Genomic DNA, 57,671 nt, shown 5'->3' with positions numbered 1-57,671 from the left:
CGCTCTGGGAATGAATAACTCTTTTGCTGATTCCCTGTTACGTATGGCAGACAATGCCAAAAGCGGTTCCGGCCTTTTCTCCAATCTAAAAACGGAAGCTTCCGCTTTCGGGAATACTCTAACTTCCCTTTTAAAGAATAAAGTATTTTTAGGTATCGCAGGGATAGCGGGTGCTGGCGTCGTTTTTAAATGGTGGTATGATTATAATAAAGGTTTGGTTGAGGCTACAAAGTTAACAAGGCAATTCACAGATAAATCAGGGGATGATTTGAAGGCTTATCGAAGCGAAGTGCAAGCTCTGGCAGACTATTACGGGAAAGACTTTAAAGAAGTGCTTATTTCCGCTAATACAGTATCAAAACAATTTGGTATCACTTCCGAGAAGGCTTTGCAAATAATAAAGGACGGATTTATAGCAGGAGCAGATGCGAATGGCGAATTTCTGGATAGCCTGAAAGAATACCCGGCATATTTTAAAGAGGCAGGAATATCGGCCGATCAGTTTGTAGCCATCATCGCAGAGACCAATAAGCAGGGTATATTCTCCGATAAAGGTATAGATACAATTAAAGAAGCAAATATACGGCTCCGAGAAATGACAGATTCCACCGCTGCAGCACTAGAGGGAATCGGGCTAAATTCGAAGAAAATACAAAAGGAGTTGCAAAGCGGGTCTATTACTACTTTTGAGGTTATGCAACTCGTTTCTGAAAAATTGAATGAGCTTCCGGAAAGCTCCGCTGCTGTTGGAACTGCTATTGCTGATATATTTGGCGGGCCGGGAGAAGATGCAGGTTTGAAGTATATCCGGACACTGAAAGATATTTCTACCAATTTGGACGAAGTGAAAGCTAAGGCCGGAGAGTTAGGGCGTATCGAAGAAGATTTAGTTAATTCTCAAACCGAATTAACAAAAGAGATTGCTTTGTTGTTTGATGCTACCGGAGGATCATTTGAGAAAATGACAACTAAGATTAAGCTATTTGTGAACTCCGTTCTTTCAGAACTAATTAAAGAGGTTAGAGGGCTGTTTGATACCGTAGAAACTATATCCAATAGAGAAGAAGCCATTGCAAAACGATTAGGAGAGACTATTGGGACAGATATGGCAAAAAAGAAGTATATTGATATAGAAAAAGCCCGGAAAGAATATATTAAACAGGGAATATCCGACAATGAAGCTTTAGAGAAAGCAAAACAAGATCAACTAAAGATTCTCGAATTATCATTGGCACAAGAGGAAGAATCTTTCAAAAAGGCCATAGACATAAACGAGAAATACAATAAAGAACTAAAAGATGCTTCAATTATTAGACAAGGCCTAGGCTTAGATCGTACTAATAAAGAAATAAATCAGGATATTAGTAAGTCTTGGAAAGAGCGAATGAATCAATTATCTGTTGTTGAATCTCTAAGAAAGCAAATAAATGATATAACGAATTATGAGCCTACAGGCAAAGCAAAAGGAGTTATCACCAGTGCAGCCAATATTGAGGCAAAAAAGAAAGAAATTGCCGAATTGAGGAAAGCAGAAGATGAAGCTTTAAAACTGATAAAAGATAACCGGAAACGCCAAACGGAAGAGATCGAACTCCAGTATTCCCGCCAGATAGAAGACCTTAAAAAGCGTATTAAAACGGAGGAGGATTTGACACCTAAAGCAAAAGAGGCCATCAATAAGCAAATCACTTCATTAGAAGCACAAAAACAACAGGCACTAAAGAAGTTATCCGATGAAGAATTGCAGAAGGAAATTGCCAACCGCCAGAAGCTTATAGGAAATACAGCTTGAATATATCAAGAAAGGGAGCGAACAGGAATATCAACTGAAGATGCAGCAATTAATTGCGCAACGGGATTTAGACCTTTCTAATACCGAGCTTACCGAACAGATGAAATTTGCCATCCGTGAAAAATATAATAAGAAAATTGATGATCTTGTAAAACAACATGATGCGGACTTGCTGAAAAAGCAACAGGATGCAATGAAACTTCGCTATGAAACCGAGATTGCAAAAGTGTACAATGATGAAGCGAAAGTTTATCGTATCAGGTTAAAGCAAAGAAAGGAGGAATTAGATGCCATCCAACAAATGGAAGGGGAAAGTATAGAGGCTTTCAATCTTCGTAAGCTGGAGCTTAAAAATGCTTATCTTGATGCAGAAAAAGAACTTGCAGATAAAGAGATAGAAATAGAGAAGCAAAAAGCGGAAGCAATCGGAAGTATTATCGGAGGAATTTCTTCTTTATTGGAGTTGGCCGGAGAAACTAATGAAGAAATGGCACGTGCCGCAAAACTATTAGCGATTGCAGAGGTTGCCATAGCGCAGGGAGTAGCTATTGCAAATGCAGTTAAAACGGCTACCAGTTCGAGCGCAACATGGATAGATATGTTAGTGGCTATTGGAACAGTTGTTGGTGCTGTTACTGCTGTTATGGGAACTGCTATGAAGTCGATTAAATCCGCCAAATTTGCCACTGGTGGTTTAGTTACCGGACCGGGAACTGGAACGAGTGATAGCATACCGGCACAACTAAGTAACGGAGAATCGGTAATGACAGCGAGAGCTACAGAATTGTTTGCTCCGATCCTTTCCTCATTTAACCAAATGGGTGGAGGAGTGCCAATAAACATCACTGCATCAAGTAACCAGACCATGGGAGAGGATATGCTTGCTAGGGCAGTTGCAAAAGGAGTCCAGATGATGCCTAATCCGGTGGTTTCCGTCACCGAGATAAACACAGTTGGAAAACGGGTTGAAGTACTTGAAAATCTGGAAAGCTTATAATATATTAATCAAAAACTATTGAAGATATGGCAAAGTTTAATGAAGAGACAATTCAAAAGTGCGTTGACTGGATATGTGAAAACGGACTTATAGATTATGGTGGTGCAAAGCTTATTGACTTCTGTAATGTAATGGGAATCGGAAAGAGTACCTATTACCGGTGGATGGAAAATGAAACTTTCGGGACTGCTATAAAAAAGGCGAAAGAAGATTTCAAAAACGGGTTAGAACGTAATGTAGTTTCTTCCCTTGCAAGGTCTGCCATCGGGTATGAATACGAACAAGTTTCTTCCGAATATTATATGGAAGGCAAGAAAAAGAAGTTGAAAAAGGAAGTTAGAAAAAATGTCCGTGTTGAGCCTAATGTGGGAGCCGGAATATTCCTTCTCACAAACCTTGCTCCTGACAGGTGGAAGAACAAACAGAACACCGAGCATTCCGGAGAAGTTTCTACCGGATTGACCGTTGTAGTCAAGAATCAGGAAGAAGCAGATTTAATCAAACAATTGAAAGAACATTAGTTATGTCTGCACCTAAAGGAAACCTATTTTGGAAGTTGAGAAACAGGCATGGGAGAAGCAAGCGCTTTGCTTCTCCGGAACAGTTGTGGGAAGCAGCCTGTGAGTATTTTGCCTATTGTGACAGAACTCCATGGAAAGTAATCAAGAATAAAACGAAAGGAGAAATAAAGGAAAAAGAAGAAAGCCCTACACAACGTCCTTACTCTCTGACCGGGTTAATGGCTTATTTAGATGTTAGTAAGTCCTTTTGGAACGATTTTAAAAAAGGTAGTCATGAAGATTTTTCCGTAGTCATTACACGCATAGAGAATGTCATCAGGACACAACAATTAGAAGGTGCTATTGTTGGTTCGTTTAATCCCAATATAGTTTCTCGGATTATAGGTCTTTCTGATAAACAAAAGGTAACTCATACCATCAACAGTAAAGAGTTTAAAGGCTTTGATTTCTTACCTTATACCCCAAAAGCAGATGAAAGTATATGAGGTTTTAGCATCAAGCCGCTTTCTACTCGCTACAATGAACAGAAACGGAGTGAGCGCAGATGATATAATGTATCTTGATATGTTTTATGAGTATAGAGATATGCTTGCAGAAGGACGAAAAGAAGCCGAAATCAGGGCTTTTCTTTCAAACAAGTATAAGTTATCAGCCTCAACAATAAAAAAGGCTATAAAGCGTTTGAATGAAGAATACATTATTTGATATGCTTTCAAAGATTTTTTCACGGTCATTACACGTGTGAGAAGAAGCCGGAGAATATCCCTCTCCGGCTTTCACTTTTTATTGCTACAAAGATTTTTTTGGGGGGCATTACGCACGTGAAAAAATCCAAAATGTGGATTTTGTGGAGGCTATAAAAAAAGGAGAATTTATAATTATCTTTCTGATGTTTTTATATTTGTGACAGTTCCGTATTCATCGACAATACATTCAAATTCCATTCGGAGCATAGCACCAAAAGAATTTTGAGAATCAACATACGACTTTATTAATACTTTGTTATTATCGAGAATTTCATATCTTACTATATCTCCCTTTTGGGGATCGGCAAATTGGGCTGTTAATGGAGCTTTTAACATTTTTGAGATAGCTTTTTTTGCATGATTATATGCATCATACAATTTCTTTTTTTCAATAGCTATAGCCGTTTCTTCATCTTTATATTTTGCTTCATTCTTTTGATATGTATCATAGGTAACAAAAACAATCGCAATTAGCGCAATTCCCAATATCAATTTGTAATATGTCCTCTTTGAAAAAGATAGAATATTTTTTCTTTTAGGAATTGATGTACAATATTATACAGAGGTAATAAAGCTATAGCTGCAATTGCTATAAATAATACAATGTGAATAGGTTTCATATTATACAATTTTAAGTTTAACAATATACAAACGTACAAAAATCAAAAATAAAATACAACCTTTGCAGATATTTTCTAAATTAAGAGCACCAAAATCCCCTATACTGCTTACAATATAGGGGACATTGCATTTAACCTACGGATTAGAAACGACCTTAATCTCTGCCTCTATTGGAATTTGCTGCTTACAATGCGGACAGATTATAGTTCTGATTTGACTGTCTTTCTCGAATAAATCAGTAACGGGAACACCTAGCCCCTGGGAGATTCTTTCAAGCGTTTCTATAGTTGGATTTCCGCTACTTGCTTTAGCTAATCCAATAGCAGTTAAACCTATTTTTTCCGCCAATTCCTTTTGAGTTATACCTTTTTCTTTGCATAACTCCTTAATTCTAAAGTTTGCCATATAACCATGTTTATAAGTTTATTACACTTGCAAATATATAAATGATTACCTTATAATTATAATAAACGGTATAAAAATATATTTCGTTGATAATTTTTTTGTGTTTTTTCTTGCCTTGCATTATACTTATAGTTATATTTGTATCGTTAAATAAAAATATAATGGTAATAAATAAAAAAGATATGGCACGTTACGATTTAAGCAAGATAATGAAGAGAGCGCACAACCTTTACAAAAACGCCCGTGCGAAGTACCCGACATTTGCCGATGCACTCCGTAAATCTTGGAATATGGCAAAATTTGAGGTTAGAGTAGCGGAAGAACGCCAAGCAATCGAAGCGGAAACCAAAGCACGTGAAGCAAAGGTACGTGAAGAGAACGAGCAAGCCGCTATTAGTTCGGTTCTCCTTCAGGCACAAATCGAAGCCGACCGGATCAGAAGAGAAGCGGAAGCCAAAGCGGAACGCATGAAAGGCGAGATAGCAGCACGCAAAGAGGGCATCTCTTACAATGAGTATCAAAACCGTATTAGTCGTGCAATGGGCTACGGGTGTGGCTCGTATTGCGGTGACTAATTTCTACCGCATATATCATTTGAGGCACTGGTTTGTGAAAATAGGTGCTTCTCTTTCACTGAATTATTAACCGGATGGGGGGTAACTCAAAGTTACGTCCCAATAAAATATACACTATGACAGAAACAAAGGTTTATAAACTCAATGATAGTATTTGCGTTGAGGCTTTTACAACATCTTTAGGAATAGAAGGAGTAAAATATCAAGTATTCGAATACGAAGAGTACACAGCAATAGAAGTGACCGGCACACCATTAGAGATAATAAGAGCCTCATCAATATACCAACAGGTTACAACCATTAAACTATAACGAGATGGAGATAATAATTGTATTAGGGTGCTTGTATGCCGGATATCGGCTTTTCAAGAAGCCCGGTGAACACTTCTTTGATATTTAATCAATCATGAACGCTACACTAATAATTTGTATCATCCTTCTTGCTTTCTGCATCTGGGATGAAATGTTTAACGATAACAACAGGAATCCGTCAATATAAAAATAACTATGAAAATGAAGATTGAACCCGCCAGCAAAGAGCGGACAGAGCAAGGAGAGCAGTTTATCGAAAGACTGCTGAAGATTCTACAGAACAACGATAAAGTTACGGTTAACATTATGTATTGCCAGACTTGCGTTATTGATAGCTTAGCTACTATAGACTCCGGCACCAGTTATAATGTAAATCTAGGCAAAGACGGTTGCACCGTACTAAATGAAATGGTTTATAACTCACATCAATAAAAGGATATTATGTACGCATCATTAGAAGATGAAATAAGAGCTGTTCTCGACAGAATGAAGAGGCAGAATAGAGAAATAGAAAGGCTTATTTTAAAGGACAACGGCATGAAGGTAACAAAGTGTACCGGAAAGTCTAAAAGTCCTAAATTCGACCTTAGAGAGCTTAACAAAAGAAGTAAATAACCATCAAGACTATATCAACTATGGACTTATACGAAATTTTATTGCAAAGACTTGTATTTCTGACTGATGAATACTTGCAATTAAAGGAAAGAGTTAAGGAGTTGGAGAACGAAGCAAAAATTAGAAATTCGACTGCTCCGAGGATTGTGAAAATGAGAATAGAGAAAGCAAAATAGAATTGTGCTAGGGGCTACGGTTCCGACACATGAAAGTTGACGCCATCAACAAAGCCACCCCGGTAACAATACGGTTGCCGGGTTTACCTTTAAAAGGATCCGATTATGAACATACATCAAACATTACCCCGTACCGATTGCACCCACTTTGCCAAATGTGGTGAACGCTCCATAGCCTATTGCCGGAGATATGGCGCACATGAGTGCCTTTCGTGCCGGCTGGTTAAACGGAAGCCAAAGAACCGGGTTATAGTGGACGGAGTAGAACGGAAGAGGTGCACACATTGCGGCAAGGTTCTTCCCCTTCATCGCTTCTATGATCGCACGGTGTTCCGGAACGGCAAAAGCTATCATCTGAAAACGTCATGGTGTCGGCTGTGTATGTCCGGTGCTCAATGCGAAAGGAACAAAAGAACTTCTAAATATAATCGATTATGAAAACAAGAATCATTAATGCAAGCACTGAACTCAAAAATGAGCCGAGTGCACGCAAAAGAACTATGTCCTCCGTGGAGATTGCAGAAATGACCGGAAAACTACACCGCCATGTATTACGGTCTATCCGAGCAATGGAACCGGCATGGATGAAGGTTAACGGGTCCAATTTTGGTCTCGTTGAATATACTGATGCAAAAGGGGAGAAAAGACCTATGTACACTCTCGACTACCGAGAATGTATGTACATCGCTACCAAGTTCAACGACGAAGCCCGTGCAAAGTTAATCCTTCGTTGGGATGAACTGGAAAGAGAAGACAGAGAAAAGGAGCGTAACGCCCAACTTGGCCCGGCAGATTCCGGAGCAAGTCATACGGTACACGAGCTTATCGAGTGGGTAGGCGCTTTGCAAAGGTTAGGCGGAGCGGATAAAGCCGCTACATTGGAAATAATGAAGAAGATAGCGGAAGAACGAGGTTTGCCAATGATTGATATACCCGTTCCTACAGAGAACACCAGCCAGTCCATAAAACGGCCAAGCATTGAGAAGATTACACCATCCCCTGCAAAAGAGGAAGATAAATGTAAGCTAGTACGCAAAGCATACACCTTGACAGCCCTATTAAAGATACACGGAAAAAAGTACACGGCAGCACAATTCAACCGGTTGCTGATAGAAAAAGGCTTCATGGAGATTCTATACAAGAACGGGGGAACCATACAAAGCGATAGCCTTAAAAGGACTGAAGTACGGAGTGAATAGCATACGCACTGACTATCCGGACACATTACTACCTGTTTGGTATAGCGATACTTTCCCGAGGCTTGTGGAATTGGTGGAAGAACCAGATCCGTTTTGATAGAAATTTGTATCTTTGTGACCTATGGAAATAGGAACGACTATCAGCGTAATATAAGGAGAACGTTACACAAAAGGTTTTCGTATTGTTGTATGATAGCCGTTCCACTTTGTATAATCAATGCTTTCTTATATCTTTGTAGTCGGAATTATAAACTATTCTTTTAAGTCGGTTGCAATCTAAATAGATTCATTTATTGATGTTTTGTGTTTGTTTTGTGTTTGTGCGCTTATGCCGTTCCGTTGCGAAACGAAGCGGCATTTCTTATTTACCCGTATTCCTTTCAGGGTTTGCGATTTTAGGGCTTTCTCTTTTCGGATGATAGTTTCTTTGTTCGGTGCTAGAAAACCGCTTAGACGCAAACAAAATACGAAAACGAGCGTTATTTGGGTAAAGCAATATAGGATAACGTGAGAAAATCTTACATTATAGTACTATTGCTTTTATGTTTTACGGCATATTTTAAACCTCAAAACGGAGAAAATATAAGCAAATAGAATAAAATAAGATAAAATGAGATAAAGAAAACGATAGGAAACACACTATATTTGTACCAGATTAAAATATTATATTATGGCATATAAGGCATTAGACATCGCAAATAAAATTATATCCAAAACTGATTTGGAACACGGTGATACTATATCAAATCTGAAATTGCAGAAGATGATGTATTATCAGCAAGGTTTTCATCTGGCATATTTTGGAACGCCATTGTTTGACGAAGATATTGTTGCCTGGCAGTATGGCCCGGTTGTTCCTTCTGTATATCAGGAGTACAAATCATTTGAATCCAACTCTATATCAACGTCAAAAGAGGGTATATCTTTATCAGATGACGAAGAAGAACTTTTCAACAATGTTTATGAGGAATATAATCAATTTTCCGCTGTAGCTTTGATGAAAATGACACATGAAGAAACCCCTTGGAAAACAACAGAAATAAATTCTGTCATAAGTAGGGATAAGATGGCGGCATTTTTCAAAACACAAATTGAAGCGTAATAAATGGGTAGCAAGTTTAAGTTAAAGCGCAAAGATGTAAAGCCCAATTTAAAAGATAAGGAGGTTGATGCGAGAAGCAAAGAGCCTCTTTTCTGCTTTAAGTACTTGGATATGAAAACCTCTTTAAAGGGATGCGATAATAGTGTATTTAAGGATTTTGTGACGAGAATACACAAGTTGTGCAGCCTTACTTGGAAAGATATTAATGTGTCCGGGAGACATCAGTACGGTTTTGAAATGATACCGGTTAAACAGTTGAAACCAACATCACTTCCTACAGTAATAACAGAGGATATTAAGGAGCTTGCCGTATTCAGATATGGAGGGGATAATAGACCATTTGTTTGTTTGATAATGGATTGTGTGATATACCCTATCTTCATAGAAGCAAAATTCGGGGACATATACGATCACGGAAGTAAATAATTCTTTTGATTACATGAAATATATAAGGTAGGAGGTAGTATTATGAACGAAATGATTAAACTTTACGATTTGTTTGGAACAGAAATACGTTCACGCTCTAATGCCGATGTATTGCGTGAAAAAATCTTGAATTGTAATATTTCTATTATTGACTTATCGCAAATAACATTTATTTCTAGGTCTTTTGCGGATGAGCTTTGCAATTTGTCTGAAAGCGACAATATCAAAATTTATAACGCAAAAGGCATTGTAAAAAATATGCTGTCTATTGTGTCTGAAAGCAGAAAGAATAAACGAATAAGGAAAACCGACAATGCCGAAATGAAAGAATTTAGCGATTTCAAAAGCCTTTCTAATTTTTTGGCTACTATATCATAAACATGCAATATCTGTATTCTTATGAGACAGGATCGAATACAAGCATTAATTGAAATAGTCTTATACATAATCAACAGAACAGGAGGAATTGATTATCAACGCCTGTTTATTATACTATACTTTGGCAATCAACGAAACCTTCTGGAATGGGGCTACCCAATGATAGATGATAAGTTTTGTGCTTTCCCACATGGTCCCGCACCAATAGAATTATACAAGGCTATCAAAGGGGATAAAACGGTTTTGTCTGGTTTGAAAGACAGTGTTTATATCTCCCAGTACTATTTGCTACCAAAGCGTCAAGCTAATACAGATTACCTTTCTATATCCGATATGGAAATACTGAAGGATTGCATTGCAAAATACGGAAGTATGAGTTTTGCCGAGCTCGAAACCGTTTCACACCCTAACTGTTGGAAAGTTGCCAGAGAGAACCCGGAAAGGCTTTTTATAGAAGCTACCGACATTGCCCGAGATGGTGGCGCAAATGAAAGGCTTATTGAATATATTAATGAAATGATTGAGTTTGATGAATTAATGGCATGATCCATTTGTTAACCTACTATAGCACCGTCGTGACGACAGGAGTTATTAAAGAAGTCAACCCCTATTTTGCCATAATAGGGAGGTTTTGACTGGTGAATAATATTAGTTTAGTTTTGTGTATAGTGGGATATTTCGTTGTGATGATGCAATATCCTATTTAAATTACAACTTTCACAATCAAATTATTTACTATGAGGCCTCCACCCGTGACGGATCGAGGCTTTATTTATATCAAATCTAAACAACATTCTTTTAAACGGTTTGAAAACGGTTATAAATTACTCAAATATGCACTATTTCGCAAATCATGTACATTTATCTACATTTACATTATTCGTTTAGATTCCTATAGGTGATTATTCCCGTCTTATAACTAGAGAAAACGGTGGAAATACCCTAAGATTACCCTAATGTGAATTGTTGGATAATAACAAGGTTTTGACAAGGGTAAAATGTGTTTTTTGATAATTCTCATGATCTATAACTCCAAATAACCGTTATTTGGAACTACAATACACTACAAAGATTTTTCCGTAGTCATTACGCACGTATGAAAGATATGCTCAAAATGTGGATTTTGTGGAGGCTATAAAAAAGGGGAAAGAAATAAGCTTGAAGATTTTTTGGGGGTCATTACACGTGTGAGAAAAAGCTGCCTCCTTTTAGCTTTATTGCCATTTCAAAAAGATTTTGTACCTTTGAACACAGAAGAGCCCGTAAAAGACGATTTATATCTATCTTTGTCACTAGTTTGTCACCCACGATTAGAAACACGGGCTTTTCACTTCTGACTATCAACAACTTACAATATTACATTATCTTATGCGAGTAATCAGCGGTATTTACAAACGAAGAAGATTTGACGTGCCCCGAACATTTAAAGCACGTCCTACAACAGATTTCGCCAAAGAAAATCTGTTCAATGTACTCAACAACTACATCGATTTTGAAGAAGGAGTCACAGCTCTCGACTTGTTTGCCGGAACCGGAAGTATTAGTATCGAACTGGTATCCCGCGGATGTGACCGGGTTATTAGCGTTGAGAAAGATCCTGCGCATCACTCGTTCATCTGCAAAATCATGAAAGAGGTGCAAACAGACAAGTGTCTGCCAATACGCGGAGATGTATTCAAATTTATCAAGAATGGTCGCGAACAGTTCGACTTCATCTTTGCCGATCCTCCTTATGCATTAAAAGAGTTGGAAACAATACCTGAATTAATCTTCCAAAACGATCTTCTCAAAGAGGGAGGATTATTGGTACTGGAACACGGAAAAGATAATAACTTCGAAGATAATCCACATTTCATAGAGAGAAGAGTGTATGGAAGTGTAAACTTCTCACTGTTCAGATAAGTTTTCCAATCAATCTCATCACTATTAAAGTAGCGGAGCCAATAAACGCACGATAGACTCCACAGCTTTTTGTCTCCACGAACGTCTGACCCAATTCTTAAAAAAGATTTGTGTACTTTCTCGCTGATCCTGAAGAAATATCTCTTTCATTTCAAGGGCTGTTTCTACGTCATATATAAAGGCATTCACTTCAAAATTGTGCTCAAAGCTACGAAAGTCAACATTAGTAGACCCCACTGTGGAAAGCATGTCATCTGAAACCATGAGCTTAGAATGCAGAAAGCCCCTCTTATAAAAATAGACTTTAACACCTGCCTGCATCACATCTGCCAAATAAGAACGCGATCCAAGATGAGTAATCCAATTATCGGCACGTTCCGGTAACATTAAGCGCACATCTACCCCGGACAATGCAGCTGTTTGCATAGCAGCTAATATTTGCTCTGTAGGCAAGAAATAAGGGGTTTGCATATAGAAATATTTTTTTGCACTGGTAATGGCAACCGTCAAGCCCTGCATGATTTCTTTCCAGGGTCCGATAGGCTCACTCGTGACAATTTGCGCTAAAGAATTTCCACAAGAATCAATCTTTGGAAAATAACGGGAAGCAGTTATCAGCGTACGGTCTACAAAATACCAATCGAGCAGAAAAGCCGTTTGCAGACCGTGCACAGCCTTCCCTTCCAGCATGATATGCGTATCACGCCAAACTCCCCAAGAAAAGCCACGCATATAGCGTTCTGCCAGATTCATTCCCCCAACAAAACCCACACGCCCGTCAATGACAACAATCTTTCTATGGTTCCGGTAATTCACTCTACTGGTAAATAAGGGAAAACGTACCTTTAAAAAGCTCCTGACCTCTATACCGGCATTACGCATTTCTTCGAAAAAGCGGTTAGGCACATGCCAGCAACCTACATCATCATAGATCACCCGCACTTCAACTCCTTGAGAAGCCTTTTCTATCAGTACGTCTCTGACCAGACGTCCAATAGCATCATCCTCAAAGATATAATATTCCATATGGATATGCTGCTTCGCTTTTTGTAGTTCGCGCAATAATGATTGGAGTTTGGTATATCCTTCGGTATAGATTGCCACACGATTTCCCTCAAATGGAAATGCCTGATTCGTTTGCTGGAAAAGTTGAATAAGACGGGAGTATTCATAGGGAACATCCGAACAATCCTGTGCCAGATATTCGGCCATTGGTTTCTTTAATAGGCGGTCATAACTTTTTTGCCCGATGATACGCTCACGACGCTGGCTCCGGCCAAAGAAAAAATAAAAGACAAGCCCGACAATAGGTAAGAAAAGTAATATGAGTATCCATGCCATCGTTTTAACCGGATTCCGGTTGTCAAGAATGATAATGACAATCGTACCGATAATGGCTCCAAAATAAAGAATATCAAAAGCTACTGTTGCTATCTGGCTAAGCATATAGTTCCAATCAATCATAGGAATCTCCTTTCATACAGATACTGAACAACAAATATAGAGTAAATTATCGGATTAACAAAGAAGTCCCGGTGACAACATTGAATGTTGTGCCGGGACTTTCTTCGTTTTATTTGAATCTATTACGCTACTTCAGAATGGTCTGCCACCTCCATAGCCTCCACCACGTGGGCCACGCGGACCACCACCATCAAAACCACCATGACGCATATTGCCACGGGCTTCTTTATTTCCAAAAATATTCAGGCGATAAGAGAAACGAAGCATACAATAACTATTAATTCCATTATATTCGGAAACAGAACGCATATCGGCTGTCAACGAACGGCTGATATTGGATTGCTGCCGCAAAATATCATATACTTCAAAACTGATGGTTGCAGCATTGCCTTTCAGGAAGTTTTGGGCAATCTGCGCATTCCAGATAAGTTCATTCTTATTCATACTGGCATCACGATAACCACGGCGTGCGTTATTAGTTATATTGGTTGACAACGTCATACTCCAAGGTAAAGAGATATTAGTGCTTGCACCATAACCAAATGTATAAGGTTCCTGGTTATTTTCCGGACGCAGTTTGTTTCGTTCAAAGTTATAGTTGATCGAACCATTCAAGGTAAATTCAAACCAGTCGTTACGAAAAGTTCCATTCAGATTCTCTCCTAAAGTCAATGTTGTACTGGTGTTCTTGTCATTTATCTTGGTATCGTCATTGAAAAGGTAAGAAACCGCATTGGTATAGTTGGCACGAGAGAAAGAATTTATAGTGAAACGCTTATCTTTCAATGCTGTATTGAACCCAAACATACCCATCGCATTCCAGTTTCCGTTGATATTCTCCGGTTTAACTGTTACTCCACCAGTACTCTGATTGTAGGTAGTGGCATTGGTAATATTGTTTTGAGTCATATTCAAGTTTGCATGAGCCATTATGCCACGCTGTTTATCTGCATTATAAGTATTGTAGAACAGACGCATAGAATGAGAGAAGGAAGGCTTCAATCCCGGATTACCCTTACGAATGTTCAACGGATTAGAATCATCGGTTACATCCAGCAAATTTTCCATACTCGGCTGGCTTGCACGTCCCCGATAAGTAAAGCGTAACTGGCTGACTTTAGAGAATCTGTAACGAAAATCAACATTAGGAGCAAAATTGAACACATTTCTTTTTACTACAGTATCTACTTCAGCTTTCTTATAATCTAATCTGGTATTCTGCGGTTGCAGAGACACTCCAAAGTTCAATCGATATTTCTCGCGGATAATATTCAACCCTGCATTAATATCATGGTTATAGTATTTATATTGAGCATATTTACTCAAATCTCTATCCTTATTCTCTTCATATCCTTCAGGTAGACCATCACCAAAATTCCAAAACCAATCCTGTCCTTTATCTGCATCAGGAATCAAACTGTATGTACTTCCTATCGCTTTCACTATACTTATATTGAAATTTATAGCGGAACTGTAAGAAAGTAGCTCTCGCAATCGGCTCACTATAAGTCAGTTCGGCAGTATAATCATAACTCTTGGTTGGAGAAGTTGTATACTGTTTACGTTCATCATCTTCTTTTTTTGCATTATCATCAAAATAACGCGTCAATGATTCACTAAACTGTTCGCTATCATTATCTCCATAACTAAATGTACCACGGAAAGTGATGTTTCGTCCCTGATTATTCAATCTACGATTCAGCTGTAAAGAAGCATTTGCAGAGAGACTCTGACCTTCTGATTCTGATTCACTGTTGCTGGCGTTGACACGAATAGCTTCTAAAGGATCATCTGTACTTCCCCAGAAAATCTTATTCAAAAACTCATTAGGATTAGACACCAAATTAAATGGATCTCCATTAAAAGTACCCGATTCGGAAATAGAATAACTGTTAGACTTTCCATAAGAAACGTTCGGACGGAAAATGATGTTTGTCAATGTATCCGGTTTCCATTCCAAACGGAAGTCGGCATTGAAGTTTGTATTTTTATTACGGCCTTTACTGTTTGAGTTGGAGTACGAATTTCCATTTTGCAGGAAACGTTCCGAGTAGTTTGTAGATGTTGCATCCCGGTCACTGAAATTATAACGGGCACTACCTCCCAGTTCCAGCTTATCAGTCTGAGTAGCAAAGTTAGCTCCAAGCATCTTGGTAGCAGTCAAACCATTGCTATTCCGGAAACGAGGGCCACCACCTCCACCTGAGAATCCTTGATCGTTCACATTATTGGCCGAACCAATTAAAGAGAATTGGCTATTATCGACAAAACGGTTCAACATCAAGTTACTTCCGTAACGGTCTTCTGTACCACCAGCAACACTTGCGTTACCAAACCAGCCTTGATTCATTCCTTTCTTCACTTTCAGGTCGAGAACGGTTTCTTCTTCCCCATCATCTATTCCGGTGACACGTGCCAAGTCCGATTTTTTATCGTATGTTTTCAGTTTATCAATCATGTTGACCGGCAAGTTCTTCAATCCGGTTTTCACATCACCCCCAAAGAACTCTTTACCATCTACCATAATCTTCTTTACTTCTTTACCATTGATTTTGACATTACCGTCATCATCAATCTCTGCTCCCGGAAGTTTCTTTACCAATTCTTCGAGCATCGCTCCTTCCGGAGTACGATAAGCAGCCGAATTATATTCCAGAGTATCTTCTTTTACGGTCACCTGCGGAGCTTCGGCAGTAATCACTGCTTCTTTCAGCATAACAGCATCCGGATCTAATGCAATGGTCCCCATCTTTTTATCGGTGGCATTAGCAGATAATTGTACTGGTACGAGTTTGGTACGAAACCCGATATAGGAAACTTTCAACACATATTTCCCGGCTTTTACTTTGGGGAGAGTGAACCATCCCTGATTACTACTGGCTATACCAGCGGCATAAGCGCTATCAGGCAATGATAACAATTGAACTGTAGCCTGCGCTGCAGGCTCTTTTGTGTCGGCTTCCACCACACGTCCCGAAACGGTAATTACCTTATTCTGTGCAAAAATTGAGAAGGTGCATAGCAACATCAGCACCAACCCTGCTGAAAATCTTTTCATTTACCTTATTTACGATTATATTAGTAGCAATAACAATGTCTTTTTGACAAATCGAATCGCAAAAGGTTTAATTGAAAAGAAAATTATCTTTTAAAGAATCGATCAACAAGCGCTTTTTTAAGACCAAATTCCAAACAAAGCACATTAAAAACCAAAAAGGTCAAGAAAGAGGAAGTATCAACATTAATCACATCTCCTTGCATTACACGCCACAACATACCACCAAAGACGAACAAGAATGTTAAAAAGATAGCATTACGAACAGCTGAATTACGAATCTGCTCCGTTTCCCGGCTCTCATTTTTACTGAATGCAAAGATTATCAACAAGCATCCTGCCATCATCAATAACTTTGTGCATTCTTTATAAAACAGCAAGTTATTATCGGTCACCACTCCCCGCATCACTAGAATAAAAGGGATGAACAGAGCTACCAACAAGACAACATATCCTAAAGGACGACAATATACAGGTAATAATGCTTTCATGATTGAACGTTTTAATGAGACAAAAGTAAGTAAAAAAATATTTTATATACATTTGCAGAGTAAAAAAGCAAAAGAATCATGAGTAAACAAGAAGTTATTCTCTGCGAAAGCTTGGAAACGAGCCTCGGTCGTGCCATTGAGTTATGCCCGCATGACAAACTATTCGTCCTCACAGACGAGCATACCCAGCGTCTTTGCCTTCCTTCCTTAAAGGCATCAGGTCTACTGAAAGATGCTGTAGAAATCTGTATCGGAGCCGAAGACGTACATAAAACGATGGAAACGCTTGCCTCCGTCTGGATGGCATTAAGTACTCAAGGAGCTACCCGCCACTCTTTGCTTATCAATCTTGGAGGAGGGATGGTGACGGATCTCGGAGGTTTTGCCGCAGCCACATTTAAACGTGGTATTTCCTATATCAATATCCCCACTACTCTACTGGCTATGGTAGATGCATCAGTAGGTGGTAAAACAGGAATCAACTTCAACGGACTGAAAAATGAAATCGGTGCCTTTGCTCCGGCAAACAGTGTACTGATTGAAACAGAATTCCTGCGTACACTGGATGCATACAATTTTTTCTCCGGATATGCTGAAATGCTAAAGCATGGTTTGATTAGCAATACGGCACATTGGGTGGAATTACTCAATTTCAATACTTCTAATATTGACTATACAGCTCTCAAACAATTAGTAGGTCAATCGGTACAAGTGAAAGAAAACATCGTAGAACAGGATCCCTTTGAACATGGAATCCGCAAGGCATTAAATTTGGGACACACTGTGGGACATGCATTCGAAAGCATGGCATTGGCAGAGGAGCGCCCTGTATTGCATGGATATGCAGTAGCTTGGGGAATCGTATGCGAACTGTATCTTTCTCATCTCAAAGTCGATTTCCCGAAAGAGAAAATGAGACAAACGATCCAATTTATCAAGGACAATTATGGCGTTTTTACTTTCGATTGCAAAAAATACGACCAACTATATGCATTCATGACGCATGACAAAAAGAATACTTCAGGCACAATTAATTTCACTCTACTGAAGGATATCGGAGATATTTGCATCAATCAAACTGCCGATAAGGACACTATTTTCGAGATGCTCGACTTCTATCGTGAATGTATGGGAATTTAATCCGACACCGGAGAGATTACATAATAAAAGGGAATGAAGTAAACTTCATTCCCTTTCTCTTCCCAATCCCTATAAATAATTGACAATTGTGCGACAATTGCCCGCGCTATTGTTCTAAATTACTCATTCGATACTGTGAAAGCGACATACCTGTATGCTTTCTAAAAAAACGTCCAAGCGACGATTGATTCGCAAAGTTCGTTTTTATGGCTATTTCCTGAATATTCAGGTTTGTATTCTTCAATAAAGCCTTGATTTCTAATATGATGTATTCGACTATCCAATCTTTAGCAGATTTCCCGCTTGTTTCCTTGATTACCATAGTCAGGTATTTGGAAGTAATACACAGTTTATCTGCATAAAAAGCTACATCCTTATTCTCCTTAAAATGCTTCATGATAAGCCCAAAGAATTTATTAGCTAATTCTTCTTTACGGGTATCCCTGCGGACAGTCATCAGGGTCGATTCCTTTTGATAAGCATTGAACAGTTCCAGATACAGATACCTCAACAAATGAATAATCAGCTCCCGCCTATATATATCTTGAGAAGTAACTTTATCTTTTATCATACCCAGATAATTATACATCCGAGGAATGTCGCGTTCCGATTGCGGATACCAATAATGACTCCGCATATAGAAAAAGAAATGCGGAGAAAATCGGGGCACACCACTTAACGCATCACTAAACAGTGAAGTAGATATTACCATCGTAACGGTCGAAAAATCTTCACTTGGCTCACTAAATGAGACAAATTGTCCGGGTAATAATATAATCAATTCCTCCGGTTGTATCCAGTGTACATCCTCATGCACTGTGATTTTAGCCCTTCCACTTAAACAATAAATAATCAATGCTGATTGATTATTAGAAGGATAAGAAGTCAGAGGAAGATACTTCAGATTTTGATAAAACTTAAAATCGTCACCCAGGACGTATATCTCTAATGTCTCTCTATTTTTAATGTCTAACATTTAACACCTTTCTAAACTAAGTCTTTTTACAAATGTATAACTTCCTAATTTACCACACACCAAAATTGGAAATATAGTATCATACTAGGGAAATCAAACACCTTTTATTTGCATTAATTTATAAACAAACTCACTGATTGTTAGTTCATTTGTCATTTTCCTATTTAGTTTTATTATAGACTTCCCTACTTTTTATAGTGTTTTTAGGACAGGAAAAGGATTAATGCTTTCAAATGAAAAATAAACAGATTGTTTTCCAATTCAAGCAAAATTAAAAAATGTACTTTTATATCACATAAGAGGCAATCAAAAGAACTACTAACTCATTGAGAAAAAGATTTGCATAGTCCCAAGAAAGACTAATAATCAGAATAATAGCTATAAATCGGCACAATTCATACTAGAAAAATCAACGGATTATTTGCTATTTAAAAATTAATCAGTACTTTTGCATCCGCAATTCGGGGTGTAGCTCAGCCCGGTTAGAGTACTCGTCTGGGGGGCGAGTGGTCGCTGGTTCGAATCCAGTCACCCCGACTGGTGAAAGAGGTTAGAAGCCGAATGGGTTCTGACCTCTTTTTATTTAAAAAAACAATGAAAGAAGATCCTAGACATATCCGCATCAGTGAATACAATTATCCTCTTCCGGATGAACGTATTGCTAAATTCCCGTTGCCTATCCGCGACCAGTCCAAACTCCTGATATATCGTCGGGGGGAAGTAAGTGAGGATATCTTCACCTCTTTACCGGAATATCTTCCGCAAGGCAGTCTGATGATATTCAATAATACGAAAGTCATTCAAGCACGTCTTCATTTCCGGAAAGAAACAGGAGCACTGATTGAAGTATTCTGCCTCGAACCGATTCAGCCGAATGATTATGTATTAAACTTCCAACAGACAGAACATGCCGCCTGGCTTTGTATGATCGGTAACCTGAAAAAATGGAAAGATGGAGAATTAAAGCGAGAAATGACAGTCAAAGGACTTACAATCACATTAACCGCCGCCAGAGGAGAATGCAGAGGAACCTGTCACTGGGTAAATTTTTCATGGGATAATCCGGAAGTAACGTTTGCCGATATTCTTGAAGTATTCGGAGAACTTCCTATCCCTCCTTACTTAAACCGGAATACGGAAGAAAGTGATAAGGAAACTTATCAGACTGTTTACTCTAAGATTAAAGGTTCGGTAGCTGCGCCTACGGCCGGTTTACATTTCACCCCGCGAGTGTTGGATGCACTACAGGAGAAAAGCATCGATCTTGAAGAGTTAACATTACATGTAGGAGCCGGAACATTCAAACCCGTAAAAAGTGAAGAGATCGAAGATCATGAAATGCATACAGAATATATATCGGTCAATCGGAGCACAATTAAAAAACTAATAGACCATGACGGTTGTGCCATTGCCGTAGGAACTACTTCTGTACGCACTCTCGAAAGCTTGTATCACATTGGAGTTATTTTAGCAGATCATCCGGACGCTACTGAAGAAGAATTGCACGTCAAACAGTGGCAGCCTTATGAAAAATACGATCAGATACCTCCGGTGGTTGCACTACAAAAGATATTGGGTTATCTCGATAGAAATGGACTCGAAGCACTCCATACCAGTACACAAATTATTATAGCTCCTGGATATCAGTACAAGATAGTGAAAGCGATGGTCACTAACTTTCATCAGCCACAAAGTACCCTGCTATTATTGGTTTCTGCTTTCGTAAAAGGAAACTGGCGTGCGATTTATGATTACGCTTTAGCACATGATTTCCGATTCCTAAGTTATGGAGATTCTTCCTTATTAATACCATAAATTTCTACACCCAATAGAATCGATCTAGTTCACTAAAAACAAAAGCACAATGTTAAGCGATAATAATCAAGAAATGTTCCCCGTCGTAGACGAACAAGGAAATATCACCGGAACAGCCACTCGTGGGGAATGTCATAGCGGCAGCAAACTACTTCATCCGGTAGTCCATCTTCACATTTTCAATACCCGTGGAGAGTTGTATCTGCAGAAACGTCCCGAATGGAAAGACATCCAACCGGGGAAATGGGATACAGCCGTAGGTGGACATATTGACTTGGGCGAAAGCGTAGAAATCGCTCTAAAGAGAGAAGTCCATGAAGAATTAGGCATCACGGACTTTACTCCTGAACTACTTACTAATTATATTTTCGAATCCGAACGTGAAAAAGAACTTGTCTTTGTTCACAAGACTGTTTACGATGGAGAAATCCATCCCAGTGAAGAACTGGACGGAGGACGATTCTGGACCATTGAAGAAATAAAAGAGAACTTAGGAAAAGGGATTTTTACTCCCAATTTCGAAAGCGAATTGCAGAAAGTCTCTCTTATTCCTTCTCTATCCAAGTAACGATTTTTTCAGAAAACGGACTTTCTTTAGGAGAGGCAAAGCCCACCCAGTTTCCATTCTCATCAATCATGAATTTCTGGAAATTCCACTGAACCGACGCATCTTCTTTACCATTCAGCTTCTTCTCTGTCAGCCATTGATAAAGAGGAGCGATTTCTTTCCCTTTGACGGAAATCTTAGCCATCATCGGAAAAGTGACACCGTAGTTCAAAGAACAGAATTGAGCTATTTCCTCATTACTTCCAGGTTCTTGCCCCATAAAGTTATTTGCCGGAAAACCGATTATTACAAAGTCTTTATCTTTATATTTCTCATATAATTTCTCCAGTTGAGCATACTGTGGCGTCAGTCCGCACTTGGAAGCCACGTTGACCACAAGCACTTTCTTACCTTTCAATGAAGAAAGAGAAAATTCTTTGCCATCAATCGTTTTCACTGCAAAATCATAAAAAGACTTGTTCTGCGCTTCCAAAGAAACGGCAAACAACAGACTTACCATCATCAAGACGAATGTTTTCATGGTGAATATACATTTAGTTTGTTTTTATAATAAACGAACCAATGTGAAGAAATGTTCTGTTATTCTATAATAGCTGCAAAACCTCCGTTTCTAACCATCTTAACGGTCAACAGCTCTCCGACTTTCACCTGCGATGACTTACAACGATAATCCATCGCCTGACGTCCTGCATTGATGCCATCTTCGAAAGATGTCATCTGATAAGAACGGCCTTTATTCAAAAAATCCAGCTTGATGGTAAATTCACGTTCTTTTTCACCATTGTTGGCGATTCCTCCTATGAACCACTTATCACCTTTACGTTTCGCTACAATTACGTATTCACCGGCTTTAGCTTCCAGTGCCACTGTCTCATCCCAAGTTACAGGAACTTGTGTAATGGAAGCGGGTACAATCTTCATTGCGATAATAAAGAGTCGGATTGTCCGCCAACATCTGCAGAGCGCTTTCGAAAACCACAAACAATGCCAACTGATAAGCACGTGTTCCGATACTGGCAGCATTAGGGCGCTCTGCTCTATATACATTAGGCTGCATACTAATCATAGCTCCGGGAGTATAATCCATCGGACCAACTGCATTACGTATAAACGGTAAATACAGACTGTTATCCGGATAGCATCCTCCCATTTGTTCCATACCACGCACTCCTTCGTAAGAAAGGACATTCGGATATTTATATTCTAATCCAGCCGGTTTAAAAGAACCATGAAAATCAACAAACAAGTGATATTTAGCAGCTTCACGAGCTACCCGTTCGTAATAGTTGACCATCCACTGGTCACTTCTATCCATAAAATCAATCTTAAGTCCTTTCACTCCCCATTCATTGAAAGTTTTGAATAGATCAAAATTATTTTCCACAGTCAACCATGTCAGCCAAAGCACAATCCCTACATTCCTTTCTTTGCCATAACGAATCAGTTCATGCAAATCTACTTTAGGATTCGGCGTATAAGGGTCACGAGTACTTTCGGCCCAGCCTTCATCCATAATAATATAAGGAATATCGAATTTGGAAGCAAAGTCGATGTAATACTTATAAGTCGCCAGATTATAGCCAGCAACAAAATTCACATCGGGCCCGTAAGGAGAGGCGTCATTCCACCATTCCCAACTTACTTGTCCCGGCTTTATCCATGAAACGTCTTGAAGCTGATTTTTTTCGGCAAGTCGATAAGTCATTGTATTTTCAATCAGCTGCTTATCATTCCTACTTATCACAAAGTAACGCCAAGGATAATTTCTCGTACCTTTTGTCTTGGCAATATAATCAGCTTCTTCTGTGATTTTCACACTACGATCACCACTTTCCGTAAAAGCAAGCGGAGTCTTAGGAAAAGTAGAGATCAGTCCATTTTCACCTGTTCCTTTGAGAAACATACATGGATAATCGGTCAGGTCCGATTCACTGATTAATATCTTATAATCTTTCTTTGTGTCAATCAAAGCGGGCAGAACAGCCATTTTATCTTCCGGCTTCCATGTGTTACTCCAAATATGTGTATAAGGTTCTTCATAAGCTGTTTTGAAACCTCCCGGTTGTTGCAAGTGAAGCAGATAATCCGACGGGAAGTTGATAGCAAATTCTTCACTCATTACCTCAACATCACCTTTTTGCGAGGTAAGGAACCGATAAGCAACTCCATCGTCAAAGGCACGGAACTCTACTGAATAATCTTTGAAAGTCAGTAGCAATTGATTATAACGATTATTGATTTTCGAATATTTCAAGGGCACAACAGGAGTTAAATACTCGTCGATACTCATACGCTTCTGACGACGCAACTTAGGATTCTGCCCCAACACTTGATTCTTCAGAGTCAACTGAATAGAGTTATCTTTCAATAATACTTCTCCGTTGTAATCTATACTGTAATAGATTTTATCCGAAAGATTAAATAGTACTTTTATTTCTCCATTGGGAGATACTAACTCGAATTTGTTCTGGGAATGAAGTAGTGATGCCAAGCACAGGAACATCAATAGCAATAAATACTTTCTCATTGTTTTTATTTTATGTTATACCGTAATTTGAAAGACTTTATACAAAGATAAAGATTCTGTTTAAAGTCCGTATTAAAACCTCACTGTTTTTCTTGGAAAAGATAACGATGAAGCTACTGCCTCATTCTGACACTGCACGTTTATAATTCAACCTACCACTCCTTACCAAATCCAACTTTATGTCATTATTTACATCATACTTCAAATAAGAAAGAAATTCTCCGTTATAATCTATTATTACATAGGTTACAACGGAGAATTCCAATATACCAGAACCTCACTTAGCATTAATTTAAAGGACTAGGCAATACTCCTTCAAAGGTCATCTTCACCATATTATAATGTACCCAACTACCATGATACATATAATATGCCCGTCATCATCTTTGAATGCAAACTAATCAACAGGTCGAGCTGCATGGGCTATCTTATCAATTAGAAATTCACCTAAAGCATCCTTAAAACGGGCTTGCAAGACGATTTAATATAACTACGCCAATCCCCTGCTTCACCATTATTCTGAACATCATTTACTCTGAAAAATACAACTTCTTCAAGGCCGGCATATCAACTAAAAAAACAGGATTACCACTCTTTTTTCTTTTCTGAAAGATTTACCTGATATTTCATTGTCTTTCCCGGTAACGACAAAGAAGGAGCTACCGCTTCATCTGATACGGCACGCTTATAGTTCGGTTTACTGCTCATGATAAAACGCAGTTTCACGCCATCACGTATATCCGCATACTTCAAATAGGATTTGTCATATTTCTTACCATTAACATATAATTCCTTCACATACACATTCTTCGGCGACCAATTATCTGCTGTCATTTCAATCACCTTTCCATTACTCATCTGAACGGATATACCCTTAACACAAGGTGAACCTATATTATAGACATTACTTGACGGAGCAACCGGATAAAAGCCCAAACAATTGAACATATACCAAGCAGACATCTGACCGCAATCGTCATTTCCACTCAAGGCATCCGGCGTATCGCCATAGAAACGATCAACAATGGTACGAATCCATTTCTGACATTTCCAAGGTTCTTTCAGATAGTTATAAAGATAAGCCACATGATGACAGGGCTCATTTCCATGCCAATAAGCACCGATACGTCCCTGAATGTCATGAGCACCCGGAATATCATCCGGTAATTCCACCGTGAACAATTCATCCAGACGATTACGGAACCACTCCTCACCGGCTTCATTTATATACCCTTGTACATCTTGTGGGACATACCAAGTATATTGGACCGTAAAACCTTCCGTTATATCTCCCCAGCCATGCACAGAACCGGGCCCCTGATAAGCAACGGGAGTAAACGGAGTACGCCAGCCACCCTTACTGTCACGTCCGCGCATATACTTCGTTTCGGGATCGATCAGAGTCTGATAAGACAATGCCCGATTCAGGAAATATCGGTAATCACCTTCCTTACCTAACTTCTTGGCTGCCTGTGCGATGCAATAATCATCATAAGCATATTCCAACGTCTTGGAAACGGATTCCGCTTCCTTATCGAAAGGCACATATCCCATTGCACGATATTCCGGCAGACAATCGTAATTCGGATTCATCGCCGTAGTCTTCATCGCTTCGTAAGCACGTTCATAATCGAAGCCTTTGACCTCTTTCACGATCATGTCCGCCAAAACGGAGACTGCATGGTAACCAATCATACACCAGGTTTCATTTCCATAGAACGACCAAATAGGAAGCATCTTCTCTACGCTCTTGTCATAATGTGCCAACATCGAATTGGCAATATTGGCATTTACATCCTGCTGCACAAGGTTGAACCAGGGATGCAAGGCACGATAAGTATCCCAAAGAGAAAATACAGTATAGTTGGTGAAGCCTTCCGCTTTCTCTATATTCTTGTCTAGTCCGCGGAACTGCCCGTCTGAATCCTGAAAGATGAACGGATGCAAAGCCGCATGGTAAGCCGACGTATAGAAAGTTCTTTTCGTTTTAAGATCGGCAGTAAGGGTATATTTCCCTAGTTCCTTTTCCCACAGAGCTTCACCTCTGGCTTTCAGATCATCGAAAGTCAGTCCGGAAAGTTCTTCTATATTATTCTTCGCACCATTCGTGCTGACTGACGAGATGGCAGTTTTCACAATCACCTCCTCTCCAGCTTTTGTTTCAAAAGAGATGCAGGCCATCAGATTCTTGCCCCAAGTCTCGTAGCAGCTACGGAAACGGGAAGTGTTATAAATCACCGGCTTCTTATCTTGCATAAAACGCAGTCCGGTCAACTTTTTAGAAAAAGTAGCCGTAAAATAGACATGGCGTTCCGGTCCCCAGCCCTTCACCAGTTTATAGCCGGTGATGGTAGAGTCGTTCTCCATGCGCAGATTCGCCCATTCACAAGATTGCCATAAAGTATGATTCATGTCAATCATGATAAAAGACTTGTCTGATTGAGGGTAAGTAAAGCGGAACATACCGCTGCGCACGCCTGATGTCATTTCAGCCTTCACTCCATAGTCTGTCAATTCTACCGCATAATAATTTGGGGATGCCCACTCCCTTTCATGTGAATAATGGGAACGGTATCCTTTTTCCGGATTCTCACGAGTACCCGGTTCTAGTTTCATTTCCCCGGTTCCCGGAATGAACAGGAAATCTCCTAAGTCGGGTATGCCAGTCCCACTCAAATGAGTCAAGCTGAACCCTAATAATGTGGAGTGATTGTATTTGTAACCGGAAGCGGCATCATAGAATTTGCTGTCTGTATCCGGACTCATCTGGATTCCTCCGAAAGGAATCTGTGCACCCGGATAGACATTCCCATAACCGTCCGTCCCCACAAATGGATTCACATAATCAATCAGCTTTTCGGTTTGAGCCATGCCCGGCAAAGCACTCACCAGGCATAGCCAGACCAAAAACAATCCTCTTTTACCCATTACACTCACCATATTTATACTCTTTATTATGCCTGTATATCACCTACGGCAATCTGATATTCGCGCCACAACTCGTCTATATTATATTCATCTCCCAAGATATGCTTGATAGCTCCATCGAACGACCAAGGAATTACCTCCAATGTACTCCGGTTAAACTTACGCAGGAACTCAGGGTCTTTGTTGTCACGCAACCACACGAAGAAATAACCCGCCGTACGATATCCATCCATATAATTTCCACCTTTCGGACGGGCATTCGGTCCGTCAAATCCTCCATTGGCAACCCGCACGGCGTCTGCCATTCCCTCGATAAATGCCCAGAACACACGATTAGTTCCGTAAGAGCCAATTCCCTGTGGTTCCAGCTGATATGCGTGCGTCAATTCATGCAAAAGTACCCCGCGTGTTTCAAAAAATAACTTAGCTGTATCATTCGCTGCAAAAGATTTCTCAATGTGACGTGTACTGTAGAAGATTGTCACATCGCCATTACCACCGCCTTTGGCTGAAACGCCGTCAACATCTTCCAATGTATAATGTATCTTGTATACAGTTGGAATACTATCTTCAGGCGAGTTGTAAAGAGTAGCCAATACAGTACGTGCCTGTTCCTTGATGTATGATTCAGCATCGGGAATGATCCGGTGATAAATGTCCGATCCCAGCGTTTCCGGTGCTTTGTCCTCAAACAATATAGCACCCGTATTGTACTCCTTCCATACGTCAGGATTATCCTCCACTTGTTTTTGCGCACTTGCAGCACAAGCCCCCATACCTACCAGCAGGCAGGCTGCATAGATTAAATGTCTCTTTTTCATATTCCTTTATTGATTATTTGTTGATTCCGTTAGTTAATGAATAAGGTTTATCCTCCGGTGATAATCCACGGCGTTTGTTAGGTGACGCGCCCATCTTGAATTCCAGCACGCCTCCTTTCAGTATGTCCTCATGTGTAATATACATCTTGTCGTATACCTTGCCGTTCAGCTTCAGCGACTGTACGTAACGTTTCTTGTCGCTAACACCCGGCGCTTTGATCTCCAGTGTCTTTCCGTCAGGAAGCGTCAGCTTCAGATAAGGCAGATAGGGTGCTCCCAACACATACTGGTCCGTACCGGGACAAACCGGATAAAAGCCCATCACGGAGAAAAGATACCATGCCGACATCTGTCCGCAGTCATCATTTCCACCCAATCCGTTAATATCATTCTTGTACATCTTATTTAGAATCTCACGCAGCCAATACTGTGTTTTCCACGGCTGGGAAGTCCATGCATATAGATAAGGCACATGGTGGCTCGGTTCATTACCATGCACATATCCGCCTACCAGACACTCTTCTGTAATATCTTCATTATGCTCATAGTACTTCTCCGGCAAATGCATGGAGAACAGTTCATCCAGTTTCTGCACGAATGTCCTTTCTCCCCCATCAAATCGATCATGCCAAACACATCGTGCGGCACATGGAAAGAGAAATTCCATGAATTGCCCTCGATAAAACCTTCACCGTAGGTTTGCAATACATCAAACTCTTTCTTGAAAGAACCGTCACTATAACGAGGACGGGCAAAACCAATACTTGTATCATAGATCGTACGATAATTGAGGGCGCGTTTCCGGTAAGCCTCCGCTATTTCCTTGTTGCCTGCTTTCAAAGCTGTCTGATAGATAGTCCAGTCGTCATATGCATACTCCAAAGTGGAAGAGGCTGCCGTACCGCTCTTGTCTAGCGGAATATATCCCAACTTCATATAATCGGCTACACCTTCATAGTATGGAACGGTGGAGGTGCTCACCATCGCCGCCAATGCTTCGTCCACATTCGAAAAAACACCTTTGGCTATTGCATCCGCCAACACGGAAACGGCATGATAACCGCTCATGCACCAGTTTTCATTTCCCATCAGGCTCCATACCGGCAACATTCCGTGCACGCTTTGCTGCTCATGTTTAATCATGGATTCCACCATATCGGCATTGCGTCCCGGTTTCACCAGATTCAGGAAAGGATGTTCCGCACGGTAGGTATCCCAAAGAGAGAATATAGTGTAGTTGGTGAATCCCTCCGCCCGGTGTATGTTATGATCCAAGCCGCGATAGCAACCGTCTACATCCATATATACAGACGGATTAATCATGGTATGGTAAAGGGAAGTATAGAACATCGCTTTCTGGTCGGGCGTACCTTCGATCTCGAAATGATCCAGTTCGTTATTCCAATCTGTACGGGCAGCTTCCACCAACTGTTCGAAGTTCTTTCCGGAAGTTTCGGCACGCAGATTCTTGACCGCACCTTCCGTACTGACTGCTGACAATGCCACTTTTACGACCAGTTCCGGGTTGTTAGCGGTATCGAAGTTAAAATAAGCTACGATCTTACGACCGGTGATCTCCGGGAAATTCTTTTCCAGACTGAAGCGACGCCAGAAGCCATTGTAGAGAGACTTTTCCTTATCTTTGTATCCATAATCTCTGACAGGCTGCGAGAACGAGATAGCAAAATAAGTGTAGTTGGTACGAGCCCATCCGTTGGTAATACGGTATCCAGTCAGCAAGGTATCATTCTCCACCCTTAGATTCGCCCACAGCACTTTGCCGTCATAATTATAAATACCATGCACCAAGTCCAGAATCAGATGACCGTCTTTTCCTTTTGGGAAAGTGTATTTATGTACACCCGTCCGTTGTGTCGCCGTCAGTTGGGCTTTAATGCCATAATCGTCCAGCATCACTTCATAATATCCGGGAACAGCCTTTTCTGTGGCATGGTCGAAACGCGAACGGTATCCTTCTTCCGGATGATTCGCCCGTCCGGGATTCAACTTCACATCGCCAACAGCGGGCATCAGCAGGATGTCTCCCAAATCGGAATGTCCCGTGCCGCTAAGATGGGTGTGACTGAAACCGACAATGGTCTTGTCCCGATACTGGTAACCGGCACAATATTCATAAGCATTTTTTTGATAAGCCCCATTCACATTATGCGGAATTGTATCTGTGTCCGGACTCAACTGCACCCATCCGAAAGGAGTACAAGCACCGGGAAAGGTATGCCCCATCCCGTTGGTACCGATTATCGAATTCACATAGTCCACTGGTTGTTGCGCTATGGCGGACAAAGTTGCCGCCGCCATAGTCATCATCAAAACTTTCTTTTTCATATTATTCATATCTGCTTACTTTGCATCACGAGAGAATGAATAGGGGAAGTCTGATTCGTTGACACCTCTCCCCTTATTCGGTTTATTATCCATATCAAACATCAGACGCCCGCCCTTCAACAAATCAAAGTGGTTCAGGTAATTCTTCGTATAGTTCTTGCCGTTGTAGTTCAACGAACGGATATAACGATTGTCATCGCTATTCTTCGGAGCGGAGATTTCCAGTTTCTTACCGTTCTCCAGCGTAATTGTCGCTTTCTTGAAGTAGGGAGCTCCCATCACATATTCATTGCTGCCCGGACATACCGGATAGAAACCCAATGCGGTAAAGACATACCACGCAGAAGTCTGGCCATTATCTTCATCTCCGCAATAACCGTCCGGAGTGGGAAGATAGAGGCGGTTCATTGTCTCACGCAGCCAGTATTGGGCTTTCCACGGCTCACCAGCATAATTATACAAATAAATCATATGTTGGATAGGCTGGTTACCATGTGCATAGTTTCCCATGTTAGCGATCTCCATTTCACGAATCTCATGAATCACTCCTCCGTAATAGCTGTCATCAAATACGGGAGGAAGATTGAATACAGAGTCGAGCATGCTGACAAACATCTTCTTACCGCCCATCAGTTCAACCAACCCCTGTACATCGTGGAATACCGACCAGGTGTAGTGCCAACTATTTCCTTCCGTAAAGGCATCTCCCCATTTGAAGGGATTGAACGGAGTCTGGAAAGTTCCGTCGGAGTTCTTTCCGCGCATCAGTTTAGTTTCCGGATCGAACAAGTTACGATAGTTCTGGCTCCTTTTCTTATAAACATCCAGTTCTTCTGCCGGGCGACCCAACTTTTCACCCATACGGTAGATACACCAGTCATCATAAGCATATTCCAATGTGCGTGCCGCATTCTCGTTAATTTTCACATCATAAGGCACATAGCCCAGTTTGTTATAATATTCGTATCCACGGCGTCCGGTAGTAGAAACTCTCGGATGCACACTGTTGGCTCCTTTCAACAGACCTTCGTACATTTTTTCCGCATCCGCTTTAGTCACATTCTTCATGAAAGCATCTGCCACTACAGAAGCTGAATTGTTTCCAACCATGCAGCCACGATGCCCCGGACTTGCCCATTCAGGGAAAAATCCGCTTTCAAGATAGGTATTTAGCAGGCCTTCCTGCATCTTCTCGCCCATTGAAGGGTATACCAAATTGACAAATGGGAACAAGCAACGGAAAGTATCCCAGAATCCGGTATCGGTAAACATATATCCCGGACGAATTTCACCATTATAGGGGCTGTAGTGCACAGTCTCACCTTTGCCGTTTACCTCGTAGAACATACGGGGAAACAATACTGAACGATACAGGCAAGAATAGAATGTACGCATACGGTTCTCATCACTGTCTTCGACCTTGATACGGCCTAACACATCGTTCCATGCCTTACGTCCGGCTTCTTTTGTCTGTTCGAAGGTCTTATTGCCGATTTCTTTCAGGTTCAGTTCCGCCTGCTCGGGACTGATAAATGAGGATGCCACTTTTGCGTGTACCTGTTCTCCTTTCTTCGTTGAAAAACCGATAGCAGCACCCACGTGATTGGATTGCAGTTCGAGATGTGTTTCTACCAAATGATAATCTGCCCATACTTTGTTGAAAGTAAAAGGTTTGTCGAACTCTATTACAAAGTAATTCTTGAAGTTTTGAGGAACCCCGCCACTATTGCGTGTCGTATAACCGACTATTTTATTTTCTTCGGGAATCACCTTCACATACGAACCGCGATCGAAAGCATCTATCACTACATAGGCATCGGAAGTTTCTGGGAAAGTGAAACGGAAATATGCGCAACGTTCCGTCGGAGCTATTTCAGTTGTCATGTCATACTCGGACAAATAAATACTGTAATAATAAGGAGTGGCTTTCTCTGCCTTGTGAGAGAACCAGGAAGCACGACTGTCCTGATCAATCTTCAACTGCTTAGTCATCGGCATGATTGAGAACTGGCCGTAGTCATTGATCCACGGGCTGGGCTGATGGGTTTGCTTGAAACCTCTGATTTTGTCGGATGCATAAGTGTAAGCCCAACCATCGCCCATCTTCCCGGTTTGTGGCATCCAGAAGTTCATACCCCAAGGCAACGCGATGGCAGGATATGTATTTCCATTGGATAGTGATATTTTCGAATCAGTCCCCATTAAAGGATTCACATAGTCTACCGGTTGCTTTTGCGCAAAGGTAGAGGAAGCTCCCAATAGCAGGGCTATTGCGAAAGATAGTAGTTTCTTTTTATTCATGGTCTACGAATTAAGCTATTAATACTAGATTATCAAGATCTTTTTTTTACGTTACAAATTAAAGCATCTTTCAGCAATTATCAGTCCTCTGATACGCCAAAATAAGAAAAAATAGCAGTATAGTCAACCAAAGGAAACGAGTGTCAACGAGAGTACAAGTTAAATAACTGGAAATCAAGATGTAATATTTATGTGCATACCACGAGAGTACAACCGGAAGACTAACTGTTTAAGCAATAGAGAGAGGATAATTAGCCTTTACCCTCTCTCCAATTCTATCAGAAACAAATATTTAATTATTACCAGATTAATTCCATCCCGGGTTCTGGTGTCCTTCCAAAGCTGGGTTAGCCTGAATTTCATCCAACGGAATAGGCCATAGCAAAGCATATTCAGGAATGGCTCCGGCTCTTGTGCTTCCATCAGGCTTGTTCTGAATCTGAGCAGATGAAAGGGCAGTCCATTTCAACTTTCCAGTTTCAGTAGATGCTTCCGGATACAAAAGAGTACGGCGAATGTCATCCCAAATCTTAAATTCCAACGGCAACTCATGCAGACGTTCAGTCAAAATCGCTTGCACCAGATTGTCTCCTGTAGCAGTCTCATCCATCAGTCCTGCGCGTTTACGCACTTGGTTGAGGTAATATTTAGCGCCACCGACAGCATTATCTTCATGCCCTGTACGTGCCAGACCTTCGGCTGCAATCAGCAAGACTTCCGCAAAACGGAATACTGGCATATTATAATCGCCGTCATGACCGCTAATCAAAGCATTTTCATCAAACCATGCCCAGTTGCCTGCATTGTTCAAAGTATGAGTCCCCCCTGCAGCATCGGTATATTCCCAAAAGAAAAACTGTTTCTCATGTCCCCGAATATCAGCAGGATCATAGCTGTTAAGCAACATATCACAGGGAAGGTATGCATTATATAACACGTCTCCTCCCGGATGGAACACTCCCCACTGAAATGCATCCGCTCCGATAGAACGGCAAGCATAAGAGTTGCCTACACTATAATTGGTGTAATTGTATTCTTTAGCATAGATGATTTCAGCAGATTCTTTCGTAGTCTTGATCACATTATATGCCGAGTTCAAATCATCAGTCGTTCCATTCGGATGAATAAGTCCATGAGGACTGTCATTGATCACTTTCAAAGCCATCTGTGCAGCTTTACTATAATAGTCTGCTCCACCATTTAACGGTGCACCTGCCCATTGCAGATAAACCTGTGCCAGCAAAGTCTGCGCCATTGCCCTGGTAACATAACAGCCATTTTCATAGAACGTCTTATTAGGCAATGCATCTCCATTGACAATATCCAGCAAGTCGGCTTCAATCTTCTTATAGATCTCTTCGGCAGAAAGTCGTTCTTTGTACATACCTTCTGTAGAAGTGTAAGGTTCTGAAATATAAGGAACACCACCAAATTCTTTGACTAGCCAAAAATATCCGTATGCACGGAAGAATTTACCTTGAGCCACATAATTATTAATAGTAGCTTCATCCAGCACTCCAGTCATTGACGGAATATTGGCAATAACAAAGTTGGCACGTGAAATGCCTTTATAGAACTCATGCCAATATTTCATTGCAATATCATCAAAAGATTCAATATTGAAATTACAACCTTCGGATGCTGTAGTAAATGTTCTGTCCTTACGTTTATCGACATACAATCCAGATACGATACCACCCCACATCGTCGCTTTAGGAGTCCAACCACCGCCTACATCAGTGTTATGCAAATAAGGTACACCACCGAAATACAATGCGTTCACACCCGATTCCGCATCAGCTTTCGTCTTCCAGAACTGGTCAGATGACTTCATATCTAATGGCTCTTCTTTCAGAAAATCGTCACATGAATTCAGCAACACAGAAAGTGAACACATGCAAAATGCAGATATATATACTTTTAATAGTTTCATAATTCTTATGGTTTTTATAACGGTGAATTAAAATGCTACATTAAGACCGAACGTAAATGTTCTCGGACGCGGATAGGTAAAGAACTGGCGGTTAGCACCCCATTTGTTGTCACCTAAACGAGATGAGTTATCCGGATCATATCCGTTATAGTCTTTAGAAGTAATCAGGAATGCGTTATTCACATTCGCATACAAGCGCAACGAAGAAAGACCGATCTTCTTAACCAGTGTCGGATTGAAAGTGTATCCGAGCTGAATCATGTTACAACGCAAATAAGAACCGTTGCAAACCCAATCATCATCTGCTTGGTTATTAGCTCCCTGACCAAAGTTGTTCAGGCGGATTGCCTGTTCTTTACCCGACGGATTGAGAGTAGGATGCCATGCTTCTTTATAAAGACGGTCTATACCATTGGTAAGGAAACGGGCTACAGTAGAGTGATAATATTCTTGCATCACATCTACTCCCCATGTAAACTGGAAATCTAACGTCAAATCGAATCCTTTATAATTGAAGGTATTGATAAATGAGCCCATCCAGTCAGGTAAACCGTTACCGATAATTTCACGTTTCTTATAAGTCACCTTTTCACCGATAGTGGAAGGTATGTTCATTGTCTCCGGGTCCCAGTTAGACGGGATTCCATCATAGATACCAGCACGCTTATAACCATAGAAAGAAGAAAGCTCTTCACCTTCACGAATCAACATATCGTAACCAACAAAACCATCGGTTGTAATCTGACGCTTACCGGTGACAGGATCAACAGAAGCACTTTCATCCAACTTCTCTACACGGTTCTTGTTGAAGCCCAGATTAAGAGTGGAAGTCCATTGGAAATCATGTGTTTGGATAGGATATGCTGTAACGAGAATATCCACACCGCGGTTGGAAACGGCTCCAATATTATCCATGATAGAAGAGTAACCTGTTGATTCGGGAACCGGACGGTCGAGTAACAAATCTGATGTATACTTATAATAATAGGAAATATCGAAATTCAGTCTGTTATTGAATAACCCCAGTTCAAATCCTAAGTCCCACTGTCCGGTCTTTTCCCATTTCAAGTCCGGATTAGGCATATTGTCCAAGTAAGACACAACGTGCAGAGCATCACCAATGATTGTATTCGACTGGCTCACTGTAGCCAATGATTTATAAGTACCGATTTCCGAATTACCTGTCAGACCGTAAGAAGTATGCAACTTCAGTTTGCTGATCAATGAGTTATCTTTCAAGAAGTCTTCATTAGAAATCATCCATCCCAAACCGACTGATGGGAAAAATGCATATTTATTGTTCTGTCCGAATTTGGAAGAACCGTCATAACGACCGGTTACGGTAGCCATATACTTGTTGTCATAAGAATATGCCAGACGCAAGAAATAAGAGTTCATCGCCCACTTGTCGTAATCACTGCCAACAGAAGGACGGTTCGTACCGGAACCTAAATTATAATATCCGTAGAAGTCATCGATATACTTACTGTCGGAAGCATTGAAAGAGGTATAGCGATATTCCTGCCAAGACATACCTGCCATTGCATTAAGATGATGTTTATTAAAATCTTTCACATAAGTCAGGTAAGTTTCTTCCTGCCAATACAGTGAATTGGAATTACTTGCAGAAGCTGATCCTTCAGTACTCTGATTAATCATCGGACGCGGAGTGAACGGCGTATAGTTAGCGTCGCGATTATTGTGGTAATCGATACCGAACTGGGTTTTCAGATCTAATCCTTTCATGAGATGGAAAGTCAAAGCCGCATTACCAAAGATCTGCGTACGATATTGCATAGCCTGCATTCGTTCGAGCAACTCAACAGGATTACCTACACCTTCCGGGCTGAAACCTTGTTTTCCACTATTAGGATCAGTCTGATTGTTGAGAATAGAACTTGTATTAATTATATTTGTCTGCGTATATTCGCCATCCAGCTTAACTGGCAAGAAAGGTAACTGTTCGATCATTGTACGCAATGCACCTTGTCCGTAGGGGTTATCAGAAGTTCTGTTACCCCAAGTATGGTTCACCAGCAAATTAACGGAAGTAGACAACCAATCTGTCGGTTTGTCATCATATGCCAGTTTTGCGTTGATACGTTTGAAGTAAGAGTTCAGCAAAATACCCTGTTGATCGGTATAATTGATAAATGCTCCGATAGAAGATCCTTCTCCCGTACGTTGGATACTGATCTGGTGGTTGTGAGAAATTGCCGTACGGGATGCTTCATCCTGCCAGTCGGTATTATATTTCGGAGAACCGTCGGCATTGAACAAACGTTCGTCAGTGAATATCTGAGACAGATCGGTTGTGAAGTTCTTACCTTGGAAATCATTGGCATTTTCCAATCCCTGCTTAAAGGCAGACATCCATTCGTTAGCATCCATTACATCTATTTTTTTGGCCATCTTACCGATAGACAATGAACCATCATAGGAAACATGGACTCCTTTTCCCGCACTACCGCGCTTGGTGGTCACCATGATAACACCATTAGCACCACGGGCACCGTAGATAGCGGCAGAGGAAGCATCTTTCAACACTTCGATAGATTCGATATCATTCGGATTAAGTAACTCGAAGTTTGACATTACCACTCCATCGACTACATACAGCGGTGATGCTGATGCGTTAATGGTAGAAATACCACGAATAATGACACGTGACTCTCCACCCGGCTGACCGGTATTAGAGAAGATATTCACACCGGCCACTTTACCTTTCAATCCGTCAAGCGCATTGAAAGACTGTGCTTTCAGCATGTCTTTACCTTTAGCTGTGGAAATGGAACCTGTCAAGTCGGATTTGCGCATCGTACCATAACCAACAACGACCACTTCGTCCAACGCTTTCGTATCCGACTGCAGAACTACGTTCAAAACATTGCTCTTTAGTTCCGAGACTTTAAATTCTTGTGTAATATAACCAATGTACGAAAATACCAAGGTAGCATTGGAAGGAACAGAGAGGGTGTATTTACCGTTAACGTCAGTGATTGTTCCAGTACTACCGTTTTTAACTTTTACAGTACCACTGATAACCGCCTCTCCCTGATCATCGGTTACCGTACCGGAAATTGATTTTACAGATTGAGCATTAATGCCCAAACTCAACATCATACCCATTACAAATAAGGTAAGATACTTTAGTTTTCCATTCATAATTCCTTAAATTTGATTAGTAATAAGGTTAATTCCTTTTAAAAAGATCACTGCAAATAAAGGTTATTTAAATAAAAGTCAAATGCTCTACCTTGCCAAAAAAACGGCAAAATAGAGAGACATACCTAAAGCACAGAATGGCAGATTAGAGCACAAACCAATACACTGATAATCAATCAGATATAATCCACAAAAAGGATTTAGAGTACAAGGTAGTGACAAACAAATAAACGACAGTGTTTCCCAATCAGTCACCTATACAAAAGAATTTAGCCTGCACAATCAGCGTACATTTCGCTGTTCCCGATAATCTTTCGGTGTCATCCCGAACCGACGGGTAAATTCTTTATAAAAATAAGAACGACTGGAAATACCAACTTCCATAATAACATCTTGAATGGAAAGTTCTTCATCAAGTAACAGACGGGCTGCCTTTTCCATACGGTAACTTTTATTAAATCACCGGGAGCTGTATTGGAAATTTCCTTGAATTTACGATAGAACTGACGTGAACTCATCGCCATACGATCAGCTATCAACGTTGATCCTAATTCTTCCTTGTCCAGGTTTTCTTCAATCACCTTTAACAACTTGCGAATAAAATCAGCCTGTTCGGTAGTTGTACAGACAATCTGGCCTGCCAAATCCCCCAGTTCCTCCATATATATCTGTTTCGCTTCCCGTTTACCATAAATAGCATTATGAACAACTTCCCGCAAGAATAATATATCATAAGGAAGTACAACATAAGAATCAGACCACAAGATCAGCTCCCGTTGAATGGCTGAACTGACTTTCCAGGTTAATAACGGAATAAAAGCTGTCCTTGAAAGCAAGGTACGATTCCGACTAACATACTCCATAAAAGTACTTTCAGCATTTGCATACATTGTCATATCCACCAGTAATAGAGCCGGAGCCGACCGACGAATTTCCTCAAAAGCAAGCTGCACACTCTTCACCTGATGAACCACATATTCATCAGCCAGAAAATTACTGATTAACCAAGTCATTTCGTCCCTGTCTTCCAGCAAAAGCACTGTTTTCTTCCCTTGTTCACCAGTCACTGGTAAGAGCGCCGGTTCAAAAACAATCGTCAACCTACTGCCACTCTCATCATGATCATAACGAAGAACGGCATGAATCCGTTCCAAGGCTGACCGTACAAAACCTAATAGTAAATGTACGCCAAACACATAATCGGCATCTTTCTCCGCTACAGAAGAGGCTTTATCAGAAAGATATTCATACAACGCTTTCACTGTAACGTCTTTAGAAGAAAAATGCAACTGCATCTTACCATCTTGTTCTGACATGTCTACTATTACCCCATATGTACCTTTCATTTCGGCAATACGAAGGTAGCAGCAATAAAGAATACTATACAATGCGTTCTTGTAAACCGGAAACGTTATATGTTCCGGGATCGCTGATGTGATAGAAGAATGATCAATCCCTTGTTCTTCCAACGTACGCAATACTTCTTGGGAAACTCCTTGTATACTCATACGTGCAGAAACAATAAACCGATCCGGAAAGAATTGTTTAAGTTCTTCCAAATGCAGAGTGTCAGGATTAAGAAGTGCGGTCATCACCGTTTCACGTATCAATGACACCTTTTCAAGAGATTGCTCATAAGAAAGATTCTCTGCACGCAACTGGTCGCAATAATTATAAATAAGGGTAAAATCTTCAAGTACCCTACGATCTGTATAGGCAGTTTCGGATTTCCGACAACGTTCTGTCCCCATCAGTGTTTTCATCATCCGTTCCTGAAGGTAGTTTTTACGAAGCAAATATATCACGTACCCTAACAATAACAGGAAAATGATAAAATAAATAAAATAAGCCGGCGCTGAACGATACCAAGGAGAGAGAATATGCACCGGAATAGAAAAATGACGATACTCTGTATCAAACACATCTCTCTTATAACGCACCTTAAAGAGATAATCGCCTGCCGGCACTCCCGTATATGAGGCTTCATTAATACTACTGAAAGATGTCCAGTCTTTGTCGTATCCTTCCAACTGGTAAGAATATTCTATATCTTCTCCTGATAAAAAATCCGGCACAATAAAAGAAAGCGTAAACGAAACCTCCGCTCCTTTAAACTGCAACGCCTTACCATCATCCGTATAATAATTTTCCTGAACCACCTGCGTATGTCCAATCGTCAACTTACGCAATAAAATATCCGGGTAGAATTCCGGAGCAGCCTGCATCTCCTTATCCAGATAAAGCAACCCGTCAATCCCACCGAAGAAAAGTTCCCGTGTATAAGGACACATATAATAAGCGTCATCACTGAACTCGCCGATCTGGACACCTGCACTGTAGAAGTAGGCATGTGATGAGCCGTTTATCGGATTATATTTAATCAATCCCCTGTTCGTACCAAGCCACAAGAGTCCGTTTTCATCTTCGAGTACACCATGAATCATATCATTGAGCAATCCTTGTTCCCGCCCGATATAGGTAGCTTTCATCTGGCCCCTATTAGAATTCAGACATACCAATCCCGATGTTGTCCCCACATACAACACCCCTTCTTTGGTCCGATACAAGCTAAGCACATCGTCTACCGACTTATGAAGCATTTCTTTCAAAGAAATCACCTTATATTCTTCAGTCCGCTTATCAAACCGTATAAGTCCTTTCTCCCGGCTACCAAGCCACAAAATAGAATCTCCCTCGGCCAGCATTGGATAGAACATTGTAATTTCTCGCTGACCATGAAAGAAATGATAGCTTTTCTGGGATTTGAGACGAATGGTACCTGCCTGCTTCTCAAGTATTAATTTATGAAAACCGGAACCGGCTGTCACCACATAAAGTACACTATCATTTTCCTCATCAATACCATGAATTTCGGTAGGTTGTGCCGGCAAGTTTTCCACACAATGCAAAGCTTGATCAGCAAAAGAATAGTAGAAAAGTCCCGGATCACCAGAGCCTATCCAAAAGCCATCCATATAACGGCTTTGGACCAATTTATAAACGGGAAATTCTTTATTCCACCGCATATAAGACATCACATTTTGCTTGCCTTCAGGAGAATAGACTGTAACGGCGGAAGCCTCTTCACTCTCACGATAGTCCGGTATATGCAATAGTCCGTCGCCTTTCGTCCCGAACCATAGCCCGCCACGATTGTCTGTCATAACAGAACGTACCTGCCTGCTCAAGTTAGACGAAAGTTGATTAAGCATCAAATTGGTGGCAATGGAGTATTTCTTAGCATACATAATCGTTCCCTGCCCGTCCGAAGCAACCCATAGAACATTCTGATGAGGATCTCGATAAATACTGTATATACGTACATTCCGGTCGACCACTTCTTCTTTATATTTCTGAGATGTACGAAGACGGACTAATCCATTCGTCCTAAAACCAATGATAATATCTTCATAGAAAAGAGCTATTCCTGCAATTGTACCATACTTTTGCACTAATGAAGAAAGGTTACGAATATAAATTTTAGATTGTCGGGAAATATCATAAACATAGAGATCATGTTCACTATCGATAAAACAAAGAACACCATTCTGATAAAAGACATCCATAATGGGGTTCGCATGAAAATCGGTAGATGAAACAGTTGAATAAATTGATAATGTATCACAATCAAAAGCATCCTGCGAAACCTGTAACAATTCCCCTGTATGCTGGATAAAAATCCACAAGACACCATCATCCGTTACGAATGCCCGTTTATCCATATCTTCAACAGAGACTTTCAGATTATTAATCTTTACAAATCGTTTATAAGATGTATTATAGTAGAAAATTCCATCACGACTCACCACCCATGTGTTTCCTTTAGAATTGGAATGTAGATAATAATCATCTGTAAAGTCATAATAGCCGACCACTTGCCGCGAATCCAGTGAAAGACGATTTATTCCCAAATGGGTAGAAATCCACAAACAATTATTATCCGCCTGTTGAATAGAATGAATCACATTGTTACTCAAAGATTTTTGGGCTGAAAAATCAGAACGAAAAACTTCCATATTTCTGCCGTCATAGCAATTCACACCATCATATGTGCCAAACCACATTAACCCTCTATTGTCTTGAAAAAGACAAAGTACAGCACTATTAGATAACCCTTGCTGATAATCTACTTTCCGGAAGATATAGGTATCTTTACCGCCATCTGCTTGACAGACCAATGAATAAATCAATAGAACAAAAGACAAAATCAAGCGTATTTTCATTGTGTTAATCATTAATATCATCTATTAAATATTAGGCAATCGCTTATATGTTTTGTTTCGCTGCGCGAAAAAAATTGCCACTAATAATCGATGTCTTTAATTCACTTCACACAAAGATACGTTTTTATACGGAAAATGCAATCTATTTTATCAAATAGACGCATTTCCATACAAACTAATACACCCAATTAAACAAATTCCATCAATATTTCACTACAATATCCCCCATTGCATATTGGGTGTATCCCCCAACCACAATTCAAGTACACCACCTTGTTCCAACACCATATGAGGAAGTTGATAAGAATTATATTCTTTACCATTCAACCGAGCACGCTGTATATAACAATTCTTTGAAGAATTATTGTATGTCTTGATTTTGAAAGTTCTCCCCTTGTAATATGCAGTATCCAGTTGTATAGTCACTTCGTCAAAAACAGGACTAGTAATATCATACATCGGATTTTGCCGGGAACCTCCGTCAAGACTGAATAATCCCACTGCCATCAATACTCCTATGCCTCCCATCTGTCCCTGATCTTCATCGTGACCACCATAACCCTTATCCGGAGTAACAGCTCCGTAAGCTTGTTCCTTCACCCTACGCACCCAATATTGCGTCATCCACGGCTTTCCGGCATGGGAAAAAACATGGGCATTAGAACATCCCGGCTGGTTGGCATAACTGACGGTTCCACTTCCATAGCCATATACAAAATCCATAGGGGCCGATTGCTCAAAAGCATCATTCAGTAAAGAACATAAGCTGTCATTCCCTCCCATCAACTCTGCCAGTCGAGGAATGTCATGCGAAAGGCCGAAAGTGGCCTGCCATGCATTAGCTTCTATATATCCGACACCGCTCGTCAAGTCAGTATGTAACCAACTGCCGTCTTTGCGCCGCGGCAAGATTAATTTTTTTTCATTGTTAAAAGAAGCCGGCCATCCTGATGAACGTTTACGATAATAAGTATAATCTTTCTTCATTCCCATACGAGCAGCCATTTCGCTCAAAGCCCAATCTTCGAATGCCCATTGTATAGTCAGCCCCGCATTGTCCGGACAATAACCATATTGAACATAAAAGTCCAATTCTTTATTCATGTCCAACGCTAACATACCACCTTTAGCATGATTCTTTTTCATCGCTTTATAACCGGCTTTAGGCGACCATTTATGAATAATATTCCTCTGATATGCACTTGTGATAAGCGATGTGGCAGGACATCCGCTCATAATGTAAGAATATCCGCCGGCACAAGGACCGCGAGGCAACAAATCGCCATTCAAATCATATTCGATCAGGGAAGCTGCAAAATCATCCAATACAGATGGATAAGCGATCCCCCAAAGTGTATTCAGATTCCATTGAGTCAACCAAAAAGCGTCAGAATTATACATATGATGTACCGATTGTCCGTTCTTATCTTTCCGGAGCTGCTTCACAATCATTCGTGCCTGTAAAGTATGTGCTCCCTGACGCACACCTTGTGTATAATCCGGATATTCGCCGTTAAAGTCATCTATTTTGTGACGCCCTAAAAGCGTATGCCACAAATCTGTATAAAACTTCCTTTTCTGTACATCAGTTCCTCCTTTTACATCTATCCTACCTAACCATTCATTCCATTCCGTCTGTGATTCCCGACATATACGATCGAAATTCCAATGATTACAGCTTTGCTTCAGATTCTCTTTCGCATTATTTACACTGACATAAGAAATAGCCATTTTAATCTGCAACCTATCTCCTGCCTCCATTTTATATTTGGCAGAAACACCTGATGTAGACGCATCATAATAAGACCACCCTGCAGCTTGCGGTTTGCTGTCGGTAGTACCTTGTATTTCATACACATCATGCTTATAATCAGCTCCGGCCCATCCGTCCAACACATTAAATGGTCGGTCAAATTCAGCAACAAAAAATATCCTGACCACATCAGGACCTCCCCATAACCGCCCCATCGTATCAAAAGAACCGCTGATTTCATTTGGGCCGCTACGTTTTACCTGTGCATTGATCATAGTAGATGTCCCTACATATCCACCTAAATTAAGTAAGATTTCCGCTTCACAATCCTTAGTATATGTCAGCCTGTAAAAGCTAGCATAATCTGTTGCTGTTTGTTCTACCCATGTATCATATTTTTCCAGATAAAGACGATGATATCCCGGCTGAACGATCTCCCCTTCATGGCTAAACGGCGATTTCCAATGCTGCTCTCCCAATGTCGGGTCAACCTGTCCGGTTGTTGGCATGAGAGTAAGTCCCGACAACATCCAACAATGCACTTGCGGAAATCCCAATACTTCTGTGGAATTATAATTATATCCCCCACCATATTGATTTTTATTACGTGTTAAAGGTGCAGCCCCGATCATGCCAAAGGGTTGGTTACCTGTGATAAAGAAAAAATACCGTCCGCGAGCCGATTCAATGTAAGGATCCACCCAAGAAACATAGTCCTTATAATCTTCAGGAGCCGGATAAACTTCTATTTCAGACAAACCAAGATGTTCTCCGTCTCCATCGGTCACTTCAAAACGAAGCCAACGAGTTTTCCGTGCCGGAAATGTTACAACTTTAGGCCTGCCGTCATTAGCGATTTCCCAAACATTAATACGACTACCATCACTGAAGTGAAGAATGCCGCTTGCTGTATGTGTTTTCTCATCCGCTCGATCATACAATACCACCTTATCAATACATACCTCTTGTTCCCAATCCAATTGAATCCAAGGATAGTCTATTGCCCCCCAGAAAGTTTCTGTACTTTTAGAAGCCCATTCCCCCTTTCCTGCGATACGAATCAGTTGATCGGTCACATTTTCCGCTTTGTGAAATTCATCAAGTACAGAAGATGCACTTACCCGGCTTTGCGGTGCTATATTATATGGAGAAGCATACATCGCACAAACAGAGAATAATGCAATAAGAAGAGATGGTAATCGTAATATAGCCATAAATAAATATGCTTACTGATTATACATTAATAAATCTTTCACTATTATTTCCCCTGTCTGATACATGATTCCCGGAGCTGTCAGGCCGCAACAATCATGCATCAGAGACAGAAGAAACCCTCTATTCAATTTAAACTTCAAACAATATCTGATGTAACGAAATTACTTTCGTTCGCAATATACACCAAATTCGGCAATTGAAGTAGTCCCATTCGATTTCTGCACTTTCATACGGACCGCATCTCCCCATACAGTGTCAAAACGGTGAATTTTCACACGTTGAGAAGTAGGAGCCTTACCTTCAAACAGTGTTTTCCAAGTATTACCCGTACGATATTCAAGACTATATTCCTGCAAACGGTCATTATTACGATCAGTAATAACAATCATATTGAAAGGCTTCTCACGCTCAAACGTAACCGAATACCAAGGAGCATCTACAGCTTGATTACAATTCCAGCAAGAACCAAAATCATCATCATTAGCAAAATCCATGATAGCATAATCATTACTCCATGTACCTTCTGCCGGTTGATATTTAGCTATATTGGAAGAAATAATGGGACTATCCGCTTGAGGAACATCGGCAATATGTCCATCATTCTTCCAGAGTTTTCCAATCTCCTTCAATGCTTTCAGAGCATTAGCATCTATTAACCCATCTCTGTTGGGAGCCACGTTCAGGATAAAGTTACAATAAGCTTTTCCCATCGGAATAATATTATCATTTACCATTTGTGCAGGAGATTTCACCGGAGTTGTCGGGAAGCTTTCTTTCCAGAACCAATTCTGTTGCAACGGCAAACAAGACAATGCAGGCAAGCGGTTTGTATCTTTTGAGATATGCTGTCCGGCTCCTTGTTCATATGACTTGATATCAGTATAGAACAGAGCTTCAGTAGGATATTTTGCAGCATTCAAGTCCATCACCAGACAATTAGGTTGAATAGACTTAATCAAACGATAAATATCTTCAAAAGGAACATCATCGTAAGAGATGCGTGACCAAGGAGCATCCCAACCATCAATAATCACTGCTTTGATTTCACCGTAGTTTGTCAAAAGCTCGCGAAGCTGCTCTTTAATCATCTCAATATGCTTCGGCGTGATACATTTTGGACGCAAACGAGCATGCGTGTCAAGAATAGAATAGTAAAGCATCACTCCAAGCCCTTCGGCACGGAACGCATCTGCATATTCTTTCACTACATCGCGTTTGAAAGGACTGCTCATTACACTGTAATCAGTAGTTTTTGTATCCCAGATACAGAAACCACTATGGTGCTTAGTAGTCAAACAGCCATAAGTCATATTAGCTGATTTTGCAGCTTTTGCCCATTGTTTGCAATCCATTTTTTTAGGGTTGAAAAGCTCAGGAGAAGCATCCGGATCCGGCCAATCTTCATTGAAGAAAGTAGGCATGTTAAAGTGAATGAACATACCACAACGAAGATCTACAAACTCCTGTTGTAATTGGTGTAGTGATTTGGTTTGAGCATTGGTATGCAGTGCTGCAACCATACACAAATAGATAAGTACGAAAAGTTTTTTCATGACTCTCATTGTTTTTTGTAGTTATACATTAATAATTTGTTATCGGTTATTTAGCTATTTAAAAAAATCCGGGCGTATCTCCCATTATCAGTTCGAGCGTTCCGCCCGCTACAATATCTTTAAAATCAATGTAACATTTATTATACTCCTTACCGTTCAAACGGGCACGCTGTATGTAGCAGTTCGTCTTCGAATTGTTGCGGGTCCGGACAACAAACTCTTTTCCTTTGAAGTAAGTACTATCGAGCCGTATACGCACTTCGTCGAACACGGGACTAGTGATTTCGTAGCGCGTTGTCGCCGGACAAGAGGGATGTATGCCTGTTGCTGCCAATACATACCACGCCGACATCTGTCCCACATCCTCATTGCCCACCATTCCTTCTACCGAGTTGCGGTAGGCATTCTCACAGATGTGACGTGTCCATTTCTGCGTCAACCAAGGAACATTTAAGCGGTTGAACAGGAAAGGTACGAGATGCACCGGTTCGTTGGCATGATTATAGTAATCATTCCAGCGAATACTCTCGGGAGTCTTGTCGAAAAACGCAGTCAGCTCTGCCAATGCCTTCTCCTTGCCGCCCATGAGCTGCACCATGCCATCAACGTCATGCGGAACAAACCAGCCCTGCTGATACAAGTTAGACTCTTCGCAGCCGAAACTGTAGGCTGTGCGCGCATCGTCACGCCAAGGGGCGTATGCACCGTCTTCCTGACGCGGGTAAAACCATCCCACTTCCGGATTGAACGTATTGCGATAATTCTGCCCCCGTTTTTCGTAAAATGCCGCATCTGCCTCATATCCCAAAGCCTTTGCCAACTGCGAAAGACACCAGTCAAAGTAAGCATACTCCAGCGTTTTCGACACGCTCATCACCGAGTATCCTCGCTCACCATTGCCGAAACGTTCGGCGGTGTTGCAGGCATAACGGTAGGCCTTTTCCACATCGTATTGACAGATACCTTTCAGATAGGCATCCGTCAATACAGATATCGCCGGATTGCCAATCATACAACCGCTATAAGCATTCAGAAACTCCCAACGGTCGTAATATTCATGTCCACTCTCTTCGGCCAATGACACCAACGAGTTGATTTCATCGTTCACCATGCGCGGGTTGATAATAGTCTGAAGAGGGAATTGGCTACGGAATACATCCCAACCGCTGAATATTGTACGTTTGGCAAAGCTTTTACTGCGATGTATCTTTCCATCTCCTCCCGTATAACGTCCATCTACATCAGCTATAATACGAGGATCAATCATGGTATGATAGAGGGACGTATAGAATATTGTCTTTTCATCTTCACTTCCCCCTTTCACTTCCATTCGCGAAAGCTGACGGTCCCAACTTGCCACAGCTTCTTTGCGCACTTGATTAAAGTCCTTTTGGGCTATTTCACTGCGGTAATTGCGTTCCGCACCGTCCATATCAACAAACGAAATACCTACCTTCATCGTCACTTCCTCGCCTGCCTGTGTAATAAACTCCGTAAAGAAGCCGATGTGCTTGCCTTCCATCTCACGCCCGCCTTTGGTAACGACAGCTTTCGACACTTGTGTCAGATAAGGCACGCTCACCACATCGCCGTTTCTGCGGCTCCATCCATCGGGGATGTCAGCACTCCAAAAACCGTAGTCCCGCAGCGGTTTGCTGAACACGACATAAAAGTAAACGGTGTAGTTGGCTTGTCCCCAGCCATTACCCCAACCACCTCCTTCGGGTGTACACTTCATCCATCCGCAGATGGTGTGTTCATCTTTTACCAGTACATATTGAGCCACAGAAGTACCACCCACACGCCGCGCCAAATCTATCTGTATGCGCGACTGATTATGTTCAGGATAAGTGAACCGAAGCATACCGCAATGCGGAGCGGCTGTAGTTTCCACTTTAATATTATAGTCGGTCAAAGCCACGCTGTAGTATCCAGCCGAAGCCTTTTCCGTCACTTTATCGTAAGCAGAGCGATACCCCTGTATGGAGCCGTCTTCGCGACCGGCAATGACCTGGAACCTACCAGTAGTAGGCATGGTCAGCAAATTGCCCAAGTCACCATACCAACCCACTCCGCTCATTTGCGTAAAGGCAAACCCCTCTATCGTTCGATGTTCGTCGCTATAACCCGGTGCGTGGTCGCCTCCAGTTATCGTCTGTGGACTTACCTGAACCACCCCAAAAGGGGTGGTTGCTCCCGGAAAAGTCTTTCCCAATCCATGATAACTTCCGGCCAATTCCATACTGGTACTTGCTCCGATGAACGGATTGACATAGCGAGACAAATGTTTATCGGCTGCCATTCCTACACCATTCCCGCAGAGGGCGGTAAAAACAATAAGACAAAGTATGTATTTCGTTGTTCTCACAATCTAAAAAGTAGGTTTTATTATTCTTCCTTTCTCTGCATCTTCATCCACATACCGCCGTTCTCGGTAGCACCTGTATCCGGACACAACAAGTAAATGTAGAATTTATTATCACCAGCTACATTCAAGCGGTCGTAACGAATCACAAACAGTCCTTTCTCATTGAACCAAGTATCCAACAAGGGTTTGGTGTATGCATTCATATCTTTTACTTGATTGGGGTTCATCGCTCCACCACCGCAAGTTTCACCTTCACCCGACAAATTGGTGAAATGTATCCAATCCTTATCAACATTATTCATTCGGATATTAGCTCCCGGCTCGCTACTTCTAAAAGCAAGGTTCGCAAACCACCACGACCAAATAACCAACGGACGCTGCGTGCAATCCGCATTTTTCCATCCATAGTCATATTTCATTAGGTTGATGTCCGCTATAGTGCCGCCATCTGTGAAAGAACCTTTCGTGCATTCCCAGATTTCATCACAGGCAGCACCCTTATTCTGCTCCTTACAGAATGAAAATTCTTTGCCTGCCGTCACATAATCAAAATCAGTTACAGCATCCTTGTTGGAAATGAATGTCACACCGGACATTCCTTCAACAGCCACCGTTTCGCCACTACAATCTATGGCTTTGAACGCATAAGTGTTTCCATCCAATGCCTTGATTCCTTCCACCGGAGTTTCCAATTTAAATACTTTTCCCTCTTTTACCAGCATTGATTCGTAATATTGTGTATGCCCGTTCACATCATTTCCACTCTTATTTTCAAGCGTAACAATCTTTACAGAAATATCTGAAACACCAGCCAATGCTAAACTATAATAGCCAATCAGATTGCCGGAAGCATCACAAATCACTTGATTATCCAATAGGTTCTTGGCAAATAATTCTGTAAACTCCGCTTTAGGTGCCACTTTAGTCTCTATATAACTTTTCGCCACCGTATGCAACTCCATCTTTCTGCCGGTAGCCACACCGACCAATATCAGTTTAGTGCTTTCCTCTGCTCTAGTAGCGTCTACTGCCGGAACTTCAGTGATCATAAATTTCGTATCCACATATTCCGAACTTAAGTTTTGAAAATGAACATTACATTTATCAATGGTCAACTCTACCGCTTTACCACTTGTTGCAAAAGTAGTCTTCACTTCTATTGCTTGTTCCAAGAAATCGGAATCAAGAATTACCGTTCCATCCTTGCTAAACTGAAAGAAGAATTCACGTCCCTCACATTCAGTTATCCAACAACCCTCTGACGCATTATAAAGTACTTCTTTCACATCCGATGACTTCAACCGATCACTCTCGCCATATCCTACGTCACTCAAATCAATTGTATTACATCCCCATAAGAGGAACATACACAACACACCGTATATATATGATAATTTATTCATGTTTATGTTTATTGATGATTGTTCAAGAATTTCTTTACTTCAGCTACATATTCATTCCATAAGTCTTCCATAGACATGTCAGGATAGCTTTCTTTCAGGATATATTTCACTGCATACTCCAAACTCCAGTCGTTAGTCAGTGCATCCATTTTTACAGTCCACGGCAACATGCGCACAAAGTCACCGTTATAAATTCGCAACCAGCTCATGAAAGCACCAGAGGTGTTATAATCAATCTGCCAAACATAAACCTTGTTATCCTGTGGATCTTTATACGGTTTTTCAATCGCAGCTTTATATTCATTAATCTGACCTTCCGTGGCAAGTCCGAAGAATCCGCCGTTGGAGATTTTCACTGCATCCGGCCATCCTTCCTGATATCCCTGTTTGTCGCAGTCTTCCCCCTTCTTCTCATAATGTCCTTTGTGGGGCATCCATTCTACGCAATGACCCATTTCGTGCATCACTACTGCCTGCATATCGGGCAATAACCACCAGGCATCACTTCCCATATTGCTTTCTGATGCCGGGTAAACAATACCACGTCCTTCGTTGTGGTTCGGATAATCGAAGGCATAAGCACCTCCAGTCTGTTCTTTCTTAATCATGAAAGTCAAATTTTCGTAAGGGTCACAAGCAATGTTGTGAGGCTCGAACGACATGGTAGCACAGTCCATATAATACCATTTACGGAACTCTTCCTGCGTTGCGTCTGCGCCACTATATCTGTTGTACAGCCATTCTACTGTACGTAAATCCGAGTTACTTTCAAAATGTATTTTCAGCGGATTGCTCTGACGCTCTCGAAACTCTTTCCAAGCCATATAGTCCATGTTCAGCGTCATCTCTGCATTGGCAAGGTGTTCACTCAAGCTTGTCCAGTCGCTGTATTGTTTGTTTCCTGCTTCGTCTACGTAAATAGAGCGGAAACGGCAATCACGTGCGCCATGTTTGGTAGTAACCACTACTGTACGGAAACGACTCAAGTTCAGCGTAGCATTCGGCAGTCCGTTGTCTCTCTTCACGGTCAGGTTACCGAAATCGCCTATGTTGGAAATCATCACGCGTTTCACTTTCGTTTCAGTGAGCAGGGAAGCAAACTCTACTTCGGCTCCCACATACTCGTTTTTCTTCTCCCACGCATCGTTGCCACCGTCCCAAGTGATGTAAAGTTCATTCAGATAAGCATCATACTTTGCCTCGGAAATCGGAGCAGGTGCATAACCTACTACCGTAGCTCCATTTTTCGGGCTTTCCCAGCTTCCTTTATAAATGTCGGGAATCTGATATCCGTCTTCTTCGCCATAGCAGCCGCTCACGACCAACGACACCAAAAGACCCAATGCCATATTTTTCCAATATTTTGTATTCATTACTTCTTAAAAATGTGTTTAACAATAAAATTTACCAACCTAAGTTCTGTACCAATTCGGGAATACGACGGATGTCATCATAAGGAATCGGCATGAAGTATTGTTTCTTTGAGAAGTTAGCACGGTTTTCGAGCAAGGTACGTGCAAAGAAGTCTGGATAATCCTTATCCATATTCATACCGTACACATTGCCACCCTCGCCACCTTTGTGATATTCGGGGTAAATCCAGTGATCGGGATCATTGTTGCCTTCGGCCACTTTCCAACGGCGAACGTCGAAAAAGCGGTTCCACTCGAACACCAATTCCACAATACGTTCGCGACGGATACGATTGAGCAAGTCATTCTTTGTCTTCGGACAAAACACTTTTCCGCCCTCATTAGTGAATGAGTATTCGGGGATACCGGCACGCTCACGAATCTGGTTCAGTTGCAATAGTGCGCCTTCCAAGTCGTCACACATACAGAGTGTTTCAGCATATCCTAAAATCATATCAGCCACACGAAGCGTGGGAGAGAACATTTTAGAACCGTCATCTTCCGTAGCTTTTGCTCCTTTACGGATTAGATAGCCAGAGTCAGGACAGTCACCGGAAGCTTTCGATTTACCGCAGGTTCCGCGTGCACCATTTGTAAAGTCGGTACGATGTTCTTCGTTTTGACTACCATAGTTCAGCCAGATAGAACCGTTGTAAGTGACATTTACATAGAAACGTGCCTCACGGTCTTTCCACTGTTTCAATACATAAGAATTGTCTGCATCGAAATATTTCAATTCGGTATCATTCTCGTCATAATACTGTCCGGAAGTAAAGTTACCAGCAGAAGGTACTCCTTCGAACTTGTCATAAGAGGGATCACGGTCTATTGTCAGTCCATTCTTCGTAAAGAACATATCCACTGTTTCTTGTGTAGTATAATAGCCTCCACCACCACTCACACTAGTGTCTTCGAAACCGGAGAACTTAGGACAGGTCCAATAAGTGTAGTCCCATTGGTCGCGTAATTTGACCATAATCAGTTCGTTGAAGATGACATCATAGTTCTTCGTGTAGAAAGCAGCAATAGCACGACAGGACTTGTAGGGGTCGAGCTTACCATCCGTATATACTTTTGTCAGCCCATAATTCTGCGAAGTAGCAAAGCTAAAGAACTCTTTATAAGCTTCGTTGGCTTTATTCCACTTAGTGAGGTCTTCCGTCTGTGGGAAAAGCTGTTTGCCATCTAAGTTTTTGACAGATGCCATATCTGTGTTTCCATTAAACAGCGGGCTTGCCCAATAGAGATATAACTTAGCTTTCAAAGCCTTGCAGATCCCTACGTCCATACGTCCCAAATTGTTCTTGGAAACTCTGTTCGGCAAGTCGCCTGAATCAATAGCCTTTTGCAATTCGTTAGCGATAAACTCTACACATTCGTCTACCGAGTTGCGCACCTTAATCAGTTCTTCCTTTGAAGCATCCAAAGGTATCGGATCTTCGCCAATCAAAGGTATGGGACCGTAAATGCGAAACAACTCGAAGTAATAGTAAGCACGTAGCACACGCGCCTCTTCTTTCCAACGTCCACGTACGGAAGCACCTACTTCCTGGCATTTGTCTACGTTCTGAATGAAGGTACTTGCTTTGGCTATAGCTTGATAGTAGTCTGTGAAGTAGCGGTTAGCCTGGCTATACGAAGCAGTTGCCCCCCCCGTTGTCCATTCCGCATACGTCTTGTTCCAACGGTTGGCTCCTTCCAATGATGCTTCGGTGAAGATAGTTCCGTTCATGTTTGCGTCCACATGGAGCACATCACCCACCTCACGGATATAGCTGTATACATTATTCAGATATTGCTCTGTGCGTTGTTTCGAAGCAAACGTCTCTTCCAATCCAAACTGCTTGCCCGGAATAGACTCAAAGAAATCGCTGCATGACGACATCCCCAAGCAAATCAAAGCTGCTGCAACATATTTTCTTATTTCTGTTTTCATACTTTTCTTTTTAGACTTGGTTAAAAATTAAACTTAAGACCTATTGAATAGCTCGATACGTTAGGATAAGCCGTACCGTTAGATGTATTCAATTCCGGATCCCACAATTTGAACTTAGAGAACGTGAGCAGATTGGTTCCCATCAGATAGATCTGTGCGTTCTTAATCAGTAGCGGATCTGTCCACTTCTTAGGCAATGTATATGAAATGTTTACTTGTTTCAAACGCAAGAAACTGACATCTTTCACCCACCATGAACTTGGCTTCACGTTATTGTTGTTGCCGTCGCTACCGACTGACAAACGAGGATAGAACACGTCTTGATTGGTAGGATTGTCTGCTCTCCAACGATCAGTGATGTTAGCAAATACGTTGTCGCGTCCTTCATCGTCCCAGAACGGTTTTATAGAAATGCCGTCCAAATAGCGGTCAGCCTGTGCATTTCCTTGGAACAAAGCGCTGATAGAGAAGTTTCCAACTTGCAGATCTGCTCCGAATCCATAATAAATTCTCGGTACATCTCCACGACCAATTACCGTTTTATCGTAATCGTCAATCACACCATCGTCATTCAAGTCACGATATTTAACATCACCCACGTGAAGCGTACCGAACTGGGTAGCGTGGTCATCAATCTCATCCTGGCTAGTAAACAGTCCGTCAGCAATGTATCCCCAAATAGCGTTCACGTTTGTCCCACGGGTTTCCATCCATGGATAGTCTACAGGCGGCTGATCGTTTTCTATAATTTTATCTTTGTTGAAAGTCATATTACCACGCACGGTAAGGAAGGTGTTTTTACCAATCTTCTGCGTATAGTCCATCGCAATTTCAACACCCTTATTCTCTACAACACCCAAGTTGGCGTAAGGATTCTCAATCCATCCGGCATAGCTTGGCACAGTGCTTCTCTGTAAGAATATATTATCTCTACGTTCTTTAAAGAAGTCAATTACAAATGAAAGGTTGTCGTTTAGTAATTTCAGATCGATACCCAAATCCTGCTTACATGATTTAGACCAAGTGACATTCACACCATACTTTTCTTCGCCATAACCGCTAGCACCATTATGCGAGGTACCAAACCAAGTGCCACGTAAACCTCCAAATACACCTTGATACATAAAACGACGTCCTGTAGCTGTATCACTACCTACCCAACCATGTGTATAACGGAATTTCAAGAATGATATATATTTGCGTAACGATTCCCAAAATGGCTCATTAGAAACTGCCCACCCCAAACCGAATGCGGGAAAAGTACCGTAGCGATTACCAGGAGTGAAGTTTTCCGAACCATTAATACCTAAATTGAATTCTGCAAAGTAACGGTCATTCCAAGAATAAGTAGCACGTCCGGCAAAACCACGCTGCTTGTAAGCCATACCGCCAATGACATCGGAAGCATTTAAATCCCAGTATATTTTCTGGTTGTAAAGCAACAAAGCACTTACACGATGTGCACCGAAATCGCGTTCATAGTTTAAAGAAGCCTCCGTATAAACGGTGCGGTTGCTCGAATGAGTAGGAGTGTCAAGCGTCAAGATTCCGTCTGCTTCACCCAATACATCGTACAAATATTCCCCTGTTTCTTCATCAAATAAGGTATCTTCAATCCAAAGCCCATTTTCGTCTGTAGCTCCTTTAAACTTATACATTGGTTCGCTACGGTTGTAGTTTCTGCGGCGGGAATTATAGGTATCGAATGCTATCATTGCAGAAGCAGAAAGTCCTTTGCTCCATTTCCAGAAGTCCAAATCCTGTTTTACACGTACATTTGAGTTCAACTGAGTGCTGAATTCATCATAATAACCTCCACGAGCCAACTTACCATAAGGATTGAATTTCTGTTGCGTATTGATGCCCGGAATCATTCCATTGGGCAATACCATCGGATAAATAACCGGATTGACATCCATACAAGAGGCATATAAGGATGCAGCGCTGCTTTGTGGATAGTGTCCTTGTCCCAAATAGCCGAAAAATCCTAAGTCAATAGCCGTCTTTGTTGTAGGCTTCAAATTTAAGTTTGAAGTAAAGTTGTATCGTTCATACTTCATTGACGTATTATAATTCTCCAGCTTGAAGTTACGTGTCATACCGTTTTCGCCATAATAGCTCAATGAAGCATAATAGCTTGCCTTCGGTGCACCACCACGAATATTAATGTTGGCACGGCGATTGTGTCCCCAATCGTTAAACAATTCGTTTGCCCAATCTACGGCCGGATACAGATACGGATTATACAAACGAGGATTATCATTCGGTAGCAAGCCGTTCGATTTTTTCGTAGCATCGATATACGCTTGAGAATAAGCAATGGTATTATTCTTATTCATTTGCGCTTCGTTGCGTGCTTCCATGTAAGTATAAGCATCGGCCATATCCACCTTTTTAGTCATGCGGGTGAGGCTTTCATAATAATCCACGCTAAATGTCGGTTTACTGATGCGTCCGGGTTTTGTCTTTACAATTACCACACCATTAGCACCACGCACACCATACACGGCAGTAGCAGAAGCATCTTTCAACACAGTAAATGATTCAATATCTTCCGGATCAATATTATTGAAGCTACGCTCCACACCGTCCACAAGTACCAACGGACTAGAACTTTGCCCATTTTTAACCAATGTAGAAATACCACGAATCCAGATATCCGACTCGTCATGTCCCGGTTCACCACTACGTTGCACAGCAACTACACCGGCAATACGTCCGGAAATAGCTGAAGATAATTTGGCAGCAGGCATTTTGATAGCTGAAGCGTCTAATGAAGACTGTGCGCCAACAACAGATACCTTACGCTGATTACCGTAACCTACCACTACCACCTCATCCAGCGACGATACATCTTCTACCAAAACAATATCCACCACTTTCTGTTTGCCAACTTTAACCTCCTGTGGTTTATATCCTATATAAGAGATAACCAAAATAGGATTTCCTGTTGACAATTTTAAAGTGTACTGACCATTCGTGTCGGTAATGGTACCGTTCGTCGTCCCTTTTTCCTGTACACTAACTCCAATGAGCATTTCTCCTTTTTCATCCGAAATACGTCCTGTGACCGAACTGCCCTGCGCCTGCATTGTTACACTATACGTGAACAACAATAGCAGCAACCACAAAGACCTGATGCGATGTTTTTTCATTTCAAACAAATTCATACTACTTGTTTTAAATTAATAATAAGGTTATCAAATGCAATAATTGCATGGCGGCAAAATAACAGGATTTAAAAAGAAATGAAATACTCCTGCACGCCAAATACTAAAGAAAGGAAAAAATGTCCGTTTGAAGTACATTATGTCATTCAGAGTACTAAACAAAACACTAATAATCAACGAAGTGCACAATTAATTCAGAAAAAGAGAGTACAGCCCCTAGTATCAAAAAAAACAGCATAGTTCAGCACAGGATATGCTATTACACACACCAATATGTTCAATTGCATATATTAGTATGTTTAAACAATATCAAATTTGTTCCTCTTTATTCAGATAAGTCTCCCTGTAAACCTTCGGAGTCACACCAAACTTACGCGTAAACTCTTTATAGAAATAAGCGCGGCTGGAAATACCGACATCAGAAATAACATCCTGTATAGACAAATCTCTATTCTGCAATAAACGGGCAGCTTTTTCCATCCGGTAATCTTTAATCAAATCACTTGGAGTCATTCCGGATATTTCCTTTAATTTCCGGCAGAACTGACGGGAACTCATCAACATCTGTTCCGCGATAAAGGTAGAACCCAAATCCTCCCGATCCAAATTCCGCTCAACCACCTGCAAAAACTTCCGGACGAAATCCGCCTGCTCGGTAGTAGTGCATACAATGGAGTTCGTCCAGCCTTCCAACTCTTCCAGATACACTTGCTTAGCTTCCCGCTTACCGTAGATCACCTTCTGAATAGTCTCTTTTAAGAACGGTATGTCATAAGGAAGAACCAGATAAGAGTCTGCCCACTGGATCAACTCCCGCTGCATTGCCGTACTAACCTTCCAAGTCAACATTGGAATAAAGGCAGTCTTTGAAAGCAGCGAACGATTCTTGGCTACGTATTTCATAAACGTGCTTTCAGCATCCGTATACATCTGCATATCTACCAAAAATAAAGCAGGAGCCGAAGTATGCATCTCATCAAACGCCAGCTGTACGCTTCGCACCGGACGAACGTCATATTCATCAGAGAGCAGGGCACTGATAAGCCATACAATCTCTTCACGGTCTTCCAGCAACAAAACAGTTTTCTTCGTCTCATCCTGCGGGGCGATAGTAACCGGTTCGAAAGTGATTGCCAGCCGGCGCCCACCCGATATTTCCTCCGTCACACAACAAAGTGTACAGTTCTGCTGTCTCAACGCTGAAAACACAAAACGTTGCATCGTCCGGATGCGGAACCGGTCGTCCGAATCTTTCCCTTTCACCGGCAATGATTCCTGCTCGGTCAATATCTTATGCAGTCCCTCCACCGTATCATCCGAAGAAAAGAAAGTCAGCGTCATC

Annotated in this window: 37 protein-coding genes, 1 tRNA gene and 5 pseudogenes (2 of these 43 running past the window's edge); 19 read left to right on the top strand and 24 right to left on the bottom strand. The window is 41.2% G+C overall.

Annotated features, from left to right (window positions below):
• The 5 genes in view from NXX38_RS11400 to NXX38_RS11380 are tightly spaced (at most 40 nt apart) and all read left to right on the top strand, a layout consistent with a single transcriptional unit that may run on beyond the window.
• Positions 1–1,792, top strand: partial view of a phage tail tape measure protein gene (locus NXX38_RS11400; protein ID WP_258979494.1) — the 3' portion only. The gene continues 278 nt to the left of window position 1, outside the view; only the last 1,792 of its 2,070 coding nucleotides appear in the window; its start codon lies beyond the left edge, outside the window; its stop codon occupies positions 1,790–1,792.
• Between the two features lie 40 nt (positions 1,793–1,832).
• Positions 1,833–2,789, top strand: coding sequence for a hypothetical protein (locus tag NXX38_RS11395; protein ID WP_258979493.1), 957 nt, complete (start codon positions 1,833–1,835; stop codon positions 2,787–2,789).
• A 26-nt stretch (positions 2,790–2,815) separates the two neighbouring features.
• The gene (locus tag NXX38_RS11390) at positions 2,816–3,310 is read left to right on the top strand and encodes a hypothetical protein (RefSeq protein WP_225449604.1); all 495 of its coding nucleotides are present in this window, start codon (positions 2,816–2,818) and stop codon (positions 3,308–3,310) included.
• 2 nt (positions 3,311–3,312) lie between these two features.
• Positions 3,313–3,795 (top strand): DNA-packaging protein, encoded by a 483-nt coding sequence (locus NXX38_RS11385; protein ID WP_258979492.1) that lies wholly within the window; start codon positions 3,313–3,315, stop codon positions 3,793–3,795.
• Positions 3,782–4,015 carry a hypothetical protein gene (locus NXX38_RS11380; RefSeq protein ID WP_258979491.1) on the top strand — a complete coding sequence of 78 codons (234 nt, stop codon included), beginning with the start codon at positions 3,782–3,784 and terminating at the stop codon, positions 4,013–4,015. The genes NXX38_RS11385 and NXX38_RS11380 overlap by 14 nt, the downstream gene beginning before the upstream one ends.
• 173 nt (positions 4,016–4,188) lie before the next feature.
• Here the strand turns inward: NXX38_RS11380 and NXX38_RS11375 are convergent, their stop codons facing one another.
• A complete protein-coding gene (locus tag NXX38_RS11375) occupies positions 4,189–4,542 on the bottom strand; it encodes a hypothetical protein (protein ID WP_258979490.1) in 354 nt (117 codons plus the stop codon).
• Positions 4,543–4,812: 270 nt separating this feature from the next.
• Positions 4,813–5,082: a helix-turn-helix domain-containing protein gene (locus NXX38_RS11370; RefSeq protein ID WP_258975195.1), complete on the bottom strand. Its 270-nt coding sequence runs from the start codon at positions 5,080–5,082 to the stop codon at positions 4,813–4,815.
• A gap of 161 nt (positions 5,083–5,243) precedes the next feature.
• Here NXX38_RS11370 and NXX38_RS11365 point away from each other — a divergent pair, with 161 nt between their 5' ends.
• From NXX38_RS11365 to NXX38_RS11350, 4 genes are all read left to right on the top strand, one after another.
• Positions 5,244–5,657: a hypothetical protein gene (locus NXX38_RS11365; protein WP_258979489.1), complete on the top strand. Its 414-nt coding sequence runs from the start codon at positions 5,244–5,246 to the stop codon at positions 5,655–5,657.
• 116 nt (positions 5,658–5,773) lie between these two features.
• The gene (locus tag NXX38_RS11360; RefSeq protein ID WP_258979488.1) at positions 5,774–5,968 is read left to right on the top strand and encodes a 2-C-methyl-D-erythritol 4-phosphate cytidylyltransferase; all 195 of its coding nucleotides are present in this window, start codon (positions 5,774–5,776) and stop codon (positions 5,966–5,968) included.
• 201 nt (positions 5,969–6,169) lie between these two features.
• Positions 6,170–6,400 carry a hypothetical protein gene (locus tag NXX38_RS11355; protein ID WP_258979487.1) on the top strand — a complete coding sequence of 77 codons (231 nt, stop codon included), beginning with the start codon at positions 6,170–6,172 and terminating at the stop codon, positions 6,398–6,400.
• Between the two features lie 9 nt (positions 6,401–6,409).
• Positions 6,410–6,583 (top strand): hypothetical protein, encoded by a 174-nt coding sequence (locus tag NXX38_RS11350; protein WP_258979486.1) that lies wholly within the window; start codon positions 6,410–6,412, stop codon positions 6,581–6,583.
• A 299-nt stretch (positions 6,584–6,882) separates the two neighbouring features.
• Here the strand turns inward: NXX38_RS11350 and NXX38_RS11345 are convergent, their stop codons facing one another.
• Positions 6,883–7,113 (bottom strand): hypothetical protein, encoded by a 231-nt coding sequence (locus NXX38_RS11345; protein ID WP_258979485.1) that lies wholly within the window; start codon positions 7,111–7,113, stop codon positions 6,883–6,885.
• Between the two features lie 80 nt (positions 7,114–7,193).
• Between NXX38_RS11345 and NXX38_RS11340 the strand changes: the two genes are divergently transcribed.
• The 6 genes from NXX38_RS11340 to NXX38_RS11315 all read left to right on the top strand — a co-directional run bounded on the left by NXX38_RS11340 (position 7,194) and on the right by NXX38_RS11315 (position 11,766).
• Positions 7,194–7,958 (top strand): Rha family transcriptional regulator, encoded by a 765-nt coding sequence (locus NXX38_RS11340; protein WP_258979484.1) that lies wholly within the window; start codon positions 7,194–7,196, stop codon positions 7,956–7,958.
• 670 nt (positions 7,959–8,628) lie between these two features.
• On the top strand, positions 8,629–9,060 hold the full coding sequence (locus tag NXX38_RS11335; protein ID WP_258979483.1) for a Panacea domain-containing protein: 432 nt from the start codon (positions 8,629–8,631) through the stop codon (positions 9,058–9,060).
• Between the two features lie 3 nt (positions 9,061–9,063).
• Complete coding sequence (locus NXX38_RS11330) at positions 9,064–9,486, top strand: hypothetical protein (protein WP_258979482.1); 423 nt, start codon at positions 9,064–9,066, stop codon at positions 9,484–9,486.
• Between the two features lie 42 nt (positions 9,487–9,528).
• Complete coding sequence (locus tag NXX38_RS11325; protein ID WP_258979481.1) at positions 9,529–9,864, top strand: hypothetical protein; 336 nt, start codon at positions 9,529–9,531, stop codon at positions 9,862–9,864.
• Between the two features lie 21 nt (positions 9,865–9,885).
• Positions 9,886–10,410, top strand: coding sequence for a Panacea domain-containing protein (locus NXX38_RS11320; protein ID WP_258979480.1), 525 nt, complete (start codon positions 9,886–9,888; stop codon positions 10,408–10,410).
• Between the two features lie 822 nt (positions 10,411–11,232).
• Positions 11,233–11,766 (top strand): RsmD family RNA methyltransferase, encoded by a 534-nt coding sequence (locus NXX38_RS11315; RefSeq protein WP_099146476.1) that lies wholly within the window; start codon positions 11,233–11,235, stop codon positions 11,764–11,766.
• A gap of 24 nt (positions 11,767–11,790) precedes the next feature.
• Here NXX38_RS11315 and cls read toward each other — a convergent pair whose 3' ends face one another.
• From cls to NXX38_RS11300, 3 genes and pseudogenes are all read right to left on the bottom strand, one after another.
• The gene (cls, locus tag NXX38_RS11310) at positions 11,791–13,230 is read right to left on the bottom strand and encodes a cardiolipin synthase (protein WP_258979479.1); all 1,440 of its coding nucleotides are present in this window, start codon (positions 13,228–13,230) and stop codon (positions 11,791–11,793) included.
• 132 nt (positions 13,231–13,362) lie between these two features.
• Positions 13,363–16,288 (bottom strand): annotated as a pseudogene (locus NXX38_RS11305) (TonB-dependent receptor).
• Between the two features lie 83 nt (positions 16,289–16,371).
• Positions 16,372–16,776 (bottom strand): hypothetical protein, encoded by a 405-nt coding sequence (locus NXX38_RS11300; protein WP_099146493.1) that lies wholly within the window; start codon positions 16,774–16,776, stop codon positions 16,372–16,374.
• Between the two features lie 78 nt (positions 16,777–16,854).
• Between NXX38_RS11300 and aroB the strand changes: the two genes are divergently transcribed.
• On the top strand, positions 16,855–17,916 hold the full coding sequence (gene aroB / locus NXX38_RS11295) for a 3-dehydroquinate synthase (RefSeq protein ID WP_148366480.1): 1,062 nt from the start codon (positions 16,855–16,857) through the stop codon (positions 17,914–17,916).
• Between the two features lie 106 nt (positions 17,917–18,022).
• Here the strand turns inward: aroB and NXX38_RS11290 are convergent, their stop codons facing one another.
• Positions 18,023–18,892, bottom strand: a complete 870-nt coding sequence (locus NXX38_RS11290; RefSeq protein ID WP_167511842.1) for an AraC family transcriptional regulator — start codon at positions 18,890–18,892, stop codon at positions 18,023–18,025.
• Between the two features lie 462 nt (positions 18,893–19,354).
• Here NXX38_RS11290 and NXX38_RS11285 point away from each other — a divergent pair.
• The 3 genes from NXX38_RS11285 to NXX38_RS11275 all read left to right on the top strand — a co-directional run bounded on the left by NXX38_RS11285 (position 19,355) and on the right by NXX38_RS11275 (position 21,275).
• Positions 19,355–19,429: transfer RNA gene (locus tag NXX38_RS11285), tRNA-Pro, on the top strand.
• Between the two features lie 57 nt (positions 19,430–19,486).
• Positions 19,487–20,707, top strand: a complete 1,221-nt coding sequence (locus NXX38_RS11280) for an S-adenosylmethionine:tRNA ribosyltransferase-isomerase (RefSeq protein WP_234132336.1) — start codon at positions 19,487–19,489, stop codon at positions 20,705–20,707.
• A 49-nt stretch (positions 20,708–20,756) separates the two neighbouring features.
• A complete protein-coding gene (locus tag NXX38_RS11275) occupies positions 20,757–21,275 on the top strand; it encodes an NUDIX domain-containing protein (RefSeq protein WP_258979478.1) in 519 nt (172 codons plus the stop codon).
• Here NXX38_RS11275 and NXX38_RS11270 read toward each other — a convergent pair.
• The 17 genes and pseudogenes from NXX38_RS11270 to NXX38_RS11190 form a co-directional block, all read right to left on the bottom strand.
• Entirely contained in the window at positions 21,253–21,795 is a 543-nt protein-coding gene (locus NXX38_RS11270; protein WP_148366483.1) for a glutathione peroxidase, read from the bottom strand. The two genes, NXX38_RS11275 and NXX38_RS11270, sit on opposite strands and share 23 nt — an antisense overlap.
• A gap of 59 nt (positions 21,796–21,854) precedes the next feature.
• Positions 21,855–23,802: pseudogene (locus NXX38_RS11265) on the bottom strand (glycoside hydrolase family 97 protein).
• Positions 23,803–24,387: 585 nt separating this feature from the next.
• The gene (locus NXX38_RS11260) at positions 24,388–26,742 is read right to left on the bottom strand and encodes a GH92 family glycosyl hydrolase (RefSeq protein WP_258979477.1); all 2,355 of its coding nucleotides are present in this window, start codon (positions 26,740–26,742) and stop codon (positions 24,388–24,390) included.
• Positions 26,743–26,756: 14 nt separating this feature from the next.
• On the bottom strand, positions 26,757–27,551 hold the full coding sequence (locus NXX38_RS11255; protein WP_148366485.1) for a basic secretory family protein: 795 nt from the start codon (positions 27,549–27,551) through the stop codon (positions 26,757–26,759).
• 13 nt (positions 27,552–27,564) lie between these two features.
• Positions 27,565–29,906 (bottom strand): annotated as a pseudogene (locus tag NXX38_RS11250) (GH92 family glycosyl hydrolase).
• Positions 29,907–29,912: 6 nt separating this feature from the next.
• Positions 29,913–32,198: a GH92 family glycosyl hydrolase gene (locus tag NXX38_RS11245; RefSeq protein ID WP_148366487.1), complete on the bottom strand. Its 2,286-nt coding sequence runs from the start codon at positions 32,196–32,198 to the stop codon at positions 29,913–29,915.
• Positions 32,199–32,505: 307 nt separating this feature from the next.
• Positions 32,506–34,131: a RagB/SusD family nutrient uptake outer membrane protein gene (locus tag NXX38_RS11240; protein WP_258979473.1), complete on the bottom strand. Its 1,626-nt coding sequence runs from the start codon at positions 34,129–34,131 to the stop codon at positions 32,506–32,508.
• Positions 34,132–34,158: 27 nt separating this feature from the next.
• Positions 34,159–37,296 (bottom strand): TonB-dependent receptor, encoded by a 3,138-nt coding sequence (locus NXX38_RS11235; protein WP_148366489.1) that lies wholly within the window; start codon positions 37,294–37,296, stop codon positions 34,159–34,161.
• A gap of 282 nt (positions 37,297–37,578) precedes the next feature.
• Positions 37,579–41,531, bottom strand: a pseudogene (locus tag NXX38_RS11230) (helix-turn-helix domain-containing protein).
• Positions 41,532–41,732: 201 nt separating this feature from the next.
• Positions 41,733–44,486: a GH92 family glycosyl hydrolase gene (locus NXX38_RS11225; protein WP_258979472.1), complete on the bottom strand. Its 2,754-nt coding sequence runs from the start codon at positions 44,484–44,486 to the stop codon at positions 41,733–41,735.
• A gap of 162 nt (positions 44,487–44,648) precedes the next feature.
• Positions 44,649–46,040, bottom strand: coding sequence for an alpha-L-fucosidase (locus NXX38_RS11220; RefSeq protein ID WP_195648595.1), 1,392 nt, complete (start codon positions 46,038–46,040; stop codon positions 44,649–44,651).
• A 58-nt stretch (positions 46,041–46,098) separates the two neighbouring features.
• Complete coding sequence (locus tag NXX38_RS11215) at positions 46,099–48,408, bottom strand: GH92 family glycosyl hydrolase (RefSeq protein ID WP_258979471.1); 2,310 nt, start codon at positions 48,406–48,408, stop codon at positions 46,099–46,101.
• A gap of 20 nt (positions 48,409–48,428) precedes the next feature.
• Entirely contained in the window at positions 48,429–49,811 is a 1,383-nt protein-coding gene (locus NXX38_RS11210) for a hypothetical protein (RefSeq protein ID WP_148366493.1), read from the bottom strand.
• Positions 49,812–49,819: 8 nt separating this feature from the next.
• Entirely contained in the window at positions 49,820–51,184 is a 1,365-nt protein-coding gene (locus NXX38_RS11205) for a hypothetical protein (protein ID WP_258979468.1), read from the bottom strand.
• A 31-nt stretch (positions 51,185–51,215) separates the two neighbouring features.
• Positions 51,216–53,159 (bottom strand): RagB/SusD family nutrient uptake outer membrane protein, encoded by a 1,944-nt coding sequence (locus NXX38_RS11200; protein WP_195648597.1) that lies wholly within the window; start codon positions 53,157–53,159, stop codon positions 51,216–51,218.
• 20 nt (positions 53,160–53,179) lie between these two features.
• Entirely contained in the window at positions 53,180–56,329 is a 3,150-nt protein-coding gene (locus NXX38_RS11195; RefSeq protein ID WP_148366495.1) for a TonB-dependent receptor, read from the bottom strand.
• A gap of 309 nt (positions 56,330–56,638) precedes the next feature.
• Positions 56,639–57,671 (bottom strand): annotated as a pseudogene (locus tag NXX38_RS11190) (two-component regulator propeller domain-containing protein) (it continues 2,938 nt past the right edge of the window).

Source organism: Bacteroides sp. BFG-637 (assembly GCF_024793605.1).
Taxonomy (GTDB): domain Bacteria; phylum Bacteroidota; class Bacteroidia; order Bacteroidales; family Bacteroidaceae; genus Bacteroides; species Bacteroides vicugnae.
The sequence above is the reverse complement of the archived record's forward strand: the minus strand, read 5'-3'. Positions and strand labels throughout refer to the sequence as shown.

What these genes read in the sequence shown, in the direction of transcription:
- NXX38_RS11395 (WP_258979493.1), top strand. Translation starts at nt 1,833, where the DNA reads ATGCAGCAATTAATTGCGCAACGGGATTTAGACCTTTCTAATACCGAG.
- NXX38_RS11390 (WP_225449604.1), top strand. Translation starts at nt 2,816, where the DNA reads ATGGCAAAGTTTAATGAAGAGACAATTCAAAAGTGCGTTGACTGGATA.
- NXX38_RS11385 (WP_258979492.1), top strand. Translation starts at nt 3,313, where the DNA reads ATGTCTGCACCTAAAGGAAACCTATTTTGGAAGTTGAGAAACAGGCAT.
- NXX38_RS11380 (WP_258979491.1), top strand. Translation starts at nt 3,782, where the DNA reads ATGAAAGTATATGAGGTTTTAGCATCAAGCCGCTTTCTACTCGCTACA.
- NXX38_RS11370 (WP_258975195.1), bottom strand. Translation starts at nt 5,082, where the DNA reads ATGGCAAACTTTAGAATTAAGGAGTTATGCAAAGAAAAAGGTATAACT.
- NXX38_RS11365 (WP_258979489.1), top strand. Translation starts at nt 5,244, where the DNA reads ATGGTAATAAATAAAAAAGATATGGCACGTTACGATTTAAGCAAGATA.
- NXX38_RS11360 (WP_258979488.1), top strand. Translation starts at nt 5,774, where the DNA reads ATGACAGAAACAAAGGTTTATAAACTCAATGATAGTATTTGCGTTGAG.
- NXX38_RS11355 (WP_258979487.1), top strand. Translation starts at nt 6,170, where the DNA reads ATGAAGATTGAACCCGCCAGCAAAGAGCGGACAGAGCAAGGAGAGCAG.
- NXX38_RS11350 (WP_258979486.1), top strand. Translation starts at nt 6,410, where the DNA reads ATGTACGCATCATTAGAAGATGAAATAAGAGCTGTTCTCGACAGAATG.
- NXX38_RS11345 (WP_258979485.1), bottom strand. Translation starts at nt 7,113, where the DNA reads ATGATAGCTTTTGCCGTTCCGGAACACCGTGCGATCATAGAAGCGATG.
- NXX38_RS11340 (WP_258979484.1), top strand. Translation starts at nt 7,194, where the DNA reads ATGAAAACAAGAATCATTAATGCAAGCACTGAACTCAAAAATGAGCCG.
- NXX38_RS11335 (WP_258979483.1), top strand. Translation starts at nt 8,629, where the DNA reads ATGGCATATAAGGCATTAGACATCGCAAATAAAATTATATCCAAAACT.
- NXX38_RS11330 (WP_258979482.1), top strand. Translation starts at nt 9,064, where the DNA reads ATGGGTAGCAAGTTTAAGTTAAAGCGCAAAGATGTAAAGCCCAATTTA.
- NXX38_RS11325 (WP_258979481.1), top strand. Translation starts at nt 9,529, where the DNA reads ATGAACGAAATGATTAAACTTTACGATTTGTTTGGAACAGAAATACGT.
- NXX38_RS11320 (WP_258979480.1), top strand. Translation starts at nt 9,886, where the DNA reads ATGAGACAGGATCGAATACAAGCATTAATTGAAATAGTCTTATACATA.
- NXX38_RS11315 (WP_099146476.1), top strand. Translation starts at nt 11,233, where the DNA reads ATGCGAGTAATCAGCGGTATTTACAAACGAAGAAGATTTGACGTGCCC.
- cls (WP_258979479.1), bottom strand. Translation starts at nt 13,230, where the DNA reads ATGATTGATTGGAACTATATGCTTAGCCAGATAGCAACAGTAGCTTTT.
- NXX38_RS11300 (WP_099146493.1), bottom strand. Translation starts at nt 16,776, where the DNA reads ATGAAAGCATTATTACCTGTATATTGTCGTCCTTTAGGATATGTTGTC.
- aroB (WP_148366480.1), top strand. Translation starts at nt 16,855, where the DNA reads ATGAGTAAACAAGAAGTTATTCTCTGCGAAAGCTTGGAAACGAGCCTC.
- NXX38_RS11290 (WP_167511842.1), bottom strand. Translation starts at nt 18,892, where the DNA reads ATGTTAGACATTAAAAATAGAGAGACATTAGAGATATACGTCCTGGGT.
- NXX38_RS11280 (WP_234132336.1), top strand. Translation starts at nt 19,487, where the DNA reads ATGAAAGAAGATCCTAGACATATCCGCATCAGTGAATACAATTATCCT.
- NXX38_RS11275 (WP_258979478.1), top strand. Translation starts at nt 20,757, where the DNA reads ATGTTAAGCGATAATAATCAAGAAATGTTCCCCGTCGTAGACGAACAA.
- NXX38_RS11270 (WP_148366483.1), bottom strand. Translation starts at nt 21,795, where the DNA reads ATGAAAACATTCGTCTTGATGATGGTAAGTCTGTTGTTTGCCGTTTCT.
- NXX38_RS11260 (WP_258979477.1), bottom strand. Translation starts at nt 26,742, where the DNA reads ATGGTGAGTGTAATGGGTAAAAGAGGATTGTTTTTGGTCTGGCTATGC.
- NXX38_RS11255 (WP_148366485.1), bottom strand. Translation starts at nt 27,551, where the DNA reads ATGAAAAAGAGACATTTAATCTATGCAGCCTGCCTGCTGGTAGGTATG.
- NXX38_RS11245 (WP_148366487.1), bottom strand. Translation starts at nt 32,198, where the DNA reads ATGAATAAAAAGAAACTACTATCTTTCGCAATAGCCCTGCTATTGGGA.
- NXX38_RS11240 (WP_258979473.1), bottom strand. Translation starts at nt 34,131, where the DNA reads ATGAAACTATTAAAAGTATATATATCTGCATTTTGCATGTGTTCACTT.
- NXX38_RS11235 (WP_148366489.1), bottom strand. Translation starts at nt 37,296, where the DNA reads ATGAATGGAAAACTAAAGTATCTTACCTTATTTGTAATGGGTATGATG.
- NXX38_RS11225 (WP_258979472.1), bottom strand. Translation starts at nt 44,486, where the DNA reads ATGGCTATATTACGATTACCATCTCTTCTTATTGCATTATTCTCTGTT.
- NXX38_RS11220 (WP_195648595.1), bottom strand. Translation starts at nt 46,040, where the DNA reads ATGAAAAAACTTTTCGTACTTATCTATTTGTGTATGGTTGCAGCACTG.
- NXX38_RS11210 (WP_148366493.1), bottom strand. Translation starts at nt 49,811, where the DNA reads ATGAATAAATTATCATATATATACGGTGTGTTGTGTATGTTCCTCTTA.
- NXX38_RS11205 (WP_258979468.1), bottom strand. Translation starts at nt 51,184, where the DNA reads ATGAATACAAAATATTGGAAAAATATGGCATTGGGTCTTTTGGTGTCG.
- NXX38_RS11200 (WP_195648597.1), bottom strand. Translation starts at nt 53,159, where the DNA reads ATGAAAACAGAAATAAGAAAATATGTTGCAGCAGCTTTGATTTGCTTG.
- NXX38_RS11195 (WP_148366495.1), bottom strand. Translation starts at nt 56,329, where the DNA reads ATGAATTTGTTTGAAATGAAAAAACATCGCATCAGGTCTTTGTGGTTG.